Source organism: Streptomyces sp. NPDC025618 (assembly GCF_055558795.1).
Window position 1 is genome coordinate 1 of sequence record NZ_JBVHLW010000044.1, and the last position, 49,059, is coordinate 49,059.

Sequence of the window (49,059 nt, forward strand, 5' to 3'; positions counted from 1 at the left end):
AACCAACTATCCAGCACCCGGCCGCGCCTCTAACCCCCGCCCCCCGCCTCGCAGGTGAACACCCCCCCCACCACGTCGTCGCCCTTCACCGCTCCCCCCCCCCCCCCCCCTTCCCCCCCCCCCTCCCAGATGTCCTTGATCTCAAGGTCGGCGGGGGCCGGGCCGTCGGGGAAGTCGATCTCGGGCTTGTCGATGCTCACGAAAGTTCTCCTGTGAAAAATCCTGCGGACAACCGGGCAAGTCTGGCAGATGCCACGGGAGGGCGGACCCGGAGGTCAGACCTTGCCCACGATGTCGACGACGAAGACGAGGGTGTTCTTGTCGAGACCGCTCTGCGCCTGGCCCTCGTAGCCCAGCTTCGGCGGGATCACCAGCTCGACGCGGTCGCCGACGTGCTTGCCGACGAGGCCCTTGTCCCAGCCCTGGACGACCGAGCCGGTGCCGATCTGGAAGGCGATGGCGCCACCGTGGTCCCAGGAGGAGTCGAACTTCTTGCCGTCCTCCCACTTCACTCCGGTGTACTGCGCGATCAGACCGTCACCGGCCTTGATCTCCGCGCCGTCGCCCTTGATCAGCAGCTGCTGCTTGAGGTCGGTCGGCGCCTTCTCGTCCTTGGGGATGGTGATCTCCGCGGCCTTCTGCGACGGGGCCTTCACCTCGGGCATGCCCGAATCCGGCTTGGCCTGCTCGCCCTTGGCCTCGGCCTTCGGATCGACCTTCTGTGTGCCGACGATGTCGATGACCCACACCAGGCCGTCCTCGGGGCTGACCCCGGCCTGCGGGTTGAGCTCCTCGCCCACCAACGCCTTGGCGGTGCCCTCGACCTCGATCCGGCTGCCGGCCTTCTTGCCGACGACCTCGTCCAGCACCTTCGTGGGCAGCTCGCGGCCGGGCTGGCCGGTCTGCGCCACGGCCTGGCGCCGGGGGCCCTTCTCGGCGCCGCCGGTCGGCGACATCCAGCTGCTGACGAGCGGCTTGTCCGCCTTCATCGCCTGACCGACATAGTCGAGCCGGACGAACGCGCCCTTCTCCACCGTGGCGCCCTTGCCCTCGACCAGGGTCTGCGTCGAGACCTTGTCACCGGCCTTGGCGTCCTTCGGCGCGGAGATGTCCGGCTTGTCCCCGAACTTCCCCTCCACCTTCACCTTGGAGTCGGACGAGCCACCGTCGTCGGACCCGCACGCCGCGGCAGTGAACAGCAGGACAGGCACGGCCAACGCCGCGGCGAGGCGACGCGTGTTCTTCGTGAGGTTCATCAGTCCAACTCGGGCTAGGGGGGTCTGAGCAGTGCCCGCCACTCTACGGCCTGAGCCACGTGGATCAACCGCTGCCCGACACGGCAGCGCGCCGGGTGCGGCCCGGCGCGCTGCGGTGACGGACGGCGGACGGAACTACATCCCGGCGATCAGCTTCTCCACCCGGTCGTCCACCGAACGGAACGGGTCCTTGCACAACACCGTGCGCTGTGCCTGGTCATTGAGCTTCAGGTGCACCCAGTCGACGGTGAAGTCACGGCGCTGCTCCTGGGCCCGCCGGATGAAGTCACCGCGCAGCCGGGCCCGAGTGGTCTGCGGGGGCACGGACTTGCCCTCGAAGATCTTCAGGTCGTTGCACACCCGGGCCGCCTGGCCGCGCTTCTCCAGGAGGTAGTAGAGCCCGCGGCGGCGGTGGATGTCGTGGTACGCGAGGTCTATCTGAGCGATCCGCGGGTGCGACATGGTGATGTTGTTCTTCGCGCGGTAGCGCTCGATGAGGCGGTACTTCATCACCCAGTCGATCTCGGTGTCGATCCGGTCGAGGTCCTCGTCGCGGATCGCCTCCAGGGTGCGGCCCCACAGCTCCAGGACCCGCTCGACCGTGCCCGTGCGGATGCCGCGGCGCTCGCAGAAGTCGACGGCCTTCTCGTAATACTCCTGCTGGACCTCCAGGGCCGACGCCTCGCGGCCGCTGGCGAGCCGCACCTTGCGGCGGCCGGTGATGTCGTGGCTGACCTCGCGGATCGCCCGGATCGGATTCTCCAGGGTCAGGTCGCGCATCACCGTCCCGGCCTCGATCATCCGCAGGACGAGGTCGGTGGCGCCCACCTTCAGCAGCATCGTCGTCTCGGACATGTTCGAGTCGCCGACGATCACATGCAGGCGGCGGTAGCGCTCGGCGTCCGCGTGCGGCTCGTCCCGGGTGTTGATGATCGGGCGCGATCTCGTCGTCGCGGAGCTGACGCCCTCCCAGATGTGCTCCGCGCGCTGGCTCACGCAGTAGACCGCGCCCCGCGGGGTCTGGAGCACCTTGCCCGCGCCGCACAGCAGCTGCCGGGTGACGAGGAAGGGAATGAGGATGTCCGCCAGGCGGGAGAACTCACCGTGCCGGGCCACGAGATAGTTTTCATGGCAACCGTAGGAGTTTCCGGCCGAGTCGGTGTTGTTCTTGAACAGATAGACGTCGCCCGCGATCCCCTCCTCGTGCAGGCGCCGTTCGGCATCGACGAGGAGTCCTTCGAGAATGCGCTCGCCCGCTTTGTCGTGGGTGACCAGCTCGATCACACTGTCGCACTCCGGAGTTGCGTATTCGGGGTGCGAACCCACATCCAGATAGAGACGAGCACCGTTGCGCAGGAAGACATTGCTGCTGCGCCCCCAGGAAACGACACGGCGGAAGAGGTAGCGCGCCACTTCGTCAGGTGACAGTCGGCGCTGTCCCCTGAACGTGCACGTGACGCCGTACTCGTTCTCCAGCCCGAAAATGCGGCGGTCCATGCCTGAACATTACGCCTGAACCCCTGTGCTGAAACCGGGTTCGACCGTACCGTTCCGATCATTTTCCGACCGGGCCACGACCGTGGACGGGGCCTTCGGCGCCCGCAGGGCGCGCCGCGCCAGGACGAGCACCAGCAGCGCCGCGAATCCGCCGCACACCGCGACCGCGAACCCCGCCGTGACACCGCCGCCGTTCTCCACCGCCGGGCCCGCGAGGGCCGTGCCGATGGCCGCGCCCACGCCGAAGGACGTCACCAGCCAGGAGAACGCCTCGGTGACCGTGCCGCGCAGCGCGTGCCGGTCGACGACGACGAACGCGCAGGCCAGCGACGGCGCCAGGAAGACGCCCGCCACGCCGGCCAGCACCGTCATCGCGACGACGCCGGGGACCAGCAGCAGCGGCACGTAGCAGACCGCGAGTCCGGCCACGAGCACCCGCAGCCGCTGCTCCGGGGTGCCGGGCCACTGGCGGGCGCCGTAGATCGTGCCGCCGATGAGGGCACCCACGCCGAGGGCGGAGAGGAGATAGCCGGCGACCGTGTCGCCGCCGTGGTCGCCGCCGTAGGCGACCGCCGCCAGGGCGATCGAGCCCAGCGCCGAACCGATGCAGAAGAACGCCCCGAGCAGCACCAGCAGTCCGCGCGAGCGCAGCGCGCCCAACCAGTGCGCGTCGCGGGGCTCACTGCGCCACTGCCGCGAGGGCGGCGAGGTGACGACCGCGAGCGCACCGAGGACGCCGAGCAGGTTGATGACGTAGAGCGCGCCGGCCGGGGACCAGCAGGCGACGAAGCCGGTGATGATCAACGGCCCGACGACATACATCACTTCCTGCGCGATGGCGTCGAGGGAGTACGCGGCGTGGATGCGCCCCTCGTCCTTGAGGACCGACGGCCACAGCGCGCGCAGCCCGCCCTCCAGCGGTGGCGTGAAGAAGCCGGCGACGACCATGGCGAGGTAGGGCAGCGGCAGCGGGTCGAGGCTGCCGACGGCGAAGAGGGTCATGCCGAGCGCGGACAGCACGGCCGCGGGGAACATCACCTTCGGCTGGCCGTAGAGGTCGACGGCCCGGCCGAGCAGCGGCTGGCCGACGGCGTTGGCCACGCCGTAGACGGCGGAGAGGGCGCTGGCGAGCGCGAGGCTGCCGCCCTCGGCGCGCACGAACAGCACGATCGCGAGCGCGGCGGTGGCGTTCGGCAACCGCCCCACGAGGGTGCCGGTCAGCAGACGCGCCGCGTGCCGCGTCCTGAGCATGTCGCCGTAACCGGCCGCCATCGATGACTCCTGCTTCTCTTCCCGAGGGGTCGGGTTTTACGTATAACCGTTGACGTTATACGTACCATGATGAGGCTCCGCCGGTCCACCGGGCCGCCTGCGGCGAGCGAGCGAACGGGGAGGCTGCCAGTGTCGAGCGATTCTCGGCGGACGGACGACGTGCGAGCACAGGGCCCGGCGGCCGGGGGCGACGGCCGGGCGCCGGCCGAGGACGGCACCGGGGACACCCCGCACCCCGGCCCGACGCGGGCCGGCGGTGACGGGGCCGCGCCGGGCGAGCGGCCGGACCCGGTGGGGAGCGAGCCGCGCGGCGGGGACGAGACCGGCCGGCCCGCCGGCCGGTGGCCCAGCATCCGGGGGCCCCGCACCGGGGCCCGGGCCACGAGCCGGGATGTGGCGCGGGTCGCGGGGGTGTCGCAGGCGACCGTCTCGCTCGTCATGGGTGAGAAGTGGCGCGGGCGGGTCTCCGAGCGGACCGCCGAGGCCGTGCGGTCCGCGGCCCGCAGCCTCGGCTACCGCCCCAACCTCGCCGCCCGCGACCTCCGGCTCGGCCGGGCCAGGACCGCCCTGCTGGTCGTCCCGGCGCTCACCAACGAGTTCTTCGCCCGCGTCTACACCGGCGCCGCCCGCGTCGCCGCCGAGCACGGCGTCGGCGTGCTCCTCTACCCCTCGCCGGAGGGCGTCGGCCCCGCCCGCGACCCCTTCGCCTCGGCGCGCGCGACGCTCGACGGCATCATCGCCTCCTCCATGGCGGCGGACGCCCTGGCCGCCATCCGCGAGGGCGGGCTGCCGCTGGTGATGCTCGACAGCGACCCGCGGCGCGCCGAGACGGCGGCGACCGTCAACTTCGACGTCGCGGACGGCATGCGGCAGGTGGCCGGGCACCTGCTCGCGCTCGGCCACCGGCGCTTCACGCACCTGGCGGCCGACGTCGACTCATGGACCTTCCACGTACGGGCCGGGGCGCTCGCCGACGCGCTGCGCGGGGTGCCCGGCGCCGAGCTGCACACCGAGCCCGCCGCGCTCGCCGTCGCCGACGGCCTGCGGGCCGCGGAGCGCGCCCTCACCCGCCCCGGCGCCCGCCCGACCGCGCTGATCTGCGACGACGACATCCTGGCGGCGGGCGCGTGCAAGGCGGCCCGGCGGCTCGGGCTGCGGGTGCCCGACGACGTCTCGGTGACCGGCTTCGATGACCTCTCCCTGGCGACGGCCGTCGAACCCGAGCTGACCACCGTCCGGCTGCCCGCGGAGGCCGTCGGCGAGGCGGGCATGCGCACGCTGATGGCGGTGCTCGACGGCCGCGCCGCCACGGCTCCCGCGCTGCCGGTCGAGCTGGTGGTGCGGGGCAGCACGGCAGAGGCCGGGCGGGCCGGAAGATCCGGCCCGCCCGGCCTCTGAGGGGGTGGGGCGTCAGCTCTCGGCGGAGCCGGTCTCCGGCTCGTCCGCCGCGTCCTCCTCGGCGTCGGCCGGAACGGCCTCGCCGTCCAGCAGACGGGAGAGCTGGCGGCCCAGCACCCGCTTGAACTTGCGCTGCTGCGGCCGCGTCCGGTCCAGGACGGCGACCTCCAGCTGCTCGGCGGTGAGCGTGCGCTCCCCGCCGTTGTTGTCCCGGGTCAGGGATTCGACCGCGAGCTTGAGCGCCTCGGCCAGGGTCATCCCGTCCCGGTGGCGCTGGTCGAGATAGCTGCTGATCTGGTCGGCGTTGCCGCCGACCGCGACCGAGCCGTGCTCGTCGACGATGGAACCGTCGTGCGGCAGGCGGTAGATCTGGTCGTCCTCGGGGCCCGCCCCGACCTCGGCGACGATCAGCTCGACCTCGTACGGCTTCTCCCCGGCGCTGGAGAAGATGTTGCCCAGCGTCTGGGCGTAGACATTGGCAAGGCCGCGGGCGGTGACATCGTCGCGGTCGTAGGTATAGCCCCGCAGATCGGCGTAGCGGACGCCGCCGATGCGGAGGTTCTCGAACTCGTTGTACTTCCCCACCGCCGCGAAGGCGATCCGGTCGTAGATCTCGCTGACCTTGTGCAGCGCGCGGGACGGGTTCTCGGCCACGAAGACGACGCCGTCGGCGTACTGGAGCACGACGACGCTGCGGCCGCGCGCGATGCCCTTGCGGGCGTACTCGGCGCGGTCGGCCATGGCCTGCTGGGGTGAGACATAGAACGGCGTCGACACCGGCTATCCGTCCCTTTCTGTCATAGACGAGTACATTCCGTGGAACCTCAGAGCAGTGCGGCGCGCGGCCCGTCCGGCTCCTCGAGCCGCCGGTCGTGGATCGCGCGGACGATCTCGGAGCACTGCGCCTCGGTCAGCTTCCGGAAGCCCTCGTCGGTGATGACGGTGACGATCGGATAGATGCGGCGCGCGAGGTCGGGCCCGCCCGTCGCGGAGTCGTCGTCGGCGGCGTCGTAGAGCGCCTGGACGACGAGCGTGGCGGTCTGACTCTCCGTCAGGTCCTCGCGGAAGAGCTTCTTCAACGAGCCGCGCGCGAACACCGATCCGGAGCCGGTGGCCGCGAAGCCGTGCTCCTCGGAGCGGCCGCCGGTCACGTCGTAGGAGAAGATCCGGCCCTTCTGGCGGTCGACGTCCCAGCCGGCGAAGAGCGGCACCACGGCGAGGCCCTGCATGGCCATGCCGAGGTTGCTGCGGATCATCGTGGACAGCCGGTTGGCCTTGCCCTCCAGCGAGAGCTGGACGCCCTCGACCTTCTCGAAGTGCTCCAGTTCGAGCTGGAAGAGCTTGACCATCTCCACGGCCAGGCCCGCCGTGCCCGCGATCCCGACGGCCGAGTACTCGTCGGCCGGGAAGACCTTCTCGATGTCGCGCTGCGCGATGACATTGCCCATCGTCGCCCTGCGGTCACCGGCCAGCACCACGCCGCCGGGGAACGACGCCGCGACGATGGTCGTCCCGTGCGGGGCCTCCACGGCGCCCTTCACCGGGGGCATCGGGCGATTGCCCGGCAGCAGTTCCGGCGAGTGCGCGCCGAGGAAGTCCATGAACGAGGAGGACCCGGGCGTCAGGAAGGCCGCCGGCAGACGCCCGGTGCTACGAGTGTTGGCTTCCACACGTTTCCTTCCACATATGCGGCGGCCCGCCCCCATGACGTCCGCCCGATCGTGATGCCCCAACGCCGCTTGCAGCTGAAGCACAGTACGCCAGGGACCTTACCCGTCCCTTGATCGCGATCCACCCGCCCGGACGGAGCAGCGGGACAGATCACGTCGGCGACCTCTCCGCGACCCCGCCGGGGCGGACAACTCGGCCTGACCCAGGCCGTACTCGCGACAGGAGCGGCGGACTACTCGCCGCCCTTCTGCACGAAGCTCCGGACGAAGTCCTCCGCGTTCTCCTCGAGGACGTCGTCGATCTCGTCGAGCACGGAGTCGACATCGTCGGAGAGCTTCTCCTGCCGCTCCTTGAGATCCTCCGAGACCTGCGCGTCCTGCGCCTGCTCCTCCACGTCCTCCGTGGATCGCGTGGCCTTCTGCTGCCCGCCGCCGGTGTCCTTGGTCGCCATATCCCTCACCCCGCTCGGTTCGACGTACAAGATCGGACGTTCTCGTTCAGACCCTACAAGCAGGGTCCGACATCGGCCCTGTACTTGCTACAACGTCCCGGAACCACCGTGATGATTCCCGGTTCCCCCGCTTCTCAGACCCCTCAGCCGCCCGAAAGCACCCGCACCAGCTCCTCCGCGGTGCGGCAGCGGTCCAGGAGCTCCTTGACGTGGTTGCGCGTGCCGCGCAGCGGCTCCAGGGTGGGCACCCGCTGCAGGGAGTCCCGGCCCGGCAGATCGAAGATCACCGAGTCCCAGGACGCGGCCGCCACGTCGTCGGCGTACTGTTCGAGACAGCGGCCGCGGAAGTACGCCCGGGTGTCCTCCGGCGGTGCCGTGCGGGCGCGCTCGACCTCGGTCTCGTCCAGCAGGCGCTTCATCCTGCCGCGGGCCGCGAGGCGGTTGTAGAGGCCCTTGCCGGCCCGCACGTCGGCGTACTGCAGGTCCACCAGGTGCAGCCGGGCCGCGTCCCAGTCCAGGCCGTCCCGGCGCCGGTAGCCCTCCAGGATCTCGCGCTTGGCCACCCAGTCCAGCTCCCCGGCGAGGCTCATGGGGTCGTGCTCCAGCCGCCCCAGCACATCCTCCCAGCGGCCGAGCACGTCCTTGGTCTGCTCGTCGGCGTCCGCCCCGAAGCGGTCCTCCACGTATTTGCGGGCCAGCTCGAAATACTCCATCTGGAGCTGGACGGCCGTGAGCGTGCGTCCGCTACGGAGCGTGACGAGGCGCTTGAGGGTCGGGTCGTGGCTGACCTGGTGGAGGGTGCGGACGGGCTGCTCGACGGCGAGGTCGGCGGTGATGAAGCGGTCCTCGATCATCGACAGCACCAGGGCGGTGGTGCCGAGCTTGAGGTAGGTGGAGATCTCCGAGAGGTTGGCGTCGCCGATGATCACGTGCAGCCGGCGGTATTTCTCGGCGTCGGCGTGCGGCTCGTCGCGGGTGTTGATGATGGGCCGCTTGAGTGTGGTCTCCAGGCCGACCTCGACCTCGAAGTAGTCCGCGCGCTGGCTGAGCTGGAAGCCGTGCTCCCGGCCGTCCTGCCCGATGCCCACCCGGCCCGCCCCGGTGACCACCTGCCGGGAGACGAAGAAGGGCGTCAGGTGGCGCACGATGTCCGAGAAGGGGGTCTCCCGCTTCATCAGGTAGTTCTCGTGGGTGCCGTAGGAGGCGCCCTTGTTGTCGGTGTTGTTCTTGTAGAGGTGGATCGGCTGGGCTCCGGGCAGCTGGGCGGCGCGCTCGGCGGCCTCGGCCATGATCCGCTCCCCCGCCTTGTCCCAGAGGACGGCGTCCCGCGGATTGGTGATCTCCGGGGAGCTGTACTCGGGGTGCGCGTGGTCGACGTACAGCCGGGCCCCGTTGGTGAGGATGACATTGGCCAGGCCGATGTCCTCGTCCGTGAGCTGGCTGGAGTCGGCGGCCTCGCGGGCGAGGTCGAAGCCGCGGGCGTCCCGCAGCGGATTCTCCTCCTCGAAGTCCCAGCGGGCTCGTCGCGCCCGGTGCATCGCCGCCGCGTACGCGTTGACGATCTGGGACGAGGTGAGCATGGCATTGGCGTTCGGGTGACCGGGGACGGAGATCCCGTACTCCGTCTCAATGCCCATTACTCGCCGTACGGTCATGCGGCCCTCCTTGCCCGGCGGCGCCCCGGAATGGGGTCGGCGCTCAAGTACCGCTGCGCTTCCGGTCCGTGTGCTCCCCCACGCGCTGAGCGGTGGTACCGAAGAGCCTAGAACGGCTTTGCGGCGGTGGGGAGATCATTACAGTCATTGCTCCGGTTCGTGCCGTACCCGGTCGATCGGCGCCGTCGTGGCGAAATCCTGCTGCACACCTGGCGGAAAATCTCGCGGGGACCCGGGGGCCCGCCGAAAAGGCGGCGGAAAACGCGTCCGGCCACGGACGCCCTGGGTGTCCCCCCGCCAAAAGCGGGGGGTAGGACATCCGCAGCCGGACGACGGTTTTACAGATACTGACCGGTGTTGGCCACCGTGTCGATGGAGCGACCGGTGTCGGCCCCCTGCTTTCCGGTGACGAGGGTGCGGATGAAGACGATCCGCTCGCCCTTCTTTCCGGAGATGCGGGCCCAGTCGTCCGGGTTGGTGGTGTTGGGCAGGTCCTCGTTCTCCTTGAACTCGTCCACGCAGGCGGCGAGCAGGTGGGAGACGCGCAGGCCCTTCTGGTTGTGGTCCAGGAATGCCTTGATCGCCATTTTCTTGGCCCGGTCCACAATGTTCTGGATCATCGCGCCGGAGTTGAAGTCCTTGAAGTAGAGGACTTCCTTGTCACCATTGGCGTAGGTGACCTCCAGGAAGCGGTTCTCCTCGGATTCCGCGTACATCTGCTCGACCACCGACTGGATCATCCCGGCCACGGCCGCCTTGGCGTCGCCGCCGTGCTCGGCGAGGTCGTCCGTGTGGATGGGCAGGGTGGCTGTGAGGTACTTCGAGAAGATGTCCTTGGCAGCCTCCGCGTCCGGACGCTCGATCTTGATCTTCACATCGAGCCGGCCGGGGCGCAGGATCGCGGGGTCGATCATGTCCTCGCGGTTGGAGGCGCCGATGACGATGACGTTCTCCAGGCCCTCCACGCCGTCGATCTCGGAGAGCAGCTGCGGGACGATGGTGTTCTCCACGTCCGAGCTGACGCCGGAGCCGCGGGTGCGGAAGAGGGAGTCCATCTCGTCGAAGAAGACGATGACGGGCGTGCCCTCGCTCGCCTTCTCCCTGGCCCGCTGGAAAATCAGCCGGATGTGCCGCTCGGTCTCACCGACGTACTTGTTGAGCAGCTCGGGGCCCTTGATGTTCAGGAAGAAGCTCTTCCCCGCGGGCTGACCGGTGACCTCCGCGACCTTCTTGGCAAGGGAGTTGGCGACGGCCTTGGCGATGAGCGTCTTGCCGCAGCCGGGCGGGCCGTACAGCAGCACGCCCTTGGGCGGCCGCAGTTCGTGCTCCTTGAAGAGGTCGGGGTAGAGGTAGGGGAGCTCGACCGCGTCGCGGATCAGCTCGATCTGGTTGCCCAGTCCGCCGATCTTCGTGTAGTCGATGTCCGGGACCTCTTCGAGGACGAGCTCCTCGACCTCGCTCTTCGGGATGACCTCGTAGACGTAGCCGGATCGGGATTCGAGCAGCAGGGCGTCGCCGGGGCGGATGGTGGTGTCCAGCAGCGGCTCGGCGAGCCTCACCACCCGCTCCTCGTCGGTGTGCCCGATGACCAGTGCGCGCTCGCCGTCCTCAAGGATCTCCTTGAGGGTGACGATGTCACCGGCCCGCTCGAACTCCATGGCTTCGACCACGTTGAGCGCTTCGTTGAGCATGACCTCCTGGCCTCGCCGGAGGTCGTCGAGCTCGAGGGTGGGGCTGACATTGACCCGGAGCTTGCGGCCTCCGGTGAAGATGTCAGCCGTGCCGTCCTCGTTCGCCTGCAGGAAGACCCCGAAGCCGGCCGGCGGCTGCGCGAGCCGGTCGACTTCCTCCTTGAGCGCGACGATCTGGTCGCGGGCCTCGCGGAGGGTATTGGCGAGCCGCTCGTTCTGAGCGGACACCCCGGCCAGGTTCGTCTGGAGCTCGACGATCCGCTCTTCGAGAATCCTCGTGTGACGCGGAGAGTCGGCGAGCTTGCGCCGCAGGACGGCGATCTCCTGCTCGAAATAGGCAACCTGGCTCGCGAGGTCGTCAGACCCTCGTCCCGGCCGGATGCCGCGGTTCATGTCGTCGTCGTGGGCTGCCACGGTCCTCACCTCCTCCAAGGGGAGCTGGACGCTTCCTGACCCTACCTGGGCGGGTGCAGGTTGAAACCCCTAGATCACAAACCCGGTCGGAGTGTGTCCGATCTTCACCCTTGCGCACGTCCCCACAGCAGGGGAATACCCACCCATCAACATCGGAAAGCGGGCGGTTGTATCGTCGAGTCGGTCAACACCCGTCAGGGCTGGCTCCAATTGATTCACGTACGCAGGAAACGGCAGGGCGAGATGACCGTGCAGAACGAAGACCACGCCGGGGCTCCCGGAAGCGCCGGGGCAGTCGGAGCCACCACGGCGGAGGCCGCCGACGCGGAGCCGCTGGAGGTCTGGATCGACCAGGATCTCTGCACGGGCGACGGCATCTGCGCGCAGTACGCCCCGGACGTCTTCGAGCTGGACATCGACGGCCTGGCGTATGTGAAGAGCGCCGACGACGAGCTGTTGCAGGCCCCGGGCGCCACGACGCCGGTGCCGCTGCCGCTGCTGACCGACGTGCGGGACTCGGCGAAGGACTGCCCGGGCGACTGCATCCACGTCCGCCGCGTCTCCGACAAGGTCGAGGTCTACGGCCCCGACGCGGAGTGACGGATCACACACTCCCCGCGACCGGCAGGGCGGTGAGCGCGAACTTGCCGTCGCGCCACCGCCATTCGACATTCCGGCTCCTGTCGGGACAGCAACGCGGCACTCTCGCGGAGGAGTAGCCGAGCAGAGTGGCCGAAACAGTCTCCCCTGTCACGCGGAAGCCCGTGACGCTCATCTTCTCCGCGGGATCGACCAGGGTGGCCAGGACGCGCGGCGGCCGCCCCTGGGCGGACGGCGGCGCGAGGACGTAGACCCCGCTGGCCGGGGTGCCGCCGCCGGAGGCGCAGCGCACCACGGCGGTGGTCTCGGGCCGTCCGTCACCGTCGAGGTCGGCGGCGGCCTGGCGCACGACATCGACCGGCCCGCCACCGCAGTCGAGCGGGAAACGCGCGGCGCGGGCGTCCGGGGCGGGGCCCGAGGGGGCCGTGGCGTCGGGCGGCGAGGCGGCGGCGGTCTCGTCGCGCGGTCCGACGAGCAGGGCGCAGACGGTCACGGCGGCCAGCGCGGCCGCGGTGATCACCCAGTGCACGGGGCGCGCCCGGTGGTGCGGGAGGGGGTCGGAGGCCGTGGACGGGGTGTGCCCTGCCGGTGGCTGCACGCGCGCTGACTCCTGTGAGCTGGGCTGCGGGGGATGATCCGCATCGTGCCATATCGCCCGGCGCCGGGGAACAGGGGGTGCGGGCCCACGGCGCACTCGCCAGGGCCTCAACGCACGGACGCCGCCGCCGAGTTCCGCGTGACGCGGTTCCCGGCGGCGGCGCCGCGGTGTTCGAAGGTGAGGTCAGCTCTCGGCGGAGCCGCTCTGGCTGCCAGGGCCTGCGTAGTCCTCGCCGTAGGCGCCCTTCGCCGGACGGCGACGGCGCAGCGGCGGCTCGACGCCGTCCGCGAGGCGGCGGGCGGTGAGCAGAAAGCCGGTGTGCCCGATCATGCGGTGGTCGGGGCGCACGGCCAGACCCTCCACGTGCCAGGTGCGGACCATGGTCTCCCAGGCGGACGGCTCGGCGAAGCAGCCGATCTCGCGGATGGACTCGACGGTCCGCGCGAGCTGGGTGGTGGTGGCCACGTAGCAGCACAGGATGCCGCCGGGGACGAGCGCCTTGCGCACGGCCTCCAGGCACTCCCAGGGGGCGAGCATGTCGAGGATGACGCGGTCGACGTCCGTGTCGGACAGGTTGTCCTGGAGGTCGCCGACGGTCAGCTGCCACGCGGGGTGCGGGCCGCCGAAGTAGCGCTCGACGTTCTGCGTGGCGATCTCGGCGAAGTCGGCGCGGCGCTCGTAGGAGTGCAGCATGCCCTGGTCGCCGATGGCGCGCAGCAGGAAGCTGCTCAGGGAGCCGGAGCCGACGCCGGCTTCCACGACGCGGGCGCCGGGGAAGATGTCGGCCATGGCCAGGATCTGCCCCGCGTCCTTGGGGTAGACCACGGCGGCTCCGCGCGGCATGGACAGGACATAGTCGGGGAGCAGGGGGCGCAGCGCGAGGTAGGCGACGTTTCCCGTGGTACGGACAACACTGCCCTCGGGAGCACCGATCAGCTCGTCGTGCGGGAAGGCACCCTTGTGGGTGTGGAACTGCTTCCCGGCTTCGAGCGTGAAGGTGTAGTGGCGTCCCTTGGGGTCGGTGAGCTGGACCTGGTCCCCGACCTGGAAGGGGCCGCGACGGCGGGCGGCACCGGTCGGTTCGGACATGTGACCAGCCTACCCGTGATCGGGCGGCGGTACGGACACGGCGGCCCGTAGGCGAGGTCAGGAGGGCGTGCGGGACATCGCGGCGACGAAGGCGCGTTCGACGTCGGAGGTCGCGAGGACGCCGTAGACCTCGCCGGTCTCCTCGACCACGAGGTATTCGGTGGCGGGGGTGGCGCGCAGGATGTCGAGGAGGTCCTCGCCGGCGAGCTCGGCGGAGACGCGCATGCCGTCCTTGAGGTCCTGGGCGAGGGCGCTGACGGCGACCCAGGGGCGGCGGTGCTCGGGGACGGAGACGATGGCCGTCTCGCGGACCAGCGCGGTGGGGATGCCCTGGCCGTCGACGACGACGAGGGCGCGGGCGCCCGCCTCGCCCGCGCGGCGCAGGGCCTCGGAGAGCGGGGTGGCCGCCTCGACGGGGACGGCGCGGCGGGTGAGGGTGCGGGCCCGCAGGCCGGGGAGGCGCTCGCGCAGGCGGGCCATGCGCAGGCTGTTGCCCGCGCCGGTCCAGATGATGGCGGCGAGGATCGCGGCGAGCAGGGCGTCGGTGAGGGAGTCGACGCCGCCGAAGCTGGGCGCCCCGTCGCCGAGGCCGGCCTGGGTGAGCAGCGGGAGGCCGACGAGGACGGCGACGGCGAGCGCGCGGCCGATCCAGGCGGCGGCGACGGTGCCGGTCATGGGCTTGCCGCTGATCTTCCAGACGACGGCGCGGAGCATGCGCCCGCCGTCGAGGGGCAGGCCGGGCAGCAGATTGAAGGCCGCCACCAGGAGGTTGGAGACCATCAGGCCGGCCAGCAGCACGCCGGGCACGGTGCCCGGCTCGACCGCCAGCATGCCGAGGTAGAACAGCCCGGCCAGGATCAGGGACAGCAGCGGCCCGACGAAGGCGAGGACGAACTCGCGGCCCGGGGTCTCGCTCTCCTTCTCGATCTCGGAGACGCCGCCGAAGAACTGGAGCTGGATCCGGCGCACGGGGAGCTTGAAGCGCAGCGCCGCGACCGTGTGCGCCAGCTCGTGCACCAGCACCGAGGCGTAGAAGGCGACGGCGAAGAAGAGCGAGACGAGATAGCGCAGGCGCCCGAGCTCGGGCAGCACGCGGTCGAGCTGTCCGCCGAAGACCCAGGTGATGAGGGCCGCGACGAGGAACCAGCTGGGGGCGACGTAGACGGGCACACCGAACGGGCGCCCCATGAGGATGCCGCCACCGCTCTCGCGAGGGCGCTTGGCAGCGCGGTCCCCGGGCTCGCTCTCGGTCCCGGCGCCCCCGCTGCCGGGCCGGTCCTGCCCGCTGTTGTCCACGGTGTCCCCTCGTCGGATGCGGCCCCCGCACCCGCGGTGCGTTCTCACGATCATGCAGTGCGAGAGCTCCTGAGTCGATGGTATGCGGCCGACTGTCAGTCACGGGCCGTAGGGTTCCTGTCATGGGTATCGCCACCGAGGAAACCGCCGGCAGCGGCGACGGGCAGGCCGGGCGGGCGCCGGAGAGCGCCGCTGAGCGGCCGTCCGGCGCCGTGCGGCCGGCCGCGCTGTCACCGTCGCGCGCCGGCGACTTCATGCAGTGTCCGCTGCTCTACCGCTTCCGCGTGATCGACAAACTGCCCGAGAAGCCGAGCGCCGCGGCGACCCGTGGCACGGTGGTGCACTCCGTGCTGGAGCGGCTCTTCGACGCGCCCGCCGCCGAGCGCACCGCGCCGCGGGCGAAGGGCCTGGTGCCGGGCGAGTGGGAGAAGCTGCTCGCGGCCCGCCCGGAGCTCGCGGAGCTGTTCCTGCGGGAGGACGGCTCGCACGACGGCGACCGCCTGGCGAAGTGGCTGGCGGACGCGGAGCGGCTGGTGGAGCGCTGGTTCACGCTGGAGGACCCCACACGGCTGGAGCCCGCGGACCGCGAGCTCTATGTGGAGACGGTGATCGAGGACGCGGGTCCCGCCGGCGCGGGGCTGACGCTGCGGGGCTTCATCGACCGGGTCGACGTGGCGCCCACCGGCGACGTCCGGATCGTGGACTACAAGACGGGCAAGGCCCCGGCCCCGCAGTACCGCGACGGCGCGCTGTTCCAGATGACGTTCTACGCCCTGGTGCTGTGGCGGCTGCGCGGCCGGGTGCCGCGCCGGCTCCAGCTGGTCTATCTGGGCAGTGGTGACGTCCTGACGTACGACCCGGCCGAGGCCGAGCTGCTGGCCGTGGAGCGCAAGCTGCGCGCCCTGTGGGAGGCCATCCAGCTGGCGACGGACACCGGCGACTGGCGGCCCAGGCCCACCAAGCTGTGCGGCTGGTGCGATCACCAGGCCGTCTGTCCGGAGTTCGGCGGCACTCCCCCGCCGTATCCGCTGCCGGTCGTGGCGCAGCGCGCCGGGCGGGTGGCCCCCGCCGCGGCCGCTCAGGGCAGAATGGACGCGGTCTAACGAAGGAGTTCACGTGGCGATCCGCGTCCTGCTGGTCGACGACCAGCCGCTGCTGCGCACCGGCTTCCGGATGATCCTCGAGGCGGAGGCGGACCTCGCGGTCGTCGGCGAGGCCGGGGACGGTCTTCAGGCGCTCGACCAAGTGCGGGCGCTGCAGCCCGACGTGGTGCTGATGGACATCCGGATGCCGCGGATGGACGGGGTCGAGGCGACCCGGCAGATCACCGGCCCGGAGCGGAACGGCCCGGCCAAGGTGCTGGTGCTGACGACCTTCGATCTGGACGAGTACGTGGTGGAGGCCCTGCGGGCGGGGGCCAGCGGGTTCCTGCTGAAGGACGCGCCCGCCAATGAGCTGGTGCAGGCGATCCGGGTGGTGGCGGGCGGCGAGGCGATGCTCGCGCCGAGCATCACCCGGCGGCTGCTCGACAAGTACGCCGGCCACCTCCCCTCCGGCGAGGAGCCGCTGCCCGACACCCTGCACACGCTGACCGACCGCGAGGTCGAGGTGCTGAAGCTGGTGGCGCGCGGGCTGTCGAACGCGGAGATCGCGGCGGATCTGTTCGTCAGCGAGACGACGGTCAAGACGCATGTGGGCCACGTGCTCACGAAGCTGGGGCTCCGGGACCGGGTGCAGGCCGCGGTCTACGCGTACGAGAGCGGATTGGTGCGCCCCGGCGCGCAGTGACGCCGCGGAACCCGCTCGCGGGCCGGCCGCGGGCCGGTGGGGCCCCTCGCGTCCACGCGGCGGAGCCGCGCGATGTCACGGCCCCGCGCCCCTGCCGGGGCGCGGGGCACCGGTCGTCCTATTCCTTGGCCGCCTTGGCGATCTCCCAGAAGCGGAAGACCGTGGAGGCGTCGAGGGTCCACTGGAGACCGGAGATCCGGTCGCTCGCCACCGCGTACTGCTTGCCCTGCCACAGCGGCAGGATCGGCAGGTCCTGGGCGACGGTGCTCTGGACCTTGGCGAAGTCGCCGACGGTCGCGGTGCGGGTGCCCTCGGCCGCGGTGGCCAGGATGCGGCTGTTGATGTCCTTCGAGTCGTAGTTGTTCGACAGGACGTTGTTCTCACCGAAGAACGGCGCGGTGAAGTTGTCGGGGTCCGGGTAGTCGGGGATCCAGCCCTTGACGTAGACGCCGTACTTGCCGGCCTCGATGCCCTGCTCGTACTCCTCCTGCGGGACGCTCTTGACGTCCACCTCGAAGAGGTTGCTCTTGTTGAGCTGCCTGGCGATCTCCTCGAGCTCGGGCACGGTGCCCGGGCCGTAGCGGATCGGCGTGGCCCAGAGGGTGAGCTTGACCTTGCCCTTGATGTCGCCGGCGCTGAGGGCGGCGGCGGCCTTGTCGGGCTGCGGCCGGTCGCCGTAGAGGTCGAAGAACGGCGTCTTGTGACCGGCGATACCGGCCGGGACGATGGAGTACAGCGGCTCGGCCGTGCGCTTGTAGACGTCGCGCACGAGCGCGCTGCGGTCGACCAGATAGGCGATCGCCTTGCGGACGGCGGGCTTGCCGACCACCGGGTCCTTGGTGTTGAAGACCAGGTGCTGGACCTCGGCACTGGTGCCCTCGACGACATTGAGCTTCGTCTTGCCGCCGTCGGCGGCGTCCAGGTCGGCCAGGTCCTTCATGGCCAGACCTCGGTAGGCGATGTCGACGCTGCCCTTCTGGACCGCGGTCTTCAGCTCCCCCTGGTCGCCGTGGAAGAACTTCATCGTCACGCCGCGGTTCTGCACCGCGCCGACCGAGCCCTTGTACGAGGAGTTGACCGAGAAGACGGCCTGCTTCTTGTCGAAGGAGTCCAGCTTGTAGACGCCGGAGCCGACGGCCTTGCCGTCGGTGCGCAGCCGGTCGGCGGGGTATTCCTGGTGGTCGACGATGGAGCCGGCACCGGAGGCGATCTTCTGCGGGAAGGTGGCGTCGGACCGGTTCAGGTGGAAGACGACCGTGGACTTGTCCGGGGTCTTGATGTCCTGGATCGAGGACAGCAGCGAGTCCGCCGGACCCTTCTTGTCATGGATCTTCAGGGTGCGGCGGAAGGAGAAGGCGACGTCCTCGGAGGTGAGGTCGTGGCCGTTGCTGAACTTCAGACCGTCCTTCAGCTTGCACTGGAAGGTCTTGCTCGTGTCGTCCTGGAACTTGCAGCTGTCGGCGGCCTCCGGCTGGGGAGTGGTGCTCCCCTTGGGGAAGCTCAGCAGCGACTGGAAGACGTTGTTGAACAGCAGCCAGGTACCCGGGTCGTAGCCGGATGCGGGGTCGGTGGTCACGACTTCGTCGGACATCCCCATGACCACCGACTCACCGGTGCCGCCCGCCTTGCCGTCTTCCGAACCGCACCCGGTGAGCAGGGCGGCGGCCAGCCCCGCGCCGAGCGGGGCGGCAAGCCACTGGTCACGTTTCCTCACGTGCACGTTCCTCACAGTTTCCTTGATCGTCTGAAGAGATCTTCGGCAGAACCGGTCTGACGAGCCTGTTGCCTCACACGCCGCGGCCCAGCTCCCACGGCTGCAGCTCGGAGGCGGAGTTGAGCGCCCACTCGGCACCGGTGACGTTGTCCCGGGCCGCCACGTACTGCTTCCCCTGCCACAGCGGCAGCACCGGCACATCGTCGGCGACGATGTCCTGGGCCTGCTGGAAGAACTTGGCCGCGGACTCGCGCTGCGGGGTCTCGCGGGAGTCGGGGATCAGCTGGTTGGTGATCTTGGTGTTCTGGTAGGGGGAGCGGAGGAAGTTGTCCTTGCCGAAGAACGGCGCGACGAAGTTGTCCGGGTCCGGGAAGTCGGGGAACCAGCCCATGCCGTAGACGGCGTACTTGCCCTTCGCGGCCTCCGGGCGGAAGTCCGCCCACTTCACGCCCTGGATCCTGGCGTTGAACAGCTGGCTGTCGTTGAGCTGCTTCTGGAGCGTCTTGAACGCCTTGCCGGTCGCCTCACCGTAGTGGTCGTCGGTGTAGGTGAGGGTCAGCGGCACCGGGGTGCTGATGTTCGCGGCCCGCAGGATCGAGCGGGCCTTGTCGACGCTCGGGTCCCCGTACTTGTTGGAGAAGGAGTTCTGGTGGCTGGTGATGCCGCTGGGGACGACCGAGTACAGCGGGTCGTTGGTCCGCGCGTAGTCGTCGCGGGACAGCGCCTGGCGGTCGACCAGCTGGGCCATCGCCTGGCGCACGGCCTTGTTCTTCACCGTGGGGTCGTCGGTGTTGAAGGCGAGGAAGCTGATCTCCTGGCCCGGCGCCTCCAGCAGCTTGACGCCCTTGGCCGTGGTGCCGCCCAGCCGGCTGAGCTGCTCCGGCGACAGGGTGCGGTTCATCATGTCGATGTCGCCGCCCTTGAGCGCCTTCTCCATCGACTTCGAGTCGTCGTAGAACCGCAGCTCGTACTTGTCGTTCTGCAGCTCCACCGAACCCTGATAGCCGGAGTTCTTGGTGAAGACGGCCTTGACGACCCGGCCGTCCTTCTCGTCCGTCTTCAGGGTGTACGGGCCGGAGCCGACGACCTTGAAGCCGGAGTTGAGCTGGTCCTTGGAATAGACCTCGCTGTCGACGATGGCCGCGGCCGGGGTGGCGAGCTTCTGCGGGAAGGTCGCGTCGGGCGTCTTCAGCGAGAAGACGACCTCGCGCTCGCTGGGCGTCTCGACCTTGTCGATGTTGCTGAGCAGCGAGACCGGGCCGTTCTCGAAGTTGATGGTGCGGGCGCGCTCGATGGAGAACTTGACGTCCTCGGAGGTGAGCGCGTGCCCGTTGGAGAACTTGAGCCCGCTGCGCAGCGTGCAGCGGAACTGCTCGTTCTTGCGGTCCCCGAAGGAGCACTTCTCGGCCGCGTCGCCGACCGGGTTGGAGCCGGAGCGGGGCAGGCGCAGCAGGGTCTGGAAGGTGCTGTGCAGGACGTTCCACGCGCTGATGTCGTACGCGGCGGCCGGGTCGAAGGGCGCCGGGTCGTCCGTCGTCTCCTCGAAGCGGTCGGTCGTGCCGACGACGATGGCGCCGTTGCCCTTTCCGGCTCCGGAGCTCCCGCCACAGGCGACGAGCACGGGGGCCAGCAGGGCTGCCACGGTCGGCAGCACCAACGTCTTGCGGTTCATTGTGCGGGGTTCTCCCTGTGGTGCGTTCGGTTCCCGGGACGATACCGACGGCGGTCGCGTCGGCCCATGGGCAGCCGTGAAGTTCTCGCGAAGAGATTAGTGCGCGGTGCCGCGGTAACCGGAACGCGGGGAACTTGATGCGATATCACGCCGGGATAACGACCGGCAGTTCACCGATTTCCGGACGCCGGAACGATTCGCGCACCTGATCATCAATCGGGACACAACGGTGCGCTTCAACCTCGCCCGGGGTACGGGAGAGTGATCGACACCCCACACAACGCCCCTTGACCCGGTGACGAAACTCACTCCGGTGAACTCTGCCGAACTCCGCGGCGCCCAGGGCAATTCGACCACCGCATTCGGCACGGAAAACAATCACCCGGGTGCGGCACGGGGCCGCCGGGCATTCCGGGACACGCTCGGTGCGCGCGTCAGTGCTTTCCGGTCATCAGCCCGTGGAGAAAGCGGAGATCGACTTCCTCCAGGGAACCCACGACCGTGCGCCGGGCGGCCGGCGGGATCGGGGCCACCGACGGCACCGCCACCACCCGGCAGCCGGCCGCCTCCGCGGCCGTCACGCCCGTCATGGTGTCCTCGACGACGGCGCACCGCGCGGGGTCCGCGCCGAGCCGGGCTGCCGCCAGCAGATAGGGGTCGGGGTGCGGCTTCGTCCGCTCCATCTCGTCGCCGGCGAGGGTCAGCGTGAAGTTCTCCGCGCCCAGCGTGTGCAGCACCCGGTCGATGATCTGCCGGTGCGAGGCGGAGACCAGCGCGGTCGGCACGGAGTGGGCGGCGAGCTCGGCGAGCAGCCTGCGGGCGCCCGGCATCAGCGGCACCCCGCGCCCGATCATCTCGGAGAAGCGCGAGTTGAGCAGGGCGGTCAGCTCGGCCAGGGCGATCTTCGCGCCGGTGGCCTGGATGAGGAAGGAGGCGCTGCGCGTCATGGGGCCGCCGACGACGACCGCGCGGTAGTCCTCCAGGAGCCGGTGCCCGAGCTCGGCGAAGACGGCGACCTCGACCTCCCACCAGAAGCCCTCGGTGTCGACCAGGGTGCCGTCCATGTCGAGCAGGACGGCCTGCAGGGCCGACCCGGCGGCGGGACGGGTCTCGACTGCGGGGATGCTGCTGGTCATCCGGGCACACCTCCTGAGGGGACGAGAAGGCCGGTCCGGCCGCACCCCTCGGGGCACGGCCGGACCGGCCTTCACCGGACCGACAAGTGTACGGCGGACCGCCTTCCGCGTCGCTTCGATATCCGGGGGCCGCCGTCGCGCCGGCCGCCCCCGGCACCGGTGGCTCAGCCCTGGCCCTCGGGCCCTTCCGGGTCCTCCTCGGCCGGCTGGCCCCCGTCGCCCTCCTTGGCCGGGGGCCGCGGCGGGCGCGTGCGGCCGCTGGAGGTGTCACGGAGGAAGGAGCCGTCCGTGAGGCCGGGCTCGGCCGCGAGGCCGCCGGGCTGGCCGTCACGGCGGCGCAGATAGCGCTCGAACTCACGAGCGATGGCCTCGCCCGACGCCTCGGGGAGATCGGCCGTGTCCCGCGCCTCCTCCAGCGACTGGACGTACTCCGCGACCTCGCTGTCCTCGGCCGCCAGCTGGTCCACGCCCAGCTGCCAGGCGCGGGCGTCCTCCGCGAGCTCGCCCAGCGGGATCCGCAGGTCGATCAGGTCCTCCAGGCGGTTCAGCAGCGCCAGGGTGGCCTTGGGGTTGGGCGGCTGGGAGACGTAGTGCGGCACGGCCGCCCACAGGCTCACCGCCGGGACGCCCGCGTGCGTGCAGGCTTCCTGGAGAATGCCGACGATGCCGGTCGGGCCCTCGTAGCGGGACTCCTCCAGATCCATGGTGCGGGCCAGGTCGGGGTCGGAGGTGACCCCGCTGACCGGCACCGGCCGGGTGTGCGGGGTGTCGCCGAGCAGCGAGCCCAGCACCACGACGAGCTCCACGCCCAGCTCGTGGGCGAAGCCCAGGATCTCGTTGCAGAACGAGCGCCAGCGCATGCTCGGCTCGATGCCCCGCACCAGGACGAGGTCGCGCGTGGGCCCCTTGCCCTCGCCGCCCGTGCGCACCACGGACAGCCGGGTGGTCGGCCAGGTGACCTTGCGGACTCCCCCGTCCAGCCAGATCGTGGGCCGGTTGACCTGGAAGTCGTAGTAGTCCTCGGCGTCGAGGGCGCCGAAGACCTCCCCCTTCCACTCCCGGTCCAGGTGCGCGACCGCACTGGACGCGGCGTCACCGGCGTCGTTCCAGCCCTCGAAGGCACAGATCATGACCGGGTCGATCAGCTCGGGAACCCCCTCAAGCTCGATCACCCAGCGCCTCCTTCCGACCGGGGCGGACGGGTCCGTACCACCGGTTGCAGTTCCGTGCAGTGTTGTTCGGGGTTGTTCAGGGTTGTTCGGGATCGCGCGGCGTCGTGCGGGATCGTGCCGTGTCGTCCGGAGTGGCCCCCCGCAGCGCGTTCCCTGTCGTGCGACCCCTAAGACTACGACTTCCGCGCCCCCTGTTCGCAGCCCCTGTACGGGCACTTCCTCACCCCCTCGTACCCCGGTCACGCCGGTGTGCACGCACGTGAGGGGAGAGACGGCCGATGGCGTCTCTCCCCTCAGTGGGCGGTGGGGCCTCAGCCCTTGTCGCCCAGCATGTCCTTGACGCGCGCCCGGACGTCCTCGGTGTCGAGGCCGCGGATCGTCAGCGTGGTGCGGCGGCGCAGGACGTCGTCCACCGTCTCCGCCCACTCGTGGTCACGGGCGTAGACGACCTGGGCCCAGATCTCGGGGCCGTCGGGGTGGATGCGCTCGCCGAGCTCCGGGTTCTCGTTGACCAGGCGCGCGATGTCGAAGGACAGCGAGCCGTAGTGCGAGGCCAGGTGGCGGGCGGTCAGCGGGTCCATGCGGGCGCCGGGGTCGCGGTCCACCAGCAGTCGGTGGGCGACCGCGTTGGGGTTGGCGACACCGGGCAGCGGGGTCCGGCGGACGAGGTTGGAGACGGGCTCCATGTCCTCGGTCAGCGGGCTGCCGGGCAGCTTGGCGAGCTTGGCCATGACCGTACGGCCGATGTGGCGGTAGGTGGTCCACTTGCCGCCGGCGACGGAGAGCATGCCGCCCTTGCCCTCGCTGACGACGGTCTCGCGCTTGGCCTGGGCCACGTCCCCGGGGCCGCCGGGCAGCACGCGCAGGCCGGCGAAGGCGTACGTCATCAGGTCGCGGTCGAGGTCCGCGTCCTGGATGGAGAACGCCGCCTCGTCCAGGATCTGCTGGATGTCGGCCTCGGTGGCGCGCACGTCCGCCGGGTCGCCCTCGTACTGGGTGTCGGTGGTGCCCAGCAGGAGCTGGTCCTCCCACGGCAGGGCGAAGGTGATGCGGTACTTGTCGATCGGGGTGGCCATGGCGGCCTTCCAGGGCGACTTGCGCTTCATCACGATGTGCGCGCCCTTGGAGAGGCGGATCGACGGGTCCGCGCCCTTGTCCTCCATCTTGCGGAGGTGGTCGACCCAGGGGCCGGTGGCGTTGAGCACGACGCGCGCGTCGATGCCGAACTCGGCGCCGTCCGTGCGGTCCTTGAGCTCGGCGCCCGTGACCTTGCCGTGGGTGAAGCGCAGGCCGGTGACCTCGGCGTGGTTGAGGACCACGGCACCGGACTCGACGGCGGCGCGGACCGTCATGACGGCGACGCGCGAGTCGTTCATCTGGTGGTCGTAGTAGACCGCCACGGCCTTGAGGTTGTCCGTGCGCAGACCGGGGTTGTCGGCCTTGGCCTTGGCCGGGGAGATCACCTTGCCGACGCCGTCGCCGAAGGCGGACAGCGCGGAGTAGGCGAAGACACCGGCGCCGAGCTTGGCGGCGCCGACCGGGCCGCCCTTGTAGACCGGCAGGTAGAAGGTCAGCGGGTTGACCAGGTGCGGGGCCACGTCCTTGGCCAGCACCCGGCGCTCGTGGTGGTTCTCCGCGACCAGCTTGACCGCGCCGGTCTGCAGGTAGCGCAGACCGCCGTGGACGAGCTTGGAGGAAGCGGAGGAGGTGGCGCCGGCGAAGTCGCCGGCGTCCACCATGGCGACCCGCAGTCCGGCCTGCGCTGCGTGCCAGGCCACCGAGGTGCCCAGGATGCCGCCGCCGATCACCAGGAGGTCGTACGTCGCGTTGGACAGCCGTTCCCGGGTCTCGGCGCGGCCCGGGTTGGCACCGGAGGCCGGGTGCGTTCCCAGGGTCGGAACGCTCTGCGGGGTTGTCATGATTACTCCTCGTCCTCGATCCAGCCCATGGTCCGCTCGACGGCCTTGAGCCAGTTCTTGTACTCGCGGTCACGCGTGTCCGCGTCCATGCGGGGGGTCCACTCGGCGGCCCGGCGCCAGTTGGCGCGCAGGGCGTCGGTGTCCGGCCAGAAGCCGACGGCCAGGCCGGCGGCGTAGGCAGCGCCGAGGCAGGTGGTCTCGGCGACCATCGGGCGCACCACAGGGGCGTCCAGGAAGTCCGAGAGCGTCTGCATCAGCAAGTTGTTGGAGGTCATACCGCCGTCGACCTTGAGCGCGGTGAGCTCGACGCCGGAGTCCTTCGTCATGGCGTCGGTGATCTCGCGGGTCTGCCAGGCGGTGGCCTCGAGCACGGCGCGGGCGATGTGCGCCTTGGTGACGTAGCGGGTCAGGCCCGCGATGACACCGCGCGCGTCGGAGCGCCAGTAGGGGGCGAACAGGCCGGAGAAGGCCGGCACGAAGTAGGCGCCGCCGTTGTCCTCGACGGAGCTGGCGAGCGTCTCGATCTCGGCCGCGCTCTTGATGAGGCCCATCTGGTCGCGCATCCACTGCACGAGGGAGCCGGTGACGGCGATGGAGCCCTCGAGGGCGTAGACCGGCTTCTCGTTCCCGATGCGGTAGCCGACGGTGGTCAGCAGGCCGTTGTAGGACTGGACGGGCTCGTCACCGGTGTTCATCAGCATGAAGGTGCCGGTGCCGTAGGTCGACTTGGCCTCGCCCTGCTCGAAGCAGGTCTGGCCGAAGAGCGCGGCCTGCTGGTCGCCGAGGGCCGAGGCGACGGGCACGCCGTCGAGGGCGCCGCCCTTGGCCGTGCCGTAGACCTCGGCGGAGGAGCGGATCTCGGGCAGCACGGAGCCCGGGATCGCCATGGAGGCGAGGATGCGCTCGTCCCACTCCAGCTTGCGCAGGTTCATCAGCATGGTGCGCGAGGCGTTGGTGACGTCCGTGACGTGGACACCGCCGTCGACACCGCCGGTGAGGTTCCAGATGACCCAGGAGTCCATGGTGCCGAAGAGGATGTCGCCGGCCTCGGCGCGCTCGCGCAGGCCCTCGACGTTGTCCAGCAGCCAGCGGACCTTGGGGCCGGAGAAGTAGGAGGCCAGCGGGAGGCCCGTCTCGCGGCGGAAGCGGTCCTGGCCGACGTTGCGGCCGAGCTCCTTGCAGAGGCCGTCGGTGCGGGTGTCCTGCCAGACGATGGCGTTGTGGACGGGCTCGCCGGTGTTCTTGTCCCACATCAGCGTGGTCTCACGCTGGTTGGTGATGCCGATCGCCTTGACGTCGGCGGCGGTGATGCCCGCCTTCTCGACGGCGCCGGCCACGACCTGCTGGACGTTGGCCCAGATCTCGGTGGCGTCGTGCTCGACCCAGCCCGGCTTCGGGAAGATCTGCTCGTGCTCCTTCTGGTCGACGGAGACGATGCGTCCGTCGCGGTCGAAGACGATGCAGCGGGAGGAGGTGGTGCCCTGGTCGATCGCCGCGATGAACGGGCCCTGGCCGTGGGTGCCGGTGGTGGTCATGTCTGGTGTGCTCCTGGAAGTCTGAAGGTCTCGGCGGGTGCTCAGTACGCGAGCTTGTGGATGCCTGCGGCCAGCGCGGCACCGACGAGCGGGCCGACCACCGGGATCCAGGCGTAGCTCCAGTCGGAGCCGCCCTTGTTCGGCAGCGGCAGCAACGCGTGCACGATACGCGGGCCGAGGTCACGGGCCGGGTTGATCGCGTAGCCCGTCGGGCCGCCGAGCGAGAGGCCGATGCCCACCACGACGAAGGCGGTCATCAGCACGCCGGTGCCGCTGACGGCCAGGCCCTTGGTGAGGCCCTGGGTGAGGATCGCGAGCACGAGCACCGCGGTGGCGATGATCTCCGTGGCGAGGTTCTGCACCACGTTGCGGACCTCGGGTCCGGTGGAGAAGATGCCGAGCACCGGGCCGGCCTTGGGGGCCGCGGTCTGGTCGACCATGCCCTCGTGGGGGTTGAGGCTGCCGACGATCTCCGGGTCGGTGAGGTGGGCCCGGAACTGACCGTAGTACGTGACCCACACCAGGGTGGCGCCGATCATCGCGCCGAGCATCTGGGAGCCGATGTAGAGCGGTACGTCGCTCCACTTGGTGGCGCCGTCGATCGCGAGCCCTATCGTCACGGCGGGGTTGAGGTGCGCGCCGGACGGGTTGGCGATGTACGCCCCCGTCAGCACGGCGAAGCCCCAGCCGAACGTGATGGCGAGCCACCCCGCGTTGAGCGCCTTCGAGCGCTTCAGGGTGACGGCGGCGCACACGCCACCGCCCAGCAAGATGAGCACGGCGGTACCGATGGTCTCGCCGATGAAGATGTCGGAGCTGGACACCCGCGACTCCTTTGTCCTTCGTCCAGGGGAAGGCGAACCCCGGGTCCCTCCGGTGGTCCGCGCCCTCCGAGAGGGCGGTGATCGGTCCCGCGGCAGTGCCCACCATAGCGAATATTGTCGTTAGGTGTTCGACAATGCCGACCGATGAACGGCAGTTTTCTGCACGGTCAAGGGCCCGTCAAGGGTTTCGTGACCGAAAAGTCCGGGCCAAGGGGCCGAAAACATTCGATCGATACCCGTCGGTAACCTAACCGCGACCTAAGGCCCCGATCCCGCCCGGATCCACCCCTCCCCGGAGTCAGAAGCGCCCGGCGCCCAGGTCCCGGGAGACGGCCCGCGCGCAGTCCCGTACGGCCGCGACCAGCTGCGCCCGCAGCTCGCCCTCCTCGCAGACCCGCTCCACGGCACCGGTGATCCCCACCGCGCCCACCGGCATCCGGCGCCGGTCGTGGATGGGGGCGGCCACCGAGGCCACGCCCGCCCAGGTCTCCTCGATGTCCGAGGCCCAGCCCCGGGCCCGGGTGAGGTCGAGCACATTCTCGAAATCGGCCGGCTCGGTCACGGTCCGCGGGGTGAACGCCTCACGGTCGGACTCCGCCACCTCACTGTGCGCCACCGGGTCGTAGGCCGAGAGGACCTTGCCGAGCGCGGTGCTGTGCAGCGGCTGCATCGCGCCGACCTCCAGCACCTGCCTGCTGTCGTCGGGCCGGAAGACGTGATGGATGATCAGCACGCCCTGCTGGTGCAGCACGCCCAGATAGACGCTCTCGCCGCTGGAGCGCGCCAGGTCGTCCGCCCAGACGAGCGCCCGGGCCCGCAACTCGTGCACATCCAGATAGCTGTTCCCCAGCCGGAGCAGCTCCGCGCCGAGCTGATAGCGCCCCGAGGCGGGGTCCTGCTCGACGAAGCCCTCCTGCTGGAGGGTCCGCAGAATGCCGTGCGCGGTCCCCTTCGCGAGCCCCAGCGCGGAGGCCACGTCCGACAGCCCCAGCCGTCGCTCGCCCCCCGCGAGCAGCCGTAGCATCGCCGCCGCCCGTTCGAGCGACTGGATGGTCCGTGCCATCGCGCAACCTCCTCCACATGCCGTTCGGCAATGCTGAACACTATCGGCCGATGCCGACCGAGAGATAGCTGACGGCGGCTCTTCGGATGATCTTCGCGGAGCGAGCGTCCCTGGTCAGGCCGTCAGGATCCCCGTATCAAGCCGTGGGACACCCCTCCCAACGGCGCAGGCGGCAGCTACGCTGACGACGTGCGCCTTCTGCCGGAAGGCGCAAAGCCGACAGCCGTCGCAACCCCGGGAGCACTTCCATGGCCTCGTTCACGCCATCGACCGCGAGCACCGCCCGAGCCTCCGAACTCCGGGAGGCCCTCGCCTCCCGGGTCGTGGTGGCCGACGGAGCCATGGGCACGATGCTCCAGGCGCAGGACCCCAGTCTGGACGACTTCGAGCAGCTCGAAGGCTGCAACGAGATCCTCAACGTCACCCGGCCGGACATCGTGCGCTCGGTGCACGAGGCGTATTTCTCCGTCGGCGTCGACTGCGTGGAGACCAACACCTTCGGCGCGAACCTCGCGGCCCTCGGCGAGTACGACGTCGCCGACCGCATCCTCGAACTCTCCGAGGCGGGCGCGCGCATCGCCCGCGAGGTCGCCGACGACTTCACCGGCCGCGACGGCCGCACCCGCTGGGTGCTCGGCTCGGTCGGCCCGGGCACCAAGCTGCCGACCCTGGGCCACGCCCCGTACGGCAAGCTCCGCGACGCCTATCAGCGCAATGTCGAGGGCCTCGTCGCCGGCGGCGCCGACGCGATCCTGGTCGAGACCACCCAGGACCTGCTCCAGACCAAGGCGTCCGTCGTCGGCGCCCGGCGCGCCCTGGAGGCCGCGGGCGCCGACCTGCCGCTGCTGGTCCAGGTCACCGTCGAGACCACCGGCACCATGCTCCTCGGCTCCGAGATCGGCGCCGCGCTCACCGCGCTGGAGCCGCTGGGCATCGACATGATCGGGCTGAACTGCGCCACCGGCCCGGCCGAGATGAGCGAGCACCTGCGCTATCTGTCCCGGCACGCCCGCACCCGGGTCTCCGCGATGCCCAACGCCGGCCTGCCGGTCCTGGGCAAGGACGGCGCGCACTATCCCCTGACCCCCGCCGAACTGGCCGACGCGCACGAGACGTTCGTCCGGGAGTACGGGCTGTCGCTCGTCGGCGGCTGCTGCGGCACCACGCCGGAGCACCTGCGGCAGGTCGTCGAGCGCGTCCGCGACATGCGGCCCGCCGAGCGCGCGCCCCGCCCCGAGCCCGGCGCCGCCTCGCTCTACCAGACCGTGCCCTTCCGGCAGGACACCTCCTACCTCGCGATCGGCGAGCGGACCAACGCCAACGGCTCGAAGAAGTTCCGCGAGGCGATGCTCGCCGCCCGCTGGGACGACTGCGTGGAGATGGCCCGCGACCAGATCCGCGAGGGCGCGCACATGCTCGACCTGTGCGTCGACTACGTCGGCCGCGACGGCGTCGCCGACATGGAGGAGCTCGCGGGCCGCTTCGCCACCGCCTCCACCCTCCCGATCGTGCTCGACTCCACCGAGGTCGACGTGCTGCGCGCCGGTCTGGAGAAGCTGGGCGGGCGCGCGGTCATCAACTCCGTCAACTACGAGGACGGCGACGGCCCCGAGTCCCGCTTCGCCAAGGTGACGGCCCTGGCCGCCGAGCACGGCGCGGCGCTCATCGCGCTGACCATCGACGAGGACGGCCAGGCACGTACGGTCGAGAACAAGGTCGCCATCGCCGAGCGGATCATCGCGGACCTCACCGGCAACTGGGGCATCCGCGAGTGCGACATCCTCATCGACACCCTGACCTTCACCATCTGCACCGGTCAGGAGGAGTCCCGCAAGGACGGCGTCGCCACCATCGAGGCCATCCGCGAGCTCAAGCGCCGCCACCCGGAGGTGCAGACCACGCTGGGTCTGTCCAACATCTCCTTCGGCCTCAACCCGGCCGCCCGCGTCGTGCTGAACTCCGTCTTCCTCGACGAGTGCGTCAAGGCCGGCCTGGACTCGGCGATCGTGCACGCCAGCAAGATCCTGCCGATCGCGCGCCTGGAGGAGGAGCAGGTCAAGGTCGCCCTCGACCTCATCTACGACCGGCGTGCCGAGGGCTACGACCCCTTGCAGAAGCTCATGGAGCTCTTCGAGGGCGTCAACATGAAGTCCATGAAGGCGGGCAAGGCCGAGGAGCTCCTCGCGCTGCCGCTGGACGAGCGGCTCCAGCGCCGCATCATCGACGGCGAGAAGAACGGCCTGGAGGCCGACCTGGACGAGGCGCTGCGCGAGCGCCCCGCCCTCGACATCGTCAACGACACCCTGCTCGAAGGCATGAAGGTGGTCGGCGAGCTCTTCGGCTCCGGCCAGATGCAGCTGCCGTTCGTCCTCCAGTCGGCCGAGGTCATGAAGTCGGCCGTCGCCTATCTCGAGCCGCACATGGAGAAGTCCGACGCGGCGGGCAAGGGCACGATCGTGCTGGCCACGGTGCGCGGCGACGTCCACGACATCGGCAAGAACCTCGTCGACATCATCCTCTCCAACAACGGCTACAACGTCGTCAACCTCGGCATCAAGCAGCCCGTCTCCGCGATCCTGGAGGCCGCCGAGGAGCACCGGGCCGATGTGATCGGCATGTCCGGGCTCCTGGTGAAGTCCACCGTGATCATGAAGGAGAACCTGGAGGAGCTGAACCAGCGCAAGCTGGCGGCCGACTATCCGGTGATCCTCGGCGGCGCGGCCCTCACCCGCGCCTATGTCGAGCAGGACCTGCACGAGATCTACGAGGGCGAGGTCCGCTACGCCCGTGACGCCTTCGAGGGCCTGCGGCTGATGGACGCGCTGATCGCGGTCAAGCGGGGGGTGCCGGGGGCGACGCTGCCGGAGCTCAAGCAGCGGCGGGTGCCCAAGCGGGAGGCCGCGGCGGCCGTCGTCGAGGAGCCGGAGGGCGCGGTGCGCTCCGACGTGGCCGTGGACAACCGCGTGCCCGAGCCGCCCTTCTGGGGCACCCGCGTCATCAAGGGCATCGGCCTGAAGGACTACGCCTCCTGGCTCGACGAGGGCGCGCTCTTCAAGGGCCAATGGGGGCTCAAGCAGGCCCGCGCGGGCGGCCCGACCTACGAGGAGCTCGTCGAGACCGAGGGCCGGCCGCGGCTGCGCGGCTGGCTGGAGAAGCTCCACACGGAGAACCTCCTCGAAGCGGCCGTCGTCTACGGCTACTTCCCCTGCGTCTCCAAGGGCGACGACCTGATCCTCCTGCACGAGGACGGCACCGAGCGCACCCGCTTCACCTTCCCGCGCCAGCGGCGCGGGCGCCGGCTGTGCCTGGCGGACTTCTTCCGCCCGGAGGAGTCCGGGGAGACCGACGTCGTGGGCCTCCAGGTCGTCACCGTGGGCTCCCGCATCGGCGAGGCCACGGCGGAGCTCTTCGCCGCCGACGCCTACCGCGACTACCTCGAACTGCACGGCCTGTCCGTCCAGTTGGCCGAGGCCCTCGCCGAGTACTGGCACGCCCGCGTCCGCTCCGAGCTCGGCTTCGCGGGTGAGGACCCGGCCGACGTCGAGGACATGTTCGCCCTCAAGTACCGCGGCGCCCGCTTCTCCCTGGGCTACGGCGCCTGCCCCGACCTGGAGGACCGCGGCAAGATCGCCACCCTCCTGGAGCCGGAGCGCATCGGCGTCCACCTCTCGGAGGAGTTCCAGCTGCACCCGGAGCAGTCGACGGACGCGATCGTGATCCACCACCCGGAGGCGAAGTACTTCAACGCTCGGTAGCGGGGCGGGTGTCCGCGGCCGGGGGCCCGGGGGTTGCCCCCGGAACAGCACAGCAACGCTCGGTAGCGGGGCGGGTGTCCGCGGCCGGGGGCCCGGGGGTTGCCCCCGGAACAGCACAGCAACGCTCGGTAGCGGGGCGGGTGTCTACGGCCGGGGCCCGGGGGTTGCCCCCGGGCCCCCGGCCTTCACCGCCTCCCCACTGTGCGCCTTCCACACGGTTTCGTTCACGCGCCGGAAAGCGGGACTCCCACTTCGCGCCGGGGAAAGTCCAGGCGCGCCCGCCGAGAATCCATGGACAGGCGCACGCCCGCATCACTAAGCACGCGTGCATGAGCTCACCGACACGACGCAGGAGAACACCGACCCGACTGAGAGCGGCCGTGGCCGCCGCTCTCCTCGGGCTCGCGGCGGCGCTCGCCGGGCCCGTCGGCAGCGCGCACGGCTCCCCGGCCCGCTCCCCGGCCGGCGGCGCGGAGCGGACGACCGTCGGCGACGTCACCGGCTTCACGGCCGCCGGGCCCGCCGCCTACCGGCTGACCGCCGGCAGCGCCCAGGCGCGCGTCACCTTCGTCTCCGCCGACACCTTCCGGATCGAACTCGCCCCCGACGGCGCCTTCACCGACCCCACCGGCAAGGACATCGTCCTGCCGCAGGGCGCGCCGCCGCGTACCCGCTGGAAGGACAAGGGCGACCGCTACGACCTGAGCACCTCCGCCGTCACCCTGCGCGCGTACAAATCCCCGCTGCGCTTCGAACTCCGCCGCGCGGACGGCACCCGCCTCTGGGCCGAGGCCAAGGGGCTGAGCTGGGACAAGGACAGCACGACCCAGACCCTCGCCCGCGGCGCCCGCGAGCAGTTCTACGGCGGCGGGATGCAGAACGGCCGCGGCAACACCTCGCACCGGGGCACGACCGTCGAGATCGGCGTCGACTACAACTGGGACGACGGGGGCCACCCCAACTCCGTGCCGTACTACCTCTCCTCGGCCGGTTACGGCGTCTTCCGCAACACCTACGCCCCCGGCACATACGCCTTCGGCGACCCCGTGACGACCACCGAGAAGGAGCGGCGCTTCGACGCGTACTACTTCGCCGGGCCCACGGCCAAGGACGTCATCGGGCAGTACACGAAGCTGACCGGCCGCCCCTTCCTGCCGCCGGTCTACGGCCTGGAGGTCGGCGACTCCGACTGCTATCTGCACAACGCCAACCGCGGCGAGCGGCACACCCTGGACGCCCTGAAGGTGGCCGACGGCTATACGGCCAACGACATGCCGAACGGCTGGATGCTCGTCAACGACGGCTACGGCTGCGGCTACGAGAACCTGCCCGAGGTGAACAAGGGCCTGGCCGGCCACAAGACGAAGATGGGCCTGTGGACCCAGGACGGCCTGGCGAAGCTCGCCGACCAGGTCAAGGCCGGCCAGCGGGTGGCCAAGCTCGACGTCGCCTGGGTCGGCGACGGCTACAAGTTCGCCCTCGACGGCTGCAAGGACGCGTACAAGGGCATCGAGGACAACAGCGACGCCCGCGGCTTCACCTGGGCGCCGGAGAGCTGGTCGGGCGCGCAGCGCTGCGGGGTCCAGTGGTCGGGCGACCAGAAGGGCTCGTGGGAGTACATCCGCTGGCAGATCCCGACGTACGCGGGCGCGACGATGTCCGGCCTCGCGTACACCACGGGCGACGTCGACGGCATCTTCGCCGGCGGTCCCCGGACGTACGTCCGTGACCTCCAGTGGAAGGCGTTCCTGCCGGCCGTGATGACGATGGACGGCTGGGCGCCCAGCGACAAGCAGCCCTACCGGTACGGCGATCCGTACACCTCGATCAACCGCAAGTACCTCAAGCTCAAGGAGTCGCTGCTGCCGTACATGTACTCCTACGCGGCGGAGGCGCACCGCACCGGCGTCGGCCCGGTGCGGCCGCTCGCGCTGGAGTACCCGGACGACCCCAAGGCGTCGTCCGACGCCGCCAAGTACGAGTTCCTTTCGGGCCAGGACTTCCTCGTGGCACCGGTCTACGAGGACACCGAGGTCCGTAACGGCATCTATCTCCCCAAGGGCACCTGGACCGACTACTGGACGGGCCGCGCCTACGAGGGCCCGCGGACGCTGGACGGATACCGCGCGCCGCTCGACACCCTGCCGCTGTTCGTGAAGGCGGGTGCCGGCATCCCGATGTGGCCCGGGATCCGGTCGTACGAGGACCGCACGCCGTCCTCACCGCTCGCCTGGGACGTCTATCCGCAGGGCCGGTCGTCATTCACGCTCTACGAGGACGACGGCGTCACCCGGGCCCACCGCGCGGGCGCGTACGCCCAGCAGAAGCTGACGGTCCACGCGCCGCGCGCGGGGCGGGGCACGGTGACCCTGGACGTCGGCGCCTCCAAGGGCGACTTCCACGGCAAGCAGGCCGCCCGGCCGTACGAGTTCACGGTGCACAGCGGCACGGCCCCGGCGTCGGTGACGCTGGACGGCCGCACCCTGCCCCGGCTCTCCGGCACGGGCGGCCAGGGCGCGGGCTGGTGGTACGACGGCTCCGACCGCGGTGGCGTGGTGCACGTGCGGACGGCGGCGCTGCCGACGGACCGCGCGTTCACGGTGGCGCTGCGGGGAGCGAGCGCGATCTGACCCACGGGGCCGGGCTCCCGCCGGGACGGGCGGGGCCCGGTCCCCCTTGGAGCACCACAGATCCCGCCGCTCCGCGACCGGGTCGCCGTCGTAGGGATCGTGGGCCGTGAGGTTGTCCGCCGCCGGGTGCGTGCGCCCGGCCGGGCCCCTCGCGAAGGTGTGGAAGAGGTTGGCGGTGACCTGGGCCGTGAAGCGTGCGGTGGCCGGGGGGATGCCGTGGCCGCCGTCGCCGGTGAGGGACTCGACCCAGCGCATGGTGCCGGTGTTGAAGACGCCCGCGCCGCCGGGGGCCGTGTAGTAGGCGGAGTCGGCGAAGGTCCGTACGCCCCGGCACACCAGCCGGGAGTGGGCGACGATCTCGATCGGGCGCGGTGTGGCCTGCCCGGCGCCCACGCGGTCGTATTCGGTGCCCACCAGATTGCGGAAGGCCGTGCCGCGCGCGACGCCGGTGCCCTCGAAGAGCCAGTGGCCGGGTTCGGTGACCACGTAGTCGGCGGTCGTCGGGTTGGCTTCGTAGAGCGTCCCGGTCAGCGAGTTCTCCGGCACGGCGTGCGGGGGTTCGCGCCAGTCCGTGGTGACGGCGGCGTCGTCCTTGCCGCACATCGGGTCCCGTGCCCAGTCGCTCTTGTAGCAGACGACCAGGCGGCGGTCGCCCGTGGCGGTGTGCTCGAGGCGGACGCGGCGGAAGCAGGCATTCGCGCCCAGGAAGGCGATGTTGGTGCCCGCGTCGCGCGCGGCCGTGACCCGGGCGCGCGTCGCGGGCGTCCAGTATTCGTCGTGGCCCAGCGAGACGATGCCGTGCGCGCCGCTGAGCAGGTGGGGTTCGCGGTCGATGTCCATGGTCGTGACGTACGCCAGCGGCAGGCCGAGCCGCTCGGCGAGGGCGATGGCGGGCTGCTCGTACGTCGTGAACAGCGGCGCGCCGTCGCCGTCGTAGGGGCGGTCGCAACTGACCGCGAGGGAACGGTTGGTGTCGTCGCCCTTGCCGCCGGGGCCGTGGTAGAGGCTGTGGCCGCCCCAGGTGTTGTACGCCTGCCACGTGCCGACCGCGTTGACGAGCACGAGCCTGCCGTCCGTGCGCGAGGAACGCACGGTCACCGGTACGTACCGCTGCTCCCCGGTGGCGGCGGTGAGCCGGATCAGGTACGCGCCCTCCGGCCAGCCGCGGGTGGGGATCTCCAGCGAGGGCCGCCAGGCGGCCGCGACGGTGCGGGTGGCGCCGGTGACCGGGGGAAGCGGCCGCGCGGTGCCCGGTACGGCCTCCGAGGCCCAGACCTTGCGCGCCTGGGCACCTCCGTACCAGCCCATGCGGAACGCCTCGGCGCGGAACTCCCGCGCGGTGGTGGAGACATGCAGCCGCAGCGACTCCCCCGGCAGCACGCTCACCTGGTCGGCATACCCCTCGACGGCCCGGTCCGCGCCGCGCCGCAGCCCCCAGTCGCGGTCTCCCGGCCGTTCGTTCTCCGCCACGACCGAGCGGGCGGTGCCCGGCTCCCGCTGCCGCGTGCCGTCCGGCCCGGAACACCCGGCCACGACCGCGCCGGCGCCCGCCCCGGCGACAGCGCCGAGGAAGTGCCGCCGGTCCCACGGGTTCTCGGACATGACCCTCCCATTGCGCGCGGGGGCCCGCGGCGGCGCAAGCGGGGGCCGACGGCGACTGCTCCGTCCGGGCGGACGGCCATGCCTGCCGGGGCCCGGCGGAGGGGGCCGGGCCGCGGGCGGCGCTCACCGGCTGCTTCGGGCCCGCCTGAGGTGTCGGCCGGGCTCCGTTCCTGGTCACGGCCCTGCCAACGGCTGCGGTCACAGTCCTGCTCACGGCTGCGGTCACGGTCCTGGGATGATCAGTGCCTGGCCGGCTGCCCGATCGGCCGGGCCGCGCGTGAGTAGGGAGAAGCTGTGCTGGGAGCCTTCGAAGCCCACCGTTCCGTGAAGAAGGCCGAGCGCGCCTGGAAGCAGGGAGTGGCGCTGCTGCGGAGGGACGATCTCGACGCCGCTGCCGCGCTGTTCGAGGAGGCCGTGCTGCACGACCCCACCGCCGCCGATGCCTGGCTGGGCCTGCACGCCACGGCCCGCCGGGAGGAGGAGGCCCTCGCGGCCATGAACGAGCACGTGGCCACGTTCGGCGCCCTGCAGCGGAAGTACGGCATGCCGCTGACGTCGTGGTACTACGTCGGCGTGTACGTCCAGACGGAGCTCGTGATCGCCGACGACCTGTGGTTCGCGAACGTGGCCCGGCTGCTGGATGACGAGGACTACGAGCGGGCGGCACAGGCACTGGCCCGGCCGCCCTACGAGAACGACGCGCTCCGGCTGCTGCGCGTACGCCTCGCCCATGAGACCGGCGACTGGCCCGGGGTGCTGACGTGGGCCCGTGCCATCGAGGACGAGGGCATGGCCGCCGAGGAGGCGAACCTGTACGTCGGGGCGGCGCATCTGCACCGCGCGGAATACCACGAGGCCCTGCGGATCCTGGCGCCGATGCCCCGGCACTTCGACTCCGGCGACACGTTCGAGGCCGCGGTGTCCTACTACCGCGGGGCGGCGTGCGAGGGGCTCGGCGATCCGGACGCGGCGCTGGGGCACTATCAGCACGCGCACCGCCTGGACCCCGGCCTGGCCGACGTGGCGGAGGTCGTCCAGGAGCTGCTGGGCGAGGGTGAGGCCGGGGAGGGGGACGTGGCCGCCACGGAGGACACCCCTCCGGCCACGAGGCCCGCCGCGGTGCCCGTGCCGGACGGGGCGCGCGCGGCGCTCCTCAGGGAGGCCCAGGAGGCGCTGGACGCCATGATCGGCCTGGAGCCGGTCAAGCGCCAGGTGCGCACGCTCATCGCGCAGTTGCGCATGGTGGCCCTGCGCGAGGAGCAGGGGCTGCCGGCCGCGGCGCGCCCCCAGCACTTCGTGTTCGCCGGTCCGCCCGGCACGGGCAAGACCACCGTCGCCCGGATCATCGGGAAGGTCTTCGCCGGACTGGGCCTGCTCGAGAGCGGGCACGTCGTCGAGGCGCAGCGCGTCGACCTGGTCGGCCAGTACCTCGGGGCGACCGCCATCAAGACGACCGAGGTGATCGATTCGGCCATGGACGGCGTGCTGTTCGTCGACGAGGCGTACGCCTTGGTCAACAGCGGCTACGACGGCGGCGACGCGTTCGGCTCGGAGGCCGTGCAGGTGCTGCTGAAGCGGGCGGAGGACGACCGGGACCGACTCGTGGTGGTCCTCGCGGGCTACCGCAAGGAGATGGCCGAGCTCCTGAGCACCAACCCCGGTCTGGCCTCGCGCTTCACGACCCGGGTGGACTTCCCCTCGTACTCGGCGGAGGAACTGCTGCTCATAGCCGAGTCGTTGATCGGCCAGCAGGGCGACACGGTGGACCCGGCCGCCAGGGCCGTGCTCGCCGGGTGCTTCACCGAGGCGCTCGACCGGGAGCTCGGCGAGAAGCTCGGCAACGGCCGCTTCGCCCGTGAGCTCTGCCAGAAGGCCGCCGCCGTACGGGATCTGCGGGTCGCGGCCGTCCTGGAGGAGGGCCGCACGCCGACGCGTGAGGAGATCACGACGCTGCTCGCCGAGGACATCGCGAGCGCCTACCAGGAGCTGGCGGAGCCGCACGTGGGCGCGGCGGCGGAGTGATCCCGCGGGTGGCGCCGTGTGCGCCACCGGTGTTCCCGGTCCGCCGGACGGGCCACGGCAGCGGCCCGTCCGGCGGATCGGGGAGGCGTTCCTAGAGCGCCACGCCCAGCAGCGCGTCCACCGCGCGGGAGACCAGGCCGGGCGCTCCCTCGTCCGTGCCGCCGTCGGTGGCCTGGGCCGCGGCCCAGGCGTCGACGGCGGCGAGGGCGCGCGGCGCGTCGAGGTCGTCCGCGAGGGCCTCGCGGATCTCCTCCACCAGGGCGTCGGCCGACGGCCCGTCGGGACGCGAGACGGCCGCGCGCCAGCGGGCGAGCCGCTCCCGCGCCCCGGTCAGGACGGAGTCGGTCCACTCCCAGTCGGCGCGGTAGTGGTGGGACAGCAGGGCCAGCCGGATCGCGGCCGGGTCGACGCCCTCGCGGCGCAGCGCGGAGACGAAGACGAGGTTGCCCCGGGACTTGGACATCTTCTCGCCGTCGAGGGCGACCATCCCGGCGTGCACGTACGCCTGGGCGTAGGGGTGCTCGCCGGTCAGCGCCTGGGCGTGCGAGGCGCCCATCTCGTGGTGCGGGAAGACCAGGTCGGAGCCGCCGCCCTGGAGGTCGAAGCCCATGCCGAGGTGGTCGAGGGCGATGGCGACGCACTCGATGTGCCAGCCGGGGCGGCCGGGGCCGAGGGTGGCCCCGTCCCAGCTGGGCTCGCCCGGGCGGGCGGCCATCCACAGCATCGGGTCGAGGGGGTTCTTCTTGCCGGGGCGCTCCGGGTCGCCGCCGCGCTCGGCGGACAGCAGCCGCATCGCCTCGGCGTCGAGGCCGGAGACGCCGCCGAAGGCGGGGTCGGCGGCGACGGAGAAGTAGATGTCGCCCTCGAGTTCATAGGCGGCACCGGCGTCGCGCAGCCGCTCCACCAGGGGGACGATCTTCGGTATCGACTCCACGGCGCCGACGTAGTGCCGGGGCGGGAGCATCCGCAGGGCGGTCATGTCCTCGCGGAAGAGCGCGGTCTCGCGCTCGGCGAGGGCGGTCCAGTCCTCGCCGTCACGCACGGCCCGCTCCAGCAGCGGGTCGTCGATGTCGGTGACGTTCTGGACGTAGTGAACCTGCCGCTTGGTGTCGAGCCACACGCGCTGCACGAGGTCGAACGCGTTGTAGGTCGCCGCGTGACCCATGTGGGTCGCGTCGTACGGCGTGATGCCGCACACATAGATACGGGCGACGGGGCCGGGGACGAGGGTCACCCGTCCACCGGTCGCGGTGTCGTGGATCCGGAGGTCGCGGCCACTGCCAGGCAGGGCGGGAACCTCAGAAGCGGGCCAGGCATACATGACATGAGCGTAACCGGACGCATGTTCCGGATACGAACCGGATCCGGCTGTTGGCCGAATCAGCTGTCTTGCGCCATGGCGCCGCGCTGTGCTTCCGGATCGGGCCGGCCTTTGCCCGGGGCCACCGCGCGCGGGACGCGGGCGGTGGCCGACGGGCTCGCCGCGCGGCCGAGCCGCACGGCGGACCCGGCCCAGGAGCGGCGGGTACCAGGCCCCCGGCGGCTACACCGGAGGCCAGGGGATGGCCGGCCACTGCCCGCTCGGCTCGCGGTGCCGTCCCGTGCGCAGCAGATCGACGACCCGCTCGCGCAGCGCGGCGATCTCCGCGGGGGTGATCAGTTCGGCGAGGCGCACGGCCAGGGGGCTTCCGTCGGCCAGATCGGCCGAAAGTCGCCGTAGCGCCTCGATCGCCTCCTCGGGCAGCGGCTCCCCCGCCCAGCCCCACAGCAGCGTGCGCAGCTTGTCGTCGGCGTTGAAGGTCACGCCGTGATCGATGGCGTAGAGCCGGCCGTCGGCGGCGGGCAGCAGGTGGCCGCCCTTGCGGTCACCGTTGTTGATCACCGCGTCGAGCACGGCGAGGCGGCGCAGCCGTTCGTCGTCGGCGTGCACGAGCAGCGCGGTGCGCTCCTCCCCCACGTCGGCGAAGCCCACGGCCTTCCAGCCCTGCCCGGGCTCCTCGCCGTCGACGAGGGCCAGGAGCCGGCCGTCGGCCTCGTCCTCGGACGCCTCGACCCACAGCTGGACCATGCCCTCGCCGTACGGGCCGTCGCGCAGCACGGTGGGCGGGACGAGCCCCCACCCCATGGCCTCGGAGAGCTCGTACGCCGCGACCTCGCGCTGGGCGAGCGTGCCGTCGGGGAAGTCCCACAGGGGGCGCTCCCCGGCGACCGGTTTGTAGACACAGGCGGCGCTCACGCCCTCGTACTCGACCGTGCAGTAGAGGACGGCGTTGGACGCCTCGCGGACCCGGCCGCGCACCGTGAGCTCGCCCAGGGTGAGCAGCTCGTGCGGGGTCACGCTCCGCGGCGGTATCCGTTCTGGCGCGGACATACGTGTCCCTCCGGGTCGAGCGGCAGGCTGCACAGGGGGCAGGGCGGGCGGCCGGCGTTGACGACCTCCAGGGCGCGCTTGGCGAACGCGCGGGCCATGGCGCCGGTGAGCCGTACGCGCAGCATGGGCGGGCCGTTCGCCTCGTCCTGGAGCAGCCGCTCCTCGGCCTCGGCCAGGTCCTCGTCGGTGTCCGCGTCCAGCTCGACGAGCGCCTGGGCCTCCACGATCATCCGCTGGCCCTCGCCGTCCCAGGCCAGGGCCATGGTGCCGACGCGGAACTCCTCCTCGACGGGGGACTCCAGCGGCGCGGTGTCGCTGATCTCGGTGGGTGCCACGGCGGGCACCGGGGCATTGCCGCCGGTGCGCCGGACGACCTCGTCCAGCAGCTCGTCGATGCGCTCGGCGAGCGCCTCCACCTGCGCCTTCTCCAGGGCGACGCTGGTGGTCCGGCCGGCCGCGGTGGCCTGGAGGAAGAAAGTGCGGCGGCCCGGCAGCCCGACCGTACCGGCGACGAAACGGTCCGGCGGGTCATAGAGGAACACCTGACGGGACAACGTCCTGCTCCCTTTGGTTCGGGGGGGTCGGCTGGTGGTCTCAGGTGGCCGGCGGGAACGGCTGGGGGCCGGCCTTCCGTGCGCTGATCACGGGTGGAGCGGCGGCCGGGGCCGCGCCACCACCCTACTGCGCACGGCGATCACGGTGCTCCCGCCCCGCCCCCTACGACGCCGTCGGCGCCGGGCACGGCGGGCGCCTCCTCGGCGGGGGCGAGGTTGCGCAGGTCGCCGGTGTCGCCGAGGCGCACCAGGAAGGGGCGCAGCCGGGTGTAGCGGATGGCCGTGACGGAGCAGGGGTCGACCGCGATCCGCTGGAAGAGGTCGAGGTGGGTGCCGAGGGCGTCGGCGACGAGGGACTTGATGATGTCGCCGTGCGAGCACATGAGGTAGACGGCCTCGGGGCCGTGCTCCTCCTCGATCCGGGCGTTCCACTCCCGCACGGCGTCGAGGGCGCGTGCCTGCATGGCGCGTACGGACTCGCCGCCGGGGAAGGCCGCGGCGGAGGGGTGCCGCTGGACGACCTCCCAGAGGGGTTCCTCGGTGAGTTCGGCGATCTTGCGGCCGGACCAGTCGCCGTAGTGGCACTCGCCGATCCGGTCGTCCGTGTGCACGGGCAGCGCGGGCCGGGCGGCGAGCAGCGGCGCGAGGGTCTCCCGGCAGCGCTGGAGCGGGCTGGAGACGGCGGCGGCGAGCGGGAGTTGCGCGAGCCGGGCGGGCAGGGCGGCGGCCTGGGCGGCGCCGCGCTCGTCCAGGGCGACGCCGGGGGTCCACCCTGCGAGGACTCCGCCGGTGTTGGCGGTGGACCGGCCGTGCCGGAGCAGGATCAGCGTGGGCATGCCGTTCACCTTAGGCGGTGGGCGGCGGGGGTCGCTGCCCGTCCTGTCGGGCCGTGGGTTCCCGCTCCCCGGCCGGGCTTGGTGTTCCGGGGGTGGACAACGGCACAATGCACGCGTGATCGTGGACTGCGCTATCTACCGTGACGGACGCCGCACCGAGGGGCCCGCCGACTTCTCCGACGCGCTCGAGGAGGCGCGGGCGGAGGGCCACTCCTTCCTCTGGATCGGGCTGCACGAGCCCACGGAGAAGGAGTTCGAGCTGGTGACCAGCGAGTTCGGGCTGCACCCGCTGGCCGTCGAGGACGCCTTGAAGGCCCATCAGCGGCCGAAGCTGGAGGTCTACGAGGACTCCCTGTTCGTCGTGCTCAAGCCCGTCACCTACGACGACGCCGCGGACACCGTCACCACCAGCGAGCTGATGCTCTTCCTCGGCGACTCCTTCGTGGTGACCGTGCGGCACGGCGAGGGCAGCCCGCTGGCCGAGGTGCGCCAACGGCTGGAGCAGGAGCCGGAGGTGCTCCGGCACGGGCCCGCAGCGGTGCTGTACGCGGTGAGCGACGCGATCGTGGACCAGTACATCGACGTGGCGATGGAGCTCCAGGCGGACCTGGAGGAGCTGGAGACGGAGGTCTTCGCCCCGGTGGGCGGGGACTCCAAGAACACGGCGTCGCGGATCTACGCGTTCAAGCGCCAGGTCATGGAGTTCCGGCGGGCGTCGGGGCCGCTGACGGAGCCGATGTCACGGCTGACGGGCGCGGGTGTGCCCTTTGTGCCGGAGCCTTCGCGTCCGTTCTTCCGCGACGTGAGCGACCACCTCACGCGGGCGAACGAGTACGTGGACGGCCTGGACCGGCTGCTCACCGACATACTGTCCGCGCACCTGGCACAGGTGGGCGTCCAGCAGAACGACGACATGCGCAAGATCTCCGCGTGGGCGGCGATGGCGGCGGTCCCGACGATGATCGCCGGTATCTACGGCATGAACTTCCACGACATGCCGGAGCTGCGGCAGCCCTGGGGGTACCCGGCGGCGGTCGTGCTGATGGCGGGTCTGGTCTTCTGGCTGCACCGCTACTTCAAGCGGCGCGGGTGGCTCTGACGCGGGGCGCGGCACGCACGGCGCCCCGGGTGCCGGATGAGGGCCCGTCCGCAGGGCGCCTCCGCCGGAGGCGGCGAACCGGCTCGCGGCCGGGCACGGCACGCACGCCGCCCGGCGTGTCGAAGGTGCGGCAAAGCTCGCCGCGAGGCGTAACCCCTCGGCCGTACGGGCGTTGTGTTCTGTACCGGCCGTGGCGGGGAAGACACCCCGAGCCCCCACCACGGCCGTAGACCCGGTCCGAGGAATCCCCCGCTACGCCAGCCCGGCGCGCTCCAGGGCGGTCACGCCCGCGCGCAGGCTCGCGATCCGCTCGTCCAGGGTGAAGCCCGCGGGGGCCAGCGAGAGGGTGGTCACCCCGGCGTCGGCGTACGCCTGCATCCGGTCGGCCACGCGCTCCACGGGCCCGAGCAGGGTGGTGGAGTCGATCAGCTCGCGCGGGACGGCCGCGGCGGCGCCCTGCTTGTCCCCGGAGAGGTACTTCTCCTGGATCTCGGCGGCGGCCTTCTCGTAACCCATGCGCTGGGCCAGCTTGTTGTAGAAGTTCTGCTTGGCGCTGCCCATGCCGCCGACATAGAGGGCGGTGTAGGGGCGGAAGAGGTCGGCCAGGGCGTTGACGTCGTCGCCCACGGCCATCGGGACGGTCGGGGCCAGGTCGAAGCCGTCGAGGTCCTTGCCGATCCTGGCGCGGCCCGCACGCAGGGCGCCCAGGGTGGTCTCCTCGGCGTGCTCGGGCGCGAAGAAGACGACGAGGGCGCCGTCGGCGATCTCACCGGTCTGTTCGAGGTTCTTGGGGCCGATGGCGGCGATGTAGAGCGGGATGCGCTCGCGCACGGGGTGGACGGTCAGCTTGATCGGCTTGCCGGGGCCGCCGGGGAGCGGGAGCGTCCAGTGCTCACCGTCGTGGGTGACGCGCTCGCGGGACATGGCCTTGCGGACGATGTCGACGTATTCGCGGGTCCGGGCGAGCGGCTTGTCGAACTTCACGCCGTACCAGCCCTCGGAGACCTGCGGGCCGGACACGCCGAGGCCGAGCCGGAAGCGGCCGCCGGAGAGCGAGTCGAGGGTGGCCGCGGTCATCGCGGTCATCGTGGGCGTACGGGCCGGGATCTGGAAGATCGCCGAACCGATGTCGATCCGCTCGGTCTGCGCCGCGACCCAGGACAGGACGGTGGGCGCGTCGGAGCCGTACGCCTCGGCGGCCCAGCAGACCGCGTAGCCGAGGCGGTCGGCCTCACGGGCGACCTCGAGGTTGTCGGCGTCCATCCCGGCTCCCCAGTAGCCGAGGTTGATCCCGAGCCTCATACGACCCATAACCGGTCCCCTTACCCATCAGTAACGTCACTGTTCCGGCGAGCGTAGCGCGCCGACCAGGGGTACGTCATCGGCGAGTTGTCCACAGGCCGCCGCCGGGAGTTGTCCACAGGCGGACACGGGGCACGCCGCGGCCAGTAACCTCAGCGCTCATGGAGCAAAGGCAGCTGGGCCGCACGGGCCTGCGGGTATCCCGGATCGGGCTGGGCACGCTCACCTGGGGGCGGGACACCGGCGAGCCGGATGCCGCCGATCAGCTCAAGACGTTCTGGGAGGCGGGCGGCACGCTCGTCGACACCGCCGACGTCTACGCGGACGGCGGCGCCGAGTATCTGCTCGGCCGGCTGATGGAGGATCTGGTGCCCCGGCGCGACCTGGTCATCGCGACCAAGTCCGGCAGCGTCCTCGACACCGACCGGCGGTTCGACGGCTCGCGGGGCCACCTCCTCGCCGCGCTCGACGCCTCCCTGGAGCGGCTCGGCACGGATTACGTCGACCTGTGGCAGGTCCACGCCTTCGACCCGCACACCCCGCTCGAGGAGACCCTCCAGGCGCTCGACATGGCCGTCAGCAGTGGCCGCGCCCGTTACGCCGGAGTCTCCAACTTCTGCGGCTGGCAGCTCGCCAAGGCGGCCACCTGGCAGCTGGCCGCGCCCGGCACGCGGACCCGGCTGGCCAGCACGCAGATGGAGTATTCGCTGCTCCAGCGGGGCATCGAGCGCGAGGTGCTGCCCGCCGCGCTCGACCTGGGTATCGGGATCCTGCCGTCCTCGCCGCTCGGCCGCGGCGTGCTCACGGGGAAGTACCGCCACGCGACCCCGGCCGACTCCCGGGGCGCGTCCGAGCACCTGGCCCCCTTCGTCGCCCCGTATCTCGACGAGCCCGCGGGCCGCGTCGTCGACGCCGTCGCCACGGCGGCTGACGGGCTCGCCACGACCTCCCTGAAGGTGGCCCTCGCCTGGGTGCGGGACCGGCCCGGAGTGGTCGCCCCGATCATCGGCGCGCGCAACGAGCAGCAGCTCAGAGCGGCATTGTCAGTGGAAGCCCTTACGCTTCCGGACGAGATCTGCCAGGCGCTCGACGATGTGTCGGCCCCTGTGCACCGCTACCCCGATCAGGACTGGAGCACCCTGTGAGCACCGACCGCCGTCCCGCCTCACCGGCCCCCCAGGGGGACGACGAGCCCCAGGGGTCCCGTGGCGCACCGTCACCCGACGCGGCCCCGGCCGAGGCGGTCCCGGCGGAGGCGGTTCCGGCGGAGGCGGTTCCGGCGGAGGCGGTTCCGGCGGAGGCGGTTCCGGCGGAGGCTCCGGCGGGCGCGGGCAGCACGGAAGGCGCCGGTGCCCAGGACCCCGCCGGGTCCGGGAAGCGGTCGGCCGTGGCCGAGGCGCTGGCCGCCGCCGTGCGGGCCGTGGAGAGCGGCGAGCGGTCGGCCGCCTCGTATTTCAACGAGCGGAGCCGTCCGGCCCCCGCGGCCCGCAAGCCCTCCGCCCCGCGCGCGGAGGCGCCCACGGCGGGCCCCGCCGTCGCCGCCCCGCGCCGCCCGCTGTCGGACGCGGCGCTCGCCGAGGGGCTCGCCGGCGTACGGGAGGTGCTCGCCGCCGGGGGCGCCCCGGAGCAGCTCGCCGTGCGTGCGGTCGAGACGCTGGGCGAGCAGGCGGGCGCGCTCCTGCGCGACGACCCCTGGCAGCTGCTGGCCGTGCCGGGCGTGCGCCCCGAGCAGGCCGATGGCTTCGCGCGGGCACTGCTGGGCCCGGAGTGCGGCCCCGGCGACGAGCGCCGTGCCGCCGCCCTGACCGGCTGGCTGCTGGAGCGCGCCGCGCTCGAAGGCCACACGGTGCTGGAGGCTCCGGCCCTGCGCGAGGCCCTCGCCCGGCACGCCGTCCCCGACCCGGACGAGGCCATCCAGAGCGCCATCGCCGAGGGCGCGGTGCTGGTCTTCCAGGAAGCGCTGGAGTCCCCGGCCACCGGCGCCCGGGGCACACGGGCCACGGAGGACGGCGAGGAGCCGGAAACCCCGGTCCGCCTGCTCCTGGGCCTGGACCGCTACGCGATGGCGGAGGAAAGCCTGGCCGACGGCCTGGCGCGGCTGATCAGCACGTTCACGGCGCGGACCGGCGCAGAGGGGACGGAGCCTGCCGACGACACGGCGGGTGACGGCGCGGAGCCCGAGGCCGGCGGCGGTACGGCGGGTGACCACCCGGCCGGTGACGGTACAGCCGCGGCCGAGGCGGAAGCCGGCACAACCGGAGCGAGGGCCAGGGCCGACGCGGCAGTTGGCGGCGCGACGGGCACGGAAGCCGAGGGCGACGGCGATACGGCGAACGGCGGGACGGCGAACGGCGGGACGCCCGGAGCGGAGACCGGCGGCGGCGCGACCGATGGCAACGCGGCCGGAGCCGAGGGCGACGGCGGCGCGGTGACGGTCGGCGCGGCCACGGTCGGCGCGGCCGGAGCGGGAGCAGCCGACAGCCCGTCCGGAGCAGAAGCCGGGGACGACGCGACCGGTGGTGGCGGAGCCGACGGCGGAACGGCCGGAGCAGTTGCCCACGCCAACCCCGCCGCGACCGAGCCCAGCACGCCCGGCGCCGAGTCAGGCAACGGCACAGCCGGAGCGGGCGCGGACGAGGCCATGACCGGAGCAGAAGCCGAGGGCGGCAATCGCGGCGAAGCCGAAGCCGACGGCCGGACGGCCGGAGCAGAGAGCGACGCCACTGGCGGCACGACCGGAGCCGGGCCCCGCAGCCGCGCCGCCGGAGGCGACGCCGCCCCGGCGGATGACGGAACCGCCGATGGCCGGGCGGCCGCCGAAGGCGAGGCCCACGGCGGCAGCCGTGCAGGCGCGGCCGACCCCTGGGCAGCCCTCGCCGAGGCGGCCACGGCCGCCTCGGCGCCCGCTTCGGCCAAGGAGCTGATCCAGGCCGTCGCCGGGGCCGGGCTGGTGACGCACAGCGGCGGGGAAGCCTCGCGTGCCGAGGTCGCCACGCTGGTCGGCGCGGCGCGCGCCGTCGGGCTGCGCGCCTGGATCGCCGTGCACGCCGAGGGCGGCCGGCGGGCGGAGGCCCTCGACGGGACCGGAGCGGTGACCCTCACCGGCCTGCTGTCCGGCCTGGAAGGCCCCGGTCGCGACGCCGACGGCTCGCTCGCCCTCGATGTGCTCGCCGTCCTGGACGCCCCGCAGCTCGACGTCGAGACGGCCGCCGTGCTCGTGGAATCCCTGGCGGACGGCACCCGGCTGGTGCTGAGCGGCGACCCGGGCGTGCTCTGGTCGGCCGGGCCGGGCAGGGTGTTCGCCGATGTGGTGGCCGCTCACGCCTGCCCCACTGTCGTCTCGCGCACCCCGGACCCGGGCCCGCTCGGGGAGCTGGTGTCGGGCATCGGCATCGGCGAGCTGACCAAGGTGGACGCCCCCGGCAAGGAGGTCGTGATCGTCCCGGTCCGGGATCCGGGCGAGGCCGTGCACCGCACGGTCCAGCTCGTCGCGGACTCCGTCCCCCGGGCGATCGGCGTGCCCGCCGAGCAGACCCAGGTCATCACCCCGGGCCACGGCGGCCCCGCGGGCACGCGCGCGCTCAACGCGGCGCTGAAGGAGCGGCTGAACCCAGGCCCCGGCCGGTTCGGCGGCTTCGACCCGGGCGACCGGGTGGCGTACGTCCCGGCACCCGGCCGCATGATCCCCGGCACCGTGCTCTCCGCGGACGCGGAAGGGCTGCGCCTGGACTGCGCGGGCACGCCCGTGGTCGTGCCGAAGGAGCTCGTCGGCGGGGCCGTGCGGCACGGCTGGGCCGTCACCGCCCACCAGGCGGCCGGCCTGCGCTGGCCCGCGGCCGTGGTCGTGCTGCCGGGCGACGCCGCGCGGACGCTGACGCGGTCGTGGGTCTATACGGCCTTCGGCAGGGCGGAGCGCCACCTGTCCGTCGTGCAGGGGGTCGACCAGGCGCTGCCGCGCGCCGTGGCCGAGGTCCCGGCGAAGGAGCGGACGACGCGGCTGAAGTCCCTGCTGCGGGCCCAGCACCAGTCCGGCTGACCCGGCACGCCGTACGGGGCCGGCGCGCCGGCCCCGTACGGCATCCGTGGATCTCCGCGGGTCAGCGCCCGGGGGCGCTCCCCCCGCCCCGTACGGCGCCGTCCTCTTCGTCGAAGGTGTCGTCGTCCAGGCCGTCCTCGTCCGGGTCCGCCTCCTCGTCGAAGACGGCGCTGACGTCGAAGCGGCAGATGACCCGCTGGGGGTCCGCCTGGTCGAAGGGGGCGGCCAGCCAGTCCCCCGGCTCGGCGGGCCTGTCGGCCGCGGCCACCCAGAGCGTGGAGTCACCTTCCTCCAGGCCGAACTCCTTGTGCCGCGAGGCGATCTCGTCCGGTTCGTACTCCCCGAACAGCACGCCGAGGGCGGCGTGCACACTGCTGCCGACGACGCCCGCCGTGCTGCCGGGGGCGCCCGTGTCCGGTTCGACGTCGGGATCCAGGTCGGCGACCCGCTGGGCCTGGGCGAGCAGCCGCGGGGGCTCGACGACCGCGTAGTCCCGGCGGATCAGGACGCTCAGCGCGCTCGGCTCCTCCGGCCCGGCATAGGCCGGCAGGGTGTCGTCGCCCGGGATCTCGAAGGGCGTGACCTCGTCATAGACGTCGTAGAGCAGCTCGTCGTACGCCTCGGCTGTCGCGGCCAGCTCGTTGAACGCGGCGTAGACGGCCGGGTCGTCCTCCCCCGACCGGCGTTCGACGGCGTCGAGGTGACGGTCCAGCGCGGCTTTGACCGCCTCGGCGGCGGCGCGTACCTCGGCAGCGGATGGCTGCGCAGCATCAGACATAGTGCAGACGCTATCCGCACCGGGCCGGTTCCCGCACAATAGATGCGATGCCGGAATACGAATTCTGCGATGTGTATGTGCCGAGGGGTGTCTCCCGAGGGGCGGCCACACGCTTGCTGACCGACCACGCCGAGTACGGACACTGGGAGTTGGACCGACTGCGTCTCAATCCCGACGGCAGCCGCAAGGTGCGGCTGCGCCGTCGGATCATCCGCCAGCTGCGCGCGACCTGGTGACAGCACGAACGGAGCGGGGCCCGCGATCGCGGGGCCCGCCCCCTGCCGAGGCGGTCAGCCCTTTGTGTCCGGGGCCGTTCTTCGCGGAGCGGGGGCGGTGGTAGAAAATCGGAAGAGCACAAGCCTG

General features: G+C 71.7%; 35 protein-coding genes and 3 pseudogenes. 11 read left to right on the forward strand and 27 right to left on the reverse strand.

The window, feature by feature from the left end:
- Positions 1-86: 86 nt before the first annotated feature.
- The 4 genes and pseudogenes from ACZ4A5_RS26780 to ACZ4A5_RS26795 all read right to left on the reverse strand — a co-directional run.
- A pseudogene (locus ACZ4A5_RS26780) lies at positions 87-200 on the reverse strand (FKBP-type peptidyl-prolyl cis-trans isomerase); the annotation flags it as partial.
- Positions 201-275: 75 nt separating this feature from the next.
- Entirely contained in the window at positions 276-1,256 is a 981-nt protein-coding gene (locus ACZ4A5_RS26785) for an FKBP-type peptidyl-prolyl cis-trans isomerase (RefSeq protein ID WP_467589442.1), read from the reverse strand.
- Between the two features lie 135 nt (positions 1,257-1,391).
- Complete coding sequence (pafA, locus tag ACZ4A5_RS26790; protein ID WP_116210878.1) at positions 1,392-2,753, reverse strand: Pup--protein ligase; 1,362 nt, start codon at positions 2,751-2,753, stop codon at positions 1,392-1,394.
- A gap of 9 nt (positions 2,754-2,762) precedes the next feature.
- On the reverse strand, positions 2,763-4,025 hold the full coding sequence (locus ACZ4A5_RS26795) for an MFS transporter (protein WP_467589447.1): 1,263 nt from the start codon (positions 4,023-4,025) through the stop codon (positions 2,763-2,765).
- A gap of 393 nt (positions 4,026-4,418) precedes the next feature.
- Between ACZ4A5_RS26795 and ACZ4A5_RS26800 the strand changes: the two genes are divergently transcribed.
- Positions 4,419-5,423 (forward strand): LacI family DNA-binding transcriptional regulator, encoded by a 1,005-nt coding sequence (locus tag ACZ4A5_RS26800; protein ID WP_467589516.1) that lies wholly within the window; start codon positions 4,419-4,421, stop codon positions 5,421-5,423.
- 12 nt (positions 5,424-5,435) lie between these two features.
- Here ACZ4A5_RS26800 and prcA read toward each other — a convergent pair whose 3' ends face one another.
- The 5 genes from prcA to arc all read right to left on the reverse strand — a co-directional run bounded on the left by prcA (position 5,436) and on the right by arc (position 11,305).
- Positions 5,436-6,200, reverse strand: a complete 765-nt coding sequence (gene prcA / locus ACZ4A5_RS26805; protein ID WP_467589450.1) for a proteasome subunit alpha — start codon at positions 6,198-6,200, stop codon at positions 5,436-5,438.
- Between the two features lie 47 nt (positions 6,201-6,247).
- Positions 6,248-7,093: a proteasome subunit beta gene (prcB, locus tag ACZ4A5_RS26810; protein WP_467589453.1), complete on the reverse strand. Its 846-nt coding sequence runs from the start codon at positions 7,091-7,093 to the stop codon at positions 6,248-6,250.
- A 233-nt stretch (positions 7,094-7,326) separates the two neighbouring features.
- A complete protein-coding gene (locus ACZ4A5_RS26815) occupies positions 7,327-7,545 on the reverse strand; it encodes a ubiquitin-like protein Pup (RefSeq protein ID WP_058045164.1) in 219 nt (72 codons plus the stop codon).
- Between the two features lie 143 nt (positions 7,546-7,688).
- Positions 7,689-9,200: a depupylase/deamidase Dop gene (gene dop / locus ACZ4A5_RS26820; RefSeq protein ID WP_398872609.1), complete on the reverse strand. Its 1,512-nt coding sequence runs from the start codon at positions 9,198-9,200 to the stop codon at positions 7,689-7,691.
- A gap of 338 nt (positions 9,201-9,538) precedes the next feature.
- Positions 9,539-11,305, reverse strand: coding sequence for a proteasome ATPase (gene arc, locus ACZ4A5_RS26825; protein WP_398872606.1), 1,767 nt, complete (start codon positions 11,303-11,305; stop codon positions 9,539-9,541).
- Between the two features lie 243 nt (positions 11,306-11,548).
- Here arc and ACZ4A5_RS26830 point away from each other — a divergent pair, with 243 nt between their 5' ends.
- Positions 11,549-11,905 carry a ferredoxin gene (locus ACZ4A5_RS26830; protein WP_467589457.1) on the forward strand — a complete coding sequence of 119 codons (357 nt, stop codon included), beginning with the start codon at positions 11,549-11,551 and terminating at the stop codon, positions 11,903-11,905.
- 4 nt (positions 11,906-11,909) lie between these two features.
- Here the strand turns inward: ACZ4A5_RS26830 and ACZ4A5_RS26835 are convergent, their stop codons facing one another.
- The 3 genes from ACZ4A5_RS26835 to ACZ4A5_RS26845 all read right to left on the reverse strand — a co-directional run bounded on the left by ACZ4A5_RS26835 (position 11,910) and on the right by ACZ4A5_RS26845 (position 14,888).
- Complete coding sequence (locus tag ACZ4A5_RS26835; protein ID WP_467589460.1) at positions 11,910-12,503, reverse strand: hypothetical protein; 594 nt, start codon at positions 12,501-12,503, stop codon at positions 11,910-11,912.
- Between the two features lie 183 nt (positions 12,504-12,686).
- Positions 12,687-13,592 (reverse strand): tRNA (adenine-N1)-methyltransferase, encoded by a 906-nt coding sequence (locus tag ACZ4A5_RS26840; RefSeq protein WP_366003105.1) that lies wholly within the window; start codon positions 13,590-13,592, stop codon positions 12,687-12,689.
- Positions 13,593-13,649: 57 nt separating this feature from the next.
- Positions 13,650-14,888 carry a site-2 protease family protein gene (locus ACZ4A5_RS26845; RefSeq protein WP_467589463.1) on the reverse strand — a complete coding sequence of 413 codons (1,239 nt, stop codon included), beginning with the start codon at positions 14,886-14,888 and terminating at the stop codon, positions 13,650-13,652.
- Between the two features lie 122 nt (positions 14,889-15,010).
- On the opposite strand from ACZ4A5_RS26845, the gene ACZ4A5_RS26850 reads away from it, so the two are divergent.
- Entirely contained in the window at positions 15,011-15,991 is a 981-nt protein-coding gene (locus ACZ4A5_RS26850) for a RecB family exonuclease (RefSeq protein ID WP_467589466.1), read from the forward strand.
- Positions 15,992-16,004: 13 nt separating this feature from the next.
- The gene (locus ACZ4A5_RS26855; RefSeq protein ID WP_301888638.1) at positions 16,005-16,676 is read left to right on the forward strand and encodes a response regulator; all 672 of its coding nucleotides are present in this window, start codon (positions 16,005-16,007) and stop codon (positions 16,674-16,676) included.
- A 118-nt stretch (positions 16,677-16,794) separates the two neighbouring features.
- Here the strand turns inward: ACZ4A5_RS26855 and ACZ4A5_RS26860 are convergent, their stop codons facing one another.
- From ACZ4A5_RS26860 to ACZ4A5_RS26895, 8 genes are all read right to left on the reverse strand, one after another.
- Entirely contained in the window at positions 16,795-18,390 is a 1,596-nt protein-coding gene (locus ACZ4A5_RS26860) for an ABC transporter substrate-binding protein (RefSeq protein ID WP_467589469.1), read from the reverse strand.
- Positions 18,391-18,463: 73 nt separating this feature from the next.
- Entirely contained in the window at positions 18,464-20,062 is a 1,599-nt protein-coding gene (locus ACZ4A5_RS26865; protein WP_467589472.1) for an ABC transporter substrate-binding protein, read from the reverse strand.
- Between the two features lie 434 nt (positions 20,063-20,496).
- Positions 20,497-21,198, reverse strand: coding sequence for an HAD family hydrolase (locus ACZ4A5_RS26870; RefSeq protein WP_467589476.1), 702 nt, complete (start codon positions 21,196-21,198; stop codon positions 20,497-20,499).
- 164 nt (positions 21,199-21,362) lie between these two features.
- Positions 21,363-22,370: a PAC2 family protein gene (locus ACZ4A5_RS26875; RefSeq protein WP_467589479.1), complete on the reverse strand. Its 1,008-nt coding sequence runs from the start codon at positions 22,368-22,370 to the stop codon at positions 21,363-21,365.
- A 311-nt stretch (positions 22,371-22,681) separates the two neighbouring features.
- Complete coding sequence (locus ACZ4A5_RS26880) at positions 22,682-24,289, reverse strand: glycerol-3-phosphate dehydrogenase/oxidase (protein WP_398872587.1); 1,608 nt, start codon at positions 24,287-24,289, stop codon at positions 22,682-22,684.
- A 2-nt stretch (positions 24,290-24,291) separates the two neighbouring features.
- Entirely contained in the window at positions 24,292-25,824 is a 1,533-nt protein-coding gene (gene glpK / locus ACZ4A5_RS26885) for a glycerol kinase GlpK (protein ID WP_467589482.1), read from the reverse strand.
- A gap of 41 nt (positions 25,825-25,865) precedes the next feature.
- On the reverse strand, positions 25,866-26,648 hold the full coding sequence (locus ACZ4A5_RS26890) for an MIP/aquaporin family protein (RefSeq protein WP_467589485.1): 783 nt from the start codon (positions 26,646-26,648) through the stop codon (positions 25,866-25,868).
- A 298-nt stretch (positions 26,649-26,946) separates the two neighbouring features.
- Positions 26,947-27,711 carry an IclR family transcriptional regulator gene (locus tag ACZ4A5_RS26895; RefSeq protein WP_467589487.1) on the reverse strand — a complete coding sequence of 255 codons (765 nt, stop codon included), beginning with the start codon at positions 27,709-27,711 and terminating at the stop codon, positions 26,947-26,949.
- A gap of 248 nt (positions 27,712-27,959) precedes the next feature.
- Here ACZ4A5_RS26895 and metH point away from each other — a divergent pair, with 248 nt between their 5' ends.
- Both metH and ACZ4A5_RS26905 read left to right on the forward strand, forming a co-directional pair.
- A complete protein-coding gene (metH, locus tag ACZ4A5_RS26900; protein WP_467589489.1) occupies positions 27,960-31,466 on the forward strand; it encodes a methionine synthase in 3,507 nt (1,168 codons plus the stop codon).
- Positions 31,467-31,795: 329 nt separating this feature from the next.
- Positions 31,796-34,093: pseudogene (locus ACZ4A5_RS26905) on the forward strand (glycoside hydrolase family 31 protein); the annotation flags it as partial.
- A gap of 294 nt (positions 34,094-34,387) precedes the next feature.
- On the opposite strand, the pseudogene ACZ4A5_RS26910 reads toward ACZ4A5_RS26905, so the two are convergent.
- Positions 34,388-35,698 (reverse strand): annotated as a pseudogene (locus ACZ4A5_RS26910) (N,N-dimethylformamidase beta subunit family domain-containing protein); the annotation flags it as partial.
- A gap of 294 nt (positions 35,699-35,992) precedes the next feature.
- Here ACZ4A5_RS26910 and ACZ4A5_RS26915 point away from each other — a divergent pair.
- On the forward strand, positions 35,993-37,720 hold the full coding sequence (locus ACZ4A5_RS26915; RefSeq protein WP_467589492.1) for an AAA family ATPase: 1,728 nt from the start codon (positions 35,993-35,995) through the stop codon (positions 37,718-37,720).
- Positions 37,721-37,811: 91 nt separating this feature from the next.
- On the opposite strand, the gene mshC is transcribed toward ACZ4A5_RS26915, so the two are convergent.
- The 4 genes from mshC to ACZ4A5_RS26935 all read right to left on the reverse strand — a co-directional run bounded on the left by mshC (position 37,812) and on the right by ACZ4A5_RS26935 (position 41,481).
- Positions 37,812-39,041, reverse strand: coding sequence for a cysteine--1-D-myo-inosityl 2-amino-2-deoxy-alpha-D-glucopyranoside ligase (gene mshC / locus ACZ4A5_RS26920; RefSeq protein ID WP_467589495.1), 1,230 nt, complete (start codon positions 39,039-39,041; stop codon positions 37,812-37,814).
- Between the two features lie 222 nt (positions 39,042-39,263).
- Positions 39,264-40,091 (reverse strand): SCO1664 family protein, encoded by an 828-nt coding sequence (locus ACZ4A5_RS26925; protein ID WP_467589500.1) that lies wholly within the window; start codon positions 40,089-40,091, stop codon positions 39,264-39,266.
- Entirely contained in the window at positions 40,055-40,645 is a 591-nt protein-coding gene (locus ACZ4A5_RS26930; RefSeq protein ID WP_398872572.1) for a DUF3090 domain-containing protein, read from the reverse strand. Before ACZ4A5_RS26930 ends, ACZ4A5_RS26925 begins: the two co-directional genes overlap by 37 nt.
- A gap of 140 nt (positions 40,646-40,785) precedes the next feature.
- Positions 40,786-41,481, reverse strand: a complete 696-nt coding sequence (locus ACZ4A5_RS26935; RefSeq protein ID WP_398872570.1) for a histidine phosphatase family protein — start codon at positions 41,479-41,481, stop codon at positions 40,786-40,788.
- A 115-nt stretch (positions 41,482-41,596) separates the two neighbouring features.
- Here ACZ4A5_RS26935 and corA point away from each other — a divergent pair, with 115 nt between their 5' ends.
- Entirely contained in the window at positions 41,597-42,580 is a 984-nt protein-coding gene (corA, locus tag ACZ4A5_RS26940; protein WP_467589507.1) for a magnesium/cobalt transporter CorA, read from the forward strand.
- Between the two features lie 252 nt (positions 42,581-42,832).
- Here corA and ACZ4A5_RS26945 read toward each other — a convergent pair whose 3' ends face one another.
- Positions 42,833-43,882 (reverse strand): LLM class F420-dependent oxidoreductase, encoded by a 1,050-nt coding sequence (locus ACZ4A5_RS26945; RefSeq protein WP_398872733.1) that lies wholly within the window; start codon positions 43,880-43,882, stop codon positions 42,833-42,835.
- Between the two features lie 161 nt (positions 43,883-44,043).
- On the opposite strand from ACZ4A5_RS26945, the gene ACZ4A5_RS26950 reads away from it, so the two are divergent.
- Positions 44,044-45,027 (forward strand): aldo/keto reductase, encoded by a 984-nt coding sequence (locus ACZ4A5_RS26950; RefSeq protein WP_467589509.1) that lies wholly within the window; start codon positions 44,044-44,046, stop codon positions 45,025-45,027.
- Positions 45,024-47,918: a helix-hairpin-helix domain-containing protein gene (locus ACZ4A5_RS26955; protein WP_467589512.1), complete on the forward strand. Its 2,895-nt coding sequence runs from the start codon at positions 45,024-45,026 to the stop codon at positions 47,916-47,918. Before ACZ4A5_RS26950 ends, ACZ4A5_RS26955 begins: the two co-directional genes overlap by 4 nt.
- Before the next feature lie 61 nt (positions 47,919-47,979).
- Here ACZ4A5_RS26955 and ACZ4A5_RS26960 read toward each other — a convergent pair whose 3' ends face one another.
- Positions 47,980-48,696, reverse strand: coding sequence for a hypothetical protein (locus ACZ4A5_RS26960; protein ID WP_467589515.1), 717 nt, complete (start codon positions 48,694-48,696; stop codon positions 47,980-47,982).
- Between the two features lie 47 nt (positions 48,697-48,743).
- On the opposite strand from ACZ4A5_RS26960, the gene ACZ4A5_RS26965 reads away from it, so the two are divergent.
- Positions 48,744-48,932: a DUF5703 family protein gene (locus ACZ4A5_RS26965; RefSeq protein WP_398872561.1), complete on the forward strand. Its 189-nt coding sequence runs from the start codon at positions 48,744-48,746 to the stop codon at positions 48,930-48,932.
- Positions 48,933-49,059: the final 127 nt, after the last annotated feature.

What these genes read in the sequence shown, in the direction of transcription:
- ACZ4A5_RS26785 (WP_467589442.1), bottom strand. Translation starts at nt 1,256, where the DNA reads ATGAACCTCACGAAGAACACGCGTCGCCTCGCCGCGGCGTTGGCCGTG.
- pafA (WP_116210878.1), bottom strand. Translation starts at nt 2,753, where the DNA reads ATGGACCGCCGCATTTTCGGGCTGGAGAACGAGTACGGCGTCACGTGC.
- ACZ4A5_RS26795 (WP_467589447.1), bottom strand. Translation starts at nt 4,025, where the DNA reads ATGGCGGCCGGTTACGGCGACATGCTCAGGACGCGGCACGCGGCGCGT.
- ACZ4A5_RS26815 (WP_058045164.1), bottom strand. Translation starts at nt 7,545, where the DNA reads ATGGCGACCAAGGACACCGGCGGCGGGCAGCAGAAGGCCACGCGATCC.
- dop (WP_398872609.1), bottom strand. Translation starts at nt 9,200, where the DNA reads ATGACCGTACGGCGAGTAATGGGCATTGAGACGGAGTACGGGATCTCC.
- ACZ4A5_RS26830 (WP_467589457.1), top strand. Translation starts at nt 11,549, where the DNA reads ATGACCGTGCAGAACGAAGACCACGCCGGGGCTCCCGGAAGCGCCGGG.
- ACZ4A5_RS26840 (WP_366003105.1), bottom strand. Translation starts at nt 13,592, where the DNA reads ATGTCCGAACCGACCGGTGCCGCCCGCCGTCGCGGCCCCTTCCAGGTC.
- ACZ4A5_RS26850 (WP_467589466.1), top strand. Translation starts at nt 15,011, where the DNA reads ATGGGTATCGCCACCGAGGAAACCGCCGGCAGCGGCGACGGGCAGGCC.
- ACZ4A5_RS26865 (WP_467589472.1), bottom strand. Translation starts at nt 20,062, where the DNA reads ATGAACCGCAAGACGTTGGTGCTGCCGACCGTGGCAGCCCTGCTGGCC.
- ACZ4A5_RS26870 (WP_467589476.1), bottom strand. Translation starts at nt 21,198, where the DNA reads ATGACCAGCAGCATCCCCGCAGTCGAGACCCGTCCCGCCGCCGGGTCG.
- ACZ4A5_RS26880 (WP_398872587.1), bottom strand. Translation starts at nt 24,289, where the DNA reads ATGACAACCCCGCAGAGCGTTCCGACCCTGGGAACGCACCCGGCCTCC.
- glpK (WP_467589482.1), bottom strand. Translation starts at nt 25,824, where the DNA reads ATGACCACCACCGGCACCCACGGCCAGGGCCCGTTCATCGCGGCGATC.
- ACZ4A5_RS26895 (WP_467589487.1), bottom strand. Translation starts at nt 27,711, where the DNA reads ATGGCACGGACCATCCAGTCGCTCGAACGGGCGGCGGCGATGCTACGG.
- metH (WP_467589489.1), top strand. Translation starts at nt 27,960, where the DNA reads ATGGCCTCGTTCACGCCATCGACCGCGAGCACCGCCCGAGCCTCCGAA.
- mshC (WP_467589495.1), bottom strand. Translation starts at nt 39,041, where the DNA reads ATGTATGCCTGGCCCGCTTCTGAGGTTCCCGCCCTGCCTGGCAGTGGC.
- ACZ4A5_RS26925 (WP_467589500.1), bottom strand. Translation starts at nt 40,091, where the DNA reads ATGTCCGCGCCAGAACGGATACCGCCGCGGAGCGTGACCCCGCACGAG.
- ACZ4A5_RS26935 (WP_398872570.1), bottom strand. Translation starts at nt 41,481, where the DNA reads ATGCCCACGCTGATCCTGCTCCGGCACGGCCGGTCCACCGCCAACACC.
- ACZ4A5_RS26945 (WP_398872733.1), bottom strand. Translation starts at nt 43,882, where the DNA reads ATGAGGCTCGGGATCAACCTCGGCTACTGGGGAGCCGGGATGGACGCC.
- ACZ4A5_RS26950 (WP_467589509.1), top strand. Translation starts at nt 44,044, where the DNA reads ATGGAGCAAAGGCAGCTGGGCCGCACGGGCCTGCGGGTATCCCGGATC.
- ACZ4A5_RS26960 (WP_467589515.1), bottom strand. Translation starts at nt 48,696, where the DNA reads ATGTCTGATGCTGCGCAGCCATCCGCTGCCGAGGTACGCGCCGCCGCC.
- ACZ4A5_RS26965 (WP_398872561.1), top strand. Translation starts at nt 48,744, where the DNA reads ATGCCGGAATACGAATTCTGCGATGTGTATGTGCCGAGGGGTGTCTCC.